Genomic DNA, 53,618 nt, shown 5'->3' on the forward strand with positions numbered 1-53,618 from the left:
TGTAAGGTGTGTAGAAGAGACAAACAGAGGCCCGCATCTGAAGGTGCCGCCGCCGGTGATGTTTCCTGGGCTGCGGAGTTGGCCGGCGCCGCGCACGCGCGGCGCCACGCCCAACGCTTTGCGGCCCGTCTTTGACGGGCTTCAAAGGGGCGGGAGAGGCTGCGATCCAGCGTCGTCACGCGGTGCGGCCGCGCGGCGCAGGCGGTCGTTGATGGCCTCGCCCAGGCCCTGCGGCGGAATTGGCGCCACCGCAATCGGCTTGCCATGCGCGTCGAGCTGGTGGAGATGGCCGAACAGATTTGCGGCGGCCTCTGCCAGATCGCCGTTTTCCGAAAGGTTCAGATCGCAGGGCCCCGGGCCGAAGCCCAGAAAGAGTTCACCCGCTTCAGGGGCCGTTGCGTTCAGCCGCACCGCTGCGCCGGGGGCATAATGGGACAGCAGCTGGCCCGGCGCGGTCAGCGGGTCATGCACATCGCGCTGCGCCAGCTTGCGGCCTAAAACAGCCTCGATCTCCTCCGCCGCAAGTCCGCCGGGGCGCAGCAGCACCGGCTTCGGACCTGCCAGGCCGATGATCGTCGATTCCAGCCCGACACCGCAGGCGCCATCATCGAGGATCGCGGCGATGCGCCCGCCGAGGCCCGCCTGCACATGCGCCGCCGTCGTCGGGCTGATCTTCCCCGAAGGGTTGGCCGAGGGCGCCGCCACCGGGCCGTCCAGCGCTTGCAAGAGCGCCTGGCCCGCCGGATGTGCAGGCACCCGCACGCCCAGTGTCTCAAGCCCCGCGGTCACCAGCGGCGAGATCCCGTGGCCCGCCCGCAGCGGCAACACCAGGGTCAGCGGCCCTGGCCAGAACGCCGCCGCCAGCTGTTGCGCAATGCCGGTCCATTCCACATAGCGCCGCGCGGCCTCTGCCGAATGCACATGCGCGATCAGCGGATTGAAGGATGGTCGGCCTTTGGCCTCATAGATTGCTGCCACCGCCGCGCCTTGGCGGGCATCGGCCCCCAGCCCGTAAACCGTCTCGGTCGGAAAAGAGACCAGCCTGCCGTCCCGCAATAGGGCGGCCGCGCGGGCGATGCCGTCTTGGGTGGCGGCAAGGATTTCAGTGCTCTGCTGGGGCATTCCGGGTGACGCGGCGTTTTGGTTGATTGAAACAGGCGTCCGATTAGGTAATCGGTCAAGCCACAGACAATAATAGGCCCGCGCCGGGAAGCCAAGACTGCCCGTGCCAGGACGCCCCTAAAAGACCGCCAGAGGACGCCCATGACCTTCCGTGCCCCCGTTTCCGAGTATGAGTTTCTGCTGAACCACGTCACTGGCTACAGCTGTATCCCGGCCACAGACCGCTTTGCGGAGGCTGCACCGGATATGGTGAGTGCCATCCTCAGCGAGGCGGGCAAAATGTGCGATGAGGTGCTGGCGCCTCTGCAGCGCAATGGCGACCTGACGCCGGCCTATCTGGAAAACGGCGTGCTGCGGACTTCGCCCGGGTACAGCGGCGGCTTCAAGGCCATCGCTGAGGGCGGCTGGATCGGCATGAGCGCACCGCAAGAGCATGGCGGCATGGGTCTGCCGCTGACCGTGGCCACTGCTGTGAACGAGATGATGGCGGGCGCCTGCCTGTCCCTGCAGCTGGCCCCCCTGATGAGCCAGGGCCAGATTGAGGCGCTGGAGCATCACGCCTCGGATGCGATCAAGGAGCTGTATCTGCCCAAGCTGATCTCCGGCGAATGGTCCGGCACCATGAACCTGACGGAACCACAGGCCGGTTCGGATGTGGGCGCGCTCAGCTCCAAGGCAGAGCCGAATGGCGACGGCACATATGCAGTGACCGGGCAGAAAATCTTCATCTCCTGGGGCGATAATGATTTCTGCGGCAATATCTGCCACCTGGTGCTGGCACGGCTGCCGGACGGAGTGCCGGGGACCAAGGGGATCTCGCTGTTCCTGGTGCCGAAATACCTGCCGGATGCAGATGGCAATCCGGGCAAGGCGAATGAACTGAAAGTCGTGAGCCTGGAACACAAAATGGGCCTGCACGGTTCTCCCACCTGTGTCATGCAATACGATGGTGCCACCGGCTGGCTGGTGGGGGCAGAGCATGGCGGCATGGCGGCAATGTTCACGATGATGAACAATGCGCGGCTTGGCGTGGGCGGGCAGGGCGTTGGCGCTGGTGAGGGCGCCTATCAGCACGCGCTGGCCTATGCGCTGGAGCGCAGGCAGGGCCGCACCGCCAGCGGCTTCATCGCCGACCACGCCGACGTGCGCCGGATGCTGATGGAGATGAAGGCGGATATCTTTGCCGCCCGCGCGATACTGCTGGCCTGTGCCCGCGCCATCGACATGCAGACCGCCACCGGCGACTCCGGCTGGTCGGCGCGGGCGGCCTTCCTGACGCCGATTGCCAAGGCCTTTGGCACCGACACCGGCATCCGGGTTTCGGAAACCGGGGTGCAGGTGCACGGTGGCATGGGCTTCATCGAGGAATCCGGCGCCGCGCAGTATTACCGCGATGTGCGGGTCACCGCGATTTACGAGGGCACCAATGGCATCCAGTCGATGGACCTGGTGGCGCGCAAGATGATGGATGGCGGCGAGATGGCTTTTGCCCTGATTGACGAGATCGAGGAGCAGGCCGAGCGCGCCCGCGCGACCCATCCGAACATGGCCGAATCGGTCTGGCAGGCCTGCGAAAGCTTGCGCGAGGCCACTGAATGGCTGGTCGCCCAGGAGGATCTGCAGGACCGCTTTGCCGGCTCGGTTCCCTACCTGCGCGCCTTTGCCCGGGTTCTGGGTGGCCACTACCACCTGGCCGCTGCGATGGCCGACCCCGGCGGTGCGCGCGAAAAGCTTGCGCGCTTCTACATCACCCGGATGCTGCCGGAGCACGCAGCGCTGCTGGCCCATGCACAGGCCGGTGCGGCCGGCACCTTTGCCCTCAGCCTCGACGAACTGGCGGGCTGAAGCGGTGACCAGTGTACCTGACGTTTCCCTGCGTACCCCCTGGGAAGAGCCGCCCGCGCAAGGCGATGCCATTGAGGTGGCCGAGGGCGTTCTGTGGATGCGCCAGCCGCTGCCGATGAAGCTGGATCACGTGAACATTTATGCATTGGATGAGGGCGATAGCTGGACGGTGATCGACACCGGATTCAACACCCGCAAGAGCCGGGCAATCTGGGAAAGCCTGCTGTCCGGCCCTTTGAAAGGCAAACCGGTGGCCCGAGTGGTGGCCACCCATCACCATCCGGACCACATCGGCCTGGCGGGCTGGTTCCAGTCGCAGCACGGTGCCGAGCTGATCACCACCCGCACCGCCTGGCTGTTTGCCCGCATGCTGACGCTGGACGTGCAGGAGACCTGGCCGGCGGAAACGCTGGCCTATTACCGCAGCGCGGGCATGGACAAGGCGTTTTACGAAAAACGCGCCAGCGACCGGCCCTTCAATTTTGCCGACACCGTGCATCCGATGCCGCTGGGCTTTACCCGCATCAAGCAGGGCGACGTGATCCGCATGGGGCAGCGCGACTGGGACGTGCACATCGGCAACGGCCATGCCCCGGAACACGCCACCTTCTGGAGCCGCGACGACCATCTGGTGATCACCGGCGATCAGATCCTGTCGACCATCAGTCCCAACATCGGCGTCTACGCGACCGAGCCGATGGCCGACCCCTTGGGCGAATGGCTGGAGGCCTGCGAGCGGCTGTCGAAACTGGCGCGCCCCGATCACCTGGCGCTGGGCGGCCACAAGCTGCCGTTTTCACGCCTGCCGCTCAGGATGCAGCAGCTCATCGGTAACCACCACGGCGCGCTGGAGCGGCTGATGGATCACCTTTCCGTGCCGCGCACCGCTGCCGATTGCTTTGCACCGCTGTTCAAGCGCACAATCGGCGAAGGCGAGTACGGGCTTGCACTGGTGGAATCGGTGGCCCATGTAAATCACCTGTACCACACCGGCCAGGTGGACCGTTGGAAACGCGAAGACGGCGCCTGGCTCTATCAGCGCAAGGGGTGATGAACCCCGCCAGAGGGGAGACATCATGAGCGACGAGATTTCAACCAGCGCCGAGGCAGCAGAAGCCGCCGTCCTGCCTTGCGTCCACGAGGTCCACGCCGATCCAGAGGCCTGCGCGGGCCTGCGCAAGGTGCCGGAAAAGCTGCAGCAGCCGGATGCCGCCAAAAGCCCGGCGCGCTGGGCCTATGAACGGCTGATCCTCTATATCCAGAACTTCGAACAGCAGCTCGACGGCGAGCATGAGGTGGCGATGGGGTTCGCAGGCGGCAACGCCGGGGTGCTCCGGATCGAGGGCATGGGCTACTTCGACCCCGACATCATCACATTCTACGGCAGCGAGCCGGATGGCTCCCGGACCCAGCTGGTGCAGCATGTGAGCCAGCTCAACGTGATGCTTCGCGCGGTGCCGAAAGCGCGCCAGGAAGAGCCTGCCAACCGTATCGGCTTTCGTCTTGCCTCGGATCTGGAAAAGGCCTGAGGACGCGCGGCCCGCACGATTCGCCGCGCGGGCCGCGGCTGCCCTGCATCTATAAGTTTTGTGTGGTTTTCAGGCGGCATTTCCGCCGGATGTGCCCGAATGACGTGGTGACAGACGTCGGCAAATCCGGTAATCACCGGAAAAACGCACGTGAATTTGAGGGATAACTCACATGGCTGATCATCAGCACGGCACCATGGACATCACCGTTCAGGAGAAGATGTTCTCGAGCTTTATGACCTTCGTGACCCGTTTCTGCATTGCGATGGTCTTCCTGGCGCTGTTCCTGGCAATGTTCGCGACCTGAGTCCGGAAACCTGCTGATGCGCAATCTGCTCTGCCTCGGCGCGGTGATGCTGGCGCTTGCGGGTTGCGCGGCGCCGCAGCAGCCCAACGCGGATGCCGAGACCCTGGCCAAGGTGGCCTACCGCCACCCCGGGCCCGCGACGCTCACCCTTTATACGATGATCAACAACCGCACTGGGCGGGGCGGCCACGCGTCGCTGATGATCAACGCGTCTGAACGGGTGATCTTTGACCCGGCTGGCTCCTTTTATGCTTCAGTTGTGCCAGAGCGGAACGACGTCCTGTACGGCATCACGCCTGCGGTGGAGAAAGCCTACCGCGGCGCCCATGCGCGTAGCACGTTCCATGTGGTGGTGCAGCGGGTTGAGGTGACGCCGGAGCAGGCCCAGAAGGCCTATCAGCTGGCCGTCGCCAACGGACGCGTGCCGGGAGCCTACTGCGCCCAGGCCACCATCGGCATCCTGCAGCAGATCCCGGGCTTTGAAAGCCTCGACCGCACCTTCTATCCCGAAAAACTGTCGGCCCAGTTCGGTCAGCTGCCCGGCGTGGTGACCGAACGCTATTACGAAAATGACAGTGCCGACCTGCAGGCGGGTATCACTAAAAGCGATGCCGTGCTGAGCACTGCAGAATAATCTCCCAGCCTGAGAGCTGCCCGGCGCGGGCTATGCTGCACATGGCCAGGTGATTTTCTGAGAAGGCCTTGAGGGGCAGGTCTGCCCTCAAGGCCGTCGGCCATTTTACCGCACTCCCTGCCGCCTCAAGGGCAAGCCGCGCCTATGGCACGGACGCTGCGCGTCCCTTGACCCGGCCGCGAGTGCTTAGGCCGCAAGGTACAAGAGCAGCAGTGAAACACCGCCCGCTGCGAGGCCGTAGAGCACGTTTTTGGTGAGGCAGCCCACGGCAAAGGTTGCCGCTGCGGCCGCGAAGTGGATCAGGCTGGGGGCGCCATCCGTGGGTGCGGGCCAGACCACCAGCGGCGCCACCAGCGCGGGAATGATTGCCACCGCGGTATAGCGCAAATGCCGCATCAGCCAGGGCGCAATCGGCTTGCCGCCCATGAAACCGATGAAGGCAAAGCGCAATCCATAGCTGCCCAGAGCCAGTCCGATGATCACGGTCCACAGAATGGGTGCAGGAATGCTGCTCACTTTGCCGCCTCCGTCTTGGCTTTCTGCCGTTCCAGCCACAGCTCCGCCTGGGCGCCTGCCATCATGCCGGCAATGCCCGCCACGATCAGCCCAAGGTTATAGGGCAGGGCGGAGGCGGGCAGCGAGGTGGCCACCGCCACGAAACAGGCCGCGACATGGGCAGGCGTGCGCAGCATCGGCCCGATCATCGCCAGAAAGGCCAGCGGCAGCACGAAATCCACCCCCCAGCTTTCCGGGATCCGGGTGCCGACCAGCGCGCCCAAGGCCGTAGCAATTACCCAGGCTGGCGCAACAATGCCATTGGTGCCAAAGAAATAGGCCATCCGGTGCGCTGCAGGCATCTTGGGTTCATTTTCGAACTGCACGATCGACAGCGCATAAGACTGATCGACCATGAAATAGGCGGCAATCGCGCGCTGCCACATCGGCGCGTCCCCCAGGTAGGGGGTCAGAGAGGCCGAATACATCGCCATCCGCAGGTTCACCGCCAGCGCCGAAATCAGGATAATGATCAGCGGCGCATTTTCCTGCATCAGCTGCAGCGCGGTGAACTGCGCCGCTCCGGCAAAGACCGCCAGCGAAAACGCAAAGGCTTCGGGCACGATCAGCCCGGCCTCCGCCGCCAGCACCCCGAACAGGAAACCGAAGGGCGACGCCATGAAGATGAACGGTGCGCTGTCGCGGAAGCCCTTCCAAAAGGCCGATTTGGTGGTGGTGATTGCCATGCGGGCACCCTAGATTGCCTTTGAACCGGCCTACGCCTGAAACTGGAGGTTTGCAATTGGCCCGAACGGATGACAGCAAAAGTGACGGGGCGGAATATCTGATCGCCCCCGGCGTTGCCGACCCGCGCCTCACCCGCGCCGTCACCGGCGTTGACCAGAACGGTGAGGCCAGCGAGATCGCGGTGGTCGAGGAGCGCCCACTGACCATCTTCCTGAACAGCCAGGAAATTGTCACCGCGATGACCATCGGCGACTACCCCGAATACCTGGCGCTTGGCTTCCTGCGCAATCAGGGCATGCTGCGGGACGAGGATGAGGTCACCCGTGTCGACTACGATGAAGATCTGGAAACCGTCGTGGTGCGCACCGCGGTGGAAACCAGCCACGAAGAGAAGCTGAAGAAGAAGACCCGCACTTCGGGCTGCGCCGTGGGCACCGTCTTTGGCGACATGATGGAGGGGCTGGAGGACGTGCGCCTGCCCGAGGCCGAGGTCCGCACCTCCTGGCTGTATGCCCTGGCGCACAAGATCAACCGCACGCCTTCGCTCTATCTGGAGGCCGGCGCCATCCACGGCACCGTGCTGTGCCGGGAGGACCGGCCGCTGGTCTATATGGAGGACGTCGGCCGCCACAACGCGGTGGACAAGATCGCCGGCTGGATGCTGTCGGAGCAGGCGGAAGCGGCGGATAAGATCCTCTACACCACCGGCAGGCTGACCTCCGAAATGGTGATCAAGACTGCGATGATGGGCATCCCGGTTCTGGCGTCCCGGTCGGGCTTCACCGCCTGGGGCGTGGAGATCGCCCGCGAGGTTGGCCTTACCCTGATCGGCCGGATGCGCGGCCAGCGGTTCATTTGCCTGTCCGGCGAGGAACGGCTGTTGCGGGACATGGACCCCAAGGACGCGCCGGTGGAAGAAAAGAAGCACCGGCGGAAGAGTGCGGAATGAGCAATTTGATTTATGAGTTTGATTACAAGCCAACGCTCAAGGAACTGAAGTCGGGCGGCAGGTTAGTCTACAGAAATTTGTACAGCGGTCCGTGGCAGTTGGCGGTTGCAGTTAAAAGCCTGTTCTTCGGTTTGTCCGGACTTGTTGTTGGGCTGATTGTCGCGATGAATATCTTTAAGCAGTTAAACGTTGCCATATCTGATGCCTCGCTTGCTTATTATGGTTTGGTGTTGATCGTGGGACTTGCTGTGTTGCTTGCCCTGGCGGCGCTTTCCTACCGGCCAGTGAGGGTATTTCATAAGAAACTGCAGGATTCCAAAGTTAAGGCGAAGGTGTCGGCTGAAGGGATCGAGCTGAACTCACCGGAATGGAAATGTTTTTCGAGCTGGGCCAAACTCGATGCCCCTCGGGAAAAAGGTGAAATGTTCTTCTTCGGTTTTGCGCACCTTGGATTTGTTTTTTCGGATCGAATGTTTGAACCGATTGGCGAACCAGCAGTAGTCCGAGCACAAATCATTGGTTGGTACCGCCAGCAAGAGGATAAGAGAACACGATGACCCAGCCCCTCGGCGTAATCCTCGCAGGCGGCCTTGCCACCCGGATGGGCGGCGGCGACAAGGGGCGGCTGCTGGTCGGCGGTGAAAGCCTCTTGTCCCGCGTGGCGGACCGGCTCGGCCCCCAGGTCGCGGGCCTGGCGCTCAACGCCAATGGCGACTCGGAGCGGTTCGCCGACTTGGGACTTCCGGTCATTGCCGACTCGATCGCAGGCTTTGCCGGTCCGCTTGCGGGCGTGCTGGCGGGCCTCGACTGGGCCGCAGAGCAGGGAGCCAACACCATTGTGACCGCTGCTGCCGACACGCCCTTTTTCCCGCGGGATCTGGTTGCGCGGCTAACCGCTGCCGCACAGGGCATGGAGCACCCTCTGGCCCTCGCCACCACGCCGCGCACCGGCGGTGAGTCACTGAAGTCCGGCGGGCGGAGCAAAGTGAACCGGCATCCGGCTTTCGGCCTCTGGCCCGTCGCCCTGCGCGACGACCTGCGCGCTGCCTTGAATGACGGGCTGCGCAAGGTGGTGCTGTGGACCGACCGGCACGGGGGCCGCGAGGCGCTGTTCGAAGCCGATCCCTTCGACCCCTTCTTCAACATCAACACGCCAGAGGATCTGGCCAAGGCCGAGGCGCTGCTGACATGAAGATCTTCGGCGTCACCGGCTGGAAGAACAACGGCAAAACCGGGCTGATGGAGCGGTTGGTGGCGGAGTTTTGCGCCCGCGGCCTCACCGTCTCCACTATCAAGCACGCCCATCACGCCACTGATGTGGACCAGCCCGGCACCGACAGCTACCGCCACCGCCAGGCGGGCGCATCGGAGGTGGTGCTGGCCTCCGCAGGCCGCATCGCGATCATGCAGGAGCTGCGCGGGCAGCCGGAGCCGCCGCTGGCAGAACTTCTGGCCCGCCTGAACCCCGCCGATCTGGTGCTGGTGGAGGGCTACAAGCGCGAACCTCACCCCAAGGTCGAAGCCCACCGGCAGGCCGCAGGCACAGAACTGATCGCCGCGCGGGATGCCAGCATCCGGGCGGTTGCCAGCGACACTCCACTTGATCTGGACCGCCCGGTGTTCGATTTGAACGACACCGCAGCGATTGCGGATTTTATCCGGGCCGAGCTGGACCTGTGAGCCGCTTTGAGACCATTCTGGCCGTCGACTGGTCTGCAGCCAAGCGCAGGTCTCAGCGGCCAGGCAAGGACGCGATCTGGCTGGGCGTGGCACGCGATGGGACCTCAGAGCAGCAGATTTACTGCCGCAGCCGGCAGGAGGCTGAGACGCGGATCAGCAGCTTCCTTGATGACGAGAAGGCCGCAGGGCGGCGGGTGCTGGCGGCTTTTGATTTTCCTTTCGGGTATCCGCGCGGATTTGCCCGCCGGATCACCGGGTCGGATGACCCCTTCACCCTTTGGCAGTGGCTGGAAGAGCGTATCGAGGACGCCGAGGACGGCAGCAACAACCGGTTTGAAGTGGCCTCTGCAATGAACCGCAAGTTTGCCGGCGCCGGTCCGTTCTGGGGCAAGCCGGTGGAGACGGCCTGGCCGGACATTCCTTACCGCAAGGCAGGTATAGCTTACGAGGACGTGGCTGAACGGCGCAGCGCGGATCTTACGGCCAGGGCAGCCTCCTCCTGTTTCCAGTTGTTCTTCAACCCCACCGTTGGCAGCCAGATCCTGATGGGCCTGCCGGTCCTGCAGCGGTTGCGGCTCCGGCACAACGCCGCGGTCTGGCCGTTTGAGAAGGTTGCGGATGCGCAAATTGTGTTTGCAGAAATTTGGCCAGGACTGATCGAACCGGCCGTAAGGTCCGCCATGGCTGCGGCTGGACCTGAAGAAATCCGCGACCGGGTGCAGATGCGGCTGTTGTCGCAGGCGCTCAGCCGTCTGCCGGCAGAGGAGCTTGCCGCAATGCTGGCTGCTGCGCCTGAGGACGCACGAGAGGAGGCCTGGATATTGGGCACCGGATACGAAGACCGATTGAACGCGCTTGCCTCGGATGGGCAGGGCGGGCTGACCCCGCCGCCGCTCAGCAACGACTGCTTTGCCCTGCCTGCCGGCGTTGACTGGACCCCGGTCGATGACGCGCTGGCATTGCTGCGGGGCCGGCTGGGGCCAATCACCAGCGCCGAAGCCGTGCCGCTGTCAGATGCCCTGGGACGGGTGCTGGCAGAGGATGCCGTGGCCAAACGCGCCAATCCGCCGCTGCCCAACACGGCGGTGGACGGCTACGGCTTTGCCGGCGGCCGGGGCGAGGGCCCGCATGTGCTGCCGCTGGTGCAGGGCAGGGCAGCCGCCGGGGTGCCGTTTGACGGCAGAGTGGCCGAAGGCAGCGCCATCCGGGTGCTGACCGGCGCCGCGCTGCCGGATGGCGTTGACACGGTGATCCTGGAAGAGGACGTCAGCACCGACGGCGCCCGGATTGCCTTCAACGGCCCGCTGAAGCAGGGCGCGAACACCCGCAAGGCAGGCGAGGATGTCTGCGCAGGCGAGGCCATCCTGCCTGCAGGCCGGGTCATCACCCCTGCCGATCTGGCCCTTGCCTCCGCCACCGGATTGGCAGAACTCACCGTGCGTCTGCCGCTGCGGGTGGGGGTGCTCTCCACCGGCGATGAGCTGGTCGAGGCGGGAGAGGCCGCAGGCAAGGAGCAGATTTTCGACGCCAACCGCCCGATGCTGCTGGCACTGATCCGCCAGCTGGGCTTTGTGCCGGTGGATCTGGGCAAGGCCGCGGACGACCGCGCAGCGCTGCGCGCGCATCTGGACGCTGCGGCTGCGAAAACGGATGTGATCCTGACTTCCGGCGGCGCCTCTGCCGGGGATGAGGACCACATGTCGGCGCTTTTGCGCGAGGCGGGTGCAATGCAGGAATGGCGCGTTGCGCTGAAACCCGGGCGCCCGCTGGCGCTGGGTATGTGGCAGGGCACGCCGGTCTTCGGACTGCCGGGCAACCCGGTCGCGGCGCTGGTCTGCACGCTGATCTTTGCCCGCCCCGCCATGGGGCTGATGGCGGGTGCCGGCTGGCAGGAGCCGCAGGCGTTCGAGGTCTCGGCAGCGTTTGAAAAGCGCAAAAAACCGGGCCGCCGCGAATACCTCCGGGCGCGGGTCCGAGGCGGTAAGGCAGAGGTGTTCCATTCCGAAGGCTCCGGCCGTATCAGCGGCCTAAGCTGGGCGGAGGGCCTGGTGGAGCTTGGCGACGGCGCCGCAGAAATCAAGCCTGGCGATCCGGTCCGCTTCATCCCCTACGGCAGTTTCGCGATGTAAACCGGGTGCTCCCGCCCGCGGAACTGCGCATCACAGATGCTTGCCCGCCGTTGGGCATAGCACCGCGCTGGCGCGCGGCTCGGCACCGTTCCTGCTTCTTTCTGGTCTTAAATACTCGCGCCGCAGGCAGCGGCCCGAAAGGGCCGCCCGCTTAGTCGAAGGTTCCGGCCACCCGGCCCAGAAGCATGAAGGCGCGGGCGGTGCGGGTGTTGCCGAGGGCGGAAATGTCGCTGTCGCTTGCTTCTGCCTCAAATTCGGCAAACATTTGGTCGAACCGGCGCAGGAAGTGATGCGCCGCGTCGCGGAAGATCGGGTCCTGCTTCATCCGTGCCGCGGTCAGCGCCAGCGAGGTGCGGTCGCGCACGCCGCCAAGCGAAGCCACTGCGCGGCCGCGCGCGCCCTGTCCGAACTGGCGCCAGACCTCCGGCCGGGCCATGTCCGGGCGCAGATCATCCATATAGATGCCGTCCTGGCTGAGCAGCGTTAGCACGTCCTGCGCGGCCTGGATCACCTGTGCCGCCTTGCGGTCCTTGAGGGCGGCGCGCAGAGCGGCAAAGCCTTCGTGGTCCTCGGCGGTTTCCGGGAAATTCAGCGCCCGGATGAACTGTCCCGCATCCAGCGGCGGTGCGGTGTCCTCTGCCTGGGTGCCAAGCGCCAGCGAGCCCTGTTCCGCCGCTGTCATCTCCGCCGCGGCCTCAGGAATGGCGGGGCGCAGCGGGTTGGCGCGGCGGCTGGTCTGAAAGGTTGCCAGCGCGGTTTCGGTCTTGCGGGTGGCCTCTGCGATTTCCTCCAACCGCTTGGTCACCGACGGTTCGGCCACAGCCGCATGCTGCTGCGCCTGGGTCAGATAGGTCTGGCGCAGCCCATCAATCGCGGCTTGAAGCTGCTCGCTCTCCTCCCGCATCACCCGGGCCGACCGCGCGGCAGAGGCCGCCACCCACAGCATCGCCGGCGGCAGCACCACGGCCAGAATCCCGGTGATCAGGTCCGACCATTGCGACAGGCCGGACCCTGCCGGTGCCAGCACATAGACGCCGGTGACGATCAGCAGCCACACGGCCCCCAGGCCAATTGCCGCCAGCTCCGCCCCGCCCAAGCCATTGCCGGCAGGCGGGTCAAGTCGGCGCAGCGGGCGGCTGTCCGCCGCCTTGGCACCCGGGCCGCTGCTGGAGCCGCTGTTGGAGCCTGTGCTGGAGCCTGTCATGGATGGCCGCTGCCTTGCTGGTGCTGATCAGGAATAGACGATCTTGAGGATTTCATAGGCGCGCTCACCGCCGGGGGTGCGCACTTCCACACTGTCGCCTTCGTCCTTTCCGATCAAGGCGCGCGCGATCGGGGATTTGATGTTCAGAAGGCCCGCTTCGATATTGGCCTCATGCTCGCCCACGATTTGCCAGGACTTCTCCTCGTCGGTGTCCTCGTCCACCACGGTCACCTTGGCGCCGAATTTGATTGAGCCGGACAGCTTGGCCGGGTTGATCACATCGGCCAGCGACAGGATGCCTTCCAGCTCCTTGATGCGCCCCTCGATAAAGGACTGCTTTTCGCGGGCAGAATGGTACTCGGCGTTTTCCGACAAATCGCCTAGCTCGCGGGCTTCGGCGATCGCCTGGATGATGGCCGGGCGTTCAACGGATTTCAGGTTCTTCAGTTCGCTTTCCAGCGCGGCGTGACCCGTGGGGGTCATCGGGATCTTTTCCATGTGATTGGTCCAGGTCGCTTATTGTTCTTGTCATGTGGAAAGCCGGAGCCCCGCAGCATCTGCCGCGGGGCCTCCGGTCCGGTTGACATTTACCTGAACCAATCCGGCGCCCGATTTCAAGTGGCCGCGGACCCCGGGCGCCGTGAAATCCGCTTATGAGGGCGAATTGGGCGGGTTTTCCACAGGTTTGCGCGGAAAGGCGCCGCGGGAGGGAAGGGCGGGCAGACCCGCCAGCCAGAGGAGATCAATCATATTGCACCGCCTCGTATTCGATGCCGTTTTCGTCGTGGAAGTAGAACCGGCGCCCTGGCTCATAGTCGCCGTGATTGACCGGCGTGTAACCGGCCGCCTTAACCGCGGCTTCGGTGGCGTCCAGGTCTTCGACGATCACCGCCAGGTGGTTCAGCCCGCCGACGATGCCATAGCTCTCCGGTGCTTTCCCGGCCGGGGTGCTGGGCGTGTAGAGCGCCAGGTAGCTGTTTTCCTCACCCACATGCACCGTATAGCCGCCGTTCTTGGCCTCGCCGGACCAGCGCACGTGCCAGCCAAACACCTCCTGCATCCATTTCGCTGTGGCGTTGGGGTCTGCCACGGTGACGTTTGCATGCTCTAAAACCGCGCTCATTGGGATACTCCTTTGCTCGGAAAAACCTGTTGATACGACTCACCGTAATTTCTAAACCTAACTTTAGCTCAAGAGGTTTTTTGCAGGAGTTTGCCATGCCCCTCTCCGCCGGGATTTCCATCGGCACTCTGGCTGAGCGCACCGGCCTCGCCGTGTCCGCCATCCGCTACTACGAGGCGCAAGGCCTGGTGGAGCCCTGGCGCAATGCAGGCGGCCAGCGGCGGTTCCACCGTGCCGACATCCGCCGGATGAGCTTCATCATGATCGCCCAGCAGTTCGGCTTTTCGCTGCCCGAGATCCGCGGGTTTCTGAAAGGCCTGCCGGGAGGGCGGACGCCGACGAAGGAGGACTGGGCGCGAATCTCCGAAGGGTTCCGCACCCATCTGGATCAGCGAATCGAAACCCTGGTGAAACTGCGCGACAATCTGGACGGCTGCATAGGCTGCGGCTGTCTGTCGCTTCCGAATTGCAAACTTTACAACCCCGAAGACCGCGCGGCACTTAAAGGCCAGGGGCCCAGATACCTGATGGGAGACCGGCCCGAGACAGCAGCTGAGGCGGAAAATGGACACTGAGTGACGAAAACCGACGCACTTTTTGTCTCAGAACCCTGTTTTACAGGGGGCTAACGTCGAGTTTGGATTGACCTGCGGGGCTGGCAAACGCTAAGCAGCCGCGACACAAAATTGCGCCCGGTGGGGCCTGTAGCGAAAAGAAAGCCAAGGAGCGCCGCAAATGGCCGAGATTGAACGCGAAGCGATGGAATACGACGTGGTGATCGTCGGGGCCGGCCCCGCCGGTCTGTCTGCGGCCATCCGCCTGAAACAGCTGGACAGCGACCTTGAGGTCGTGGTGCTGGAAAAAGGCTCGGAAGTGGGCGCGCATATCCTGTCCGGCGCGGTGCTGGACCCTTGCGGCCTGAACGCTCTGATCCCGGACTGGAAGGAAAAAGGCGCGCCGCTGAATGTCGAGGTGAAGGAAGACAACTTCCTGATGCTGGGCGAAAACGGCCAGATCCGCATCCCCAATTTCCCGATGCCGCCGCTGATGAACAACCACGGCAACTACATCGTCTCCATGGGCAACGTCTGTCGCTGGATGGCGGAGCAGGCCGAGGAACTGGGCATCGAGATCTTCCCGGGCATGGCGTGTTCGGAGCTGGTCTACGGCGACAACGGCGAAGTCAAAGGCGTGGTTGCCGGCGAATTCGGCAAGAACCCCGACGGCACCCCCGGCCCGGCTTATGAGCCTGGCATGGAGCTGCACGGCAAATATGTCTTCATCTCCGAAGGCGTGCGCGGCTCGCTGGCCAAGGAAGTCATCGCCAAATACGACCTCCAGGCCGGCAAGGACGTGCAGAAATACGGCGTCGGCATGAAAGAGATCTGGGAGATCGATCCGGCCAAGCACAAGGAAGGCACCGTCACCCACACCATGGGCTGGCCGCTGGGCTCCAACGCGGGCGGCGGTTCGTTCATCTACCACCTGGACAACAATCAGGTGTACGTGGGCTTCGTGGTGCACCTGAACTACAAGAACCCGCACCTGTTCCCCTACATGGAATTCCAGCGCTTTAAGCACCACCCGGTGGTCGCCGAACTGCTGAAGGGCGGCAAGCGCGTCGCCTATGGCGCCCGTGCCATCACCGAAGGCGGCTATCAGTCGATGCCGAAACTGGTCGCACCCGGCGTGGCGCTGCTGGGCTGCTCCGCGGGCATGGTCAACGTGCCGCGCATCAAGGGCAACCACAACGCAATGCTGTCGGGCAAGGCCGCGGCCGAAGCCGCCTATGACGCGATCAAGGCGGAGCGCTCCGGCGACGAACTGACCGCCTACGAGACCGAAGTGCGCGACGGCGCCATCGGCAAGGACCTGAAGATGGTCCGCAACGTCAAGCCGATGTGGTCCAAGTGGGGCCTTACCGCTTCCTTGGCGCTGGGCGGCCTGGACATGTGGACCAACAACCTGCTGGGCTTCTCCTTCTTCGGCACTCTGAGCCACGGCAAGAACGACGCCGAATCGACCGAGGAAGCTTCCAAGCACAAGCCGATCGATTATCCGAAGCCCGATGGCGTGCTGTCGTTTGACCGCCTGACCAACGTATCCTTCGCGATGACCAACCACGAGGAAAGCCAGCCCTGCCACCTGCAGCTGGGCAACCAGGACACCCCGATTTCGGTCAACCTGCCCAAGTTCGCGGAGCCTGCGCAGCGCTACTGCCCGGCCGGCGTCTACGAAGTGGTTGAAAACGATGGCAAGCCGGAGTTTGTGGTGAACTTCCAGAACTGCGTTCACTGCAAAACCTGCGACATCAAGGACCCGTCCCAGAACATCACCTGGACCACGCCGCAGGGCGGCGACGGCCCGAACTACCCGAATATGTAACGGGAACGTTAGCATTCCGGCGGGCTTTTGCCGGATTTTATGGGGCGGTCCTTGGGCCGCCCCATTGCGTGTTGACGGGCGCCGCACTACGCTTTCTTAGAAGAGCAAAGAGCAGTTTTCCGTAAGGGGGTCCCCGCGTGCCCGTATCCATTCTTCGCAGCCTGTCCTGTGCGGCCCTGATGGCCGCTGCCGCACCCGCATCGCACGCCGAGGGGCTGGCCGGATCCTACCTGGCCGGGCGGGCCGCGACCTATGACAGCGATTTTGCCGCCGCGGCGCTGTACTACACCCAGGCGCTGGCCCGCGATCCGCAGAACCCGCTCCTGATGGAAAACGTGGTCTTTGCCCAGCTTGCCATGGGCAAGGCAGAGTTGGCGGTGCCGGTGGCGGAACGGCTGCTGCAGGCAGGCGCCCGCAGCCAGGTTGCCAATATCGTGATCGCTGGCGGCCATGCTGCCGCCGGGCACTACCAGGCCATTCTCGGCCGGGATCTTGACCGCGAGGCAATCCACCCGCTGGTCGACGGGCTGCTGGAAGGCTGGGCGCATGTGGGGGCGGGGTCTGTCTCCAGCGCGCTCAGCACCTTTGACCGGCTGGCAGAGGATGGCAGCCTGCGCCCCTTCGTGCTCTATCACCGCGCGCTGGCGCTGGCCTCTGCCGGCGACTACGGAGGGGCAGAGGCGCTGTTCGCCGCTGAAGACGGCCGTCTTGCCAGTCTCAGCCGCCGCGCCGCGGTGGCACGGGTTCAGATTCTGTCTCAGCTTGGCCGCAACAGCGACGCCCGCCAGGCGCTCAAGGCCGCCTTTGGCAGCAGCCTGGATCCGGGACTGGAAGCTCTGGACGCCCAGCTCGCCGCGGGCGAGGCGCTCGCCTATACTGTTGCCCCCACCCCCAAAGAGGGCATCGCCGAGGTGTTCTATACCTTGGGCGCTGCGCTGAACGGGGACACGGCCAATGACTATGTGCTGATGTACGCCCGCATGGCGGCCTCGCTGCGCCCGGACCATGTGGACGCCATCCTGCTCAGCGCCAGCCTGCTGGACCAGCTGGGCCGGTATGAGCTGTCAGTGGCCACCTACAAGCAGGTGCCGGGCGGCCATCCGGATTACCATGCTGCCGAAATGGGCCGCGCCGAAGCCTTGCGCCGTGCCGCCAAGCCGGATGCGGCGATCGAAGTGCTGGAGCAGCTGGCCCGCGAGTTCCCCGCCCAGCCCAGCGTCTATGTGAGCCTCGGCGACCTCCTGCGGCAGCAGGAGGATTACGCCGGCGCCGCGGGCGCCTATGACAAGGCGCTGGACAATACGCCGGAAGACTCTCCCAGCCGCTGGTTCCTGCTCTATGCCCGCGGCATCTGCCATGAACGGCTGGACCAGTGGGAGCAGGCAGAGGCCGACTTCCGCGCCTCGCTGGCGCTGGATCCGAACCGGCCGCAGGTGCTGAACTACCTTGGCTATTCGCTGGTGGAAAAGCGCAGCAAGCTGGACGAGGCGCTGGATATGATCGAACGCGCCGTCGCGGCACGGCCCGATTCCGGCTATATCGTCGACAGCCTGGGCTGGGTGCTCTACCGCATGGGCCGCTTTGACGAGGCGGTCGCCCATATGGAGCGCGCAGTGGAACTGATGCCGGTGGACCCGGTGGTCAACGACCATCTGGGCGATGTCTACTGGGCCGTGGGCCGCGCCCGCGAGGCAGAGTTCCAGTGGAAGCGGGCACTCTCCTTCATCGACCCGGAAGACACCGACGGTGAGGCCGACCCGGACCGTATCCGCCGCAAGCTGGACGTCGGTCTGGATGCAGTACTGGCCGAGGAAGGCGCCGAACCGCTGGAAGTTGCCAATGGCGGCTGAGGTCGCAGCACCCGCCAAGATCAACCTGACCCTGCATGTGACCGGCCGCCGCGAGGACGGCTATCACCTGCTGGATTCACTGGTGGTCTTTGCCGGTACCGGCGACCGCCTGCATCTGGATCCCGGACCGGAATTGGCGCTCGAGGTCTCCGGCCTGTTTGCAGAGGGCGTGCCTGCTGATGCGCGCAACCTGGTCTGGAAAGCCGCCGCCGGGGCAGGCTGGCGGGGGCGGATCAGCCTGAACAAGCAGCTGCCGCATGGCGCTGGCATCGGCGGCGGCTCCTCTGACGCCGCTGCAGTTTTGCGCACATTGGCGGGGCAGGGGAGGAGCATTCCCGAAGATCTGCCGCTGTCGCTGGGCGCCGATGTTCCGGTCTGCATGGCGGCACGCGCCGCCCGGATGCAGGGCATCGGCGAGCAGGTCACGCCGGTAGAATTGCCTCAGCTGCACGCCCTGCTGGTCAACCCTGGTGTGCATGTGCCCACCGGCCCTGTCTTTTCCGCGCTGCCCTCCCGCGACAACCCGCCGATGCCAGAAGACATCCCGTCTTTCCTCACCGCTGAAGACTGCGCCGCCTGGCTGGCCGGGCAGCGCAACGACCTGGAAGCCCCGGCCATCAGCCTTGCGCCTGAAATCGCGCGGGTTCTTGCGGACCTGCGCGCCTCGCGCCAGGCTTTGCTCGCCCGCATGTCCGGCTCCGGCGCCACATGCTTTGCGCTCTACCCCACAAAAAAAGCCGCCCATATGGCAGCCTATGAAATCGGTGCAGAGCACCCCGAGTGGTGGTGCAGCGCTGTCACCTTGAGCTAAAGCGGGCAGCTCCCGCCCGCGGGCCGGCGCATCAAAGATGCTTGCCCGCCGTTGGGCCGCGCGCCGCGCTGGTGCACGGCGCGCCACCGCCCTGCGGCTTCTTTCTGGTCTGAAATACTCCGGGGGTGAGGCCGTCTGGCCGAGGGGGCAACGCCCCCTGCACCTGTACTAACGGACCGGCTCAGTTCAGCCGTGACACAACGTAATCGGCCAGATCGCTCAGCATGGTGCGGATCTCGTGATCGGGCAGCACCTCCAGCGACGCGCGTGCCTTGGCGGCCCAGCCAAAGGCATCCTCGCGGGTCGCTTCCAACGTGCCGTATTTCGCCATCAGCGCCAGCGCCTGCTCCAGGTCGCCGTCTTGCTGCTTGCCCTTCTCGATGGTCCGGGTCCAGAACGCGCGTTCCTCGTCCGTCGCCTGCGCCACCGCCTTGATCACCGGCAGGGTCAGCTTGCGCTCGCGGAAGTCGTCGCCGACGTTCTTGCCGGTCGCCTTGCTGTCGCCTTGATAGTCCAGCAGATCATCGGCAATCTGGAAGGCAATCCCCAGCGCGTCGCCATAGGCAAACAGCGCCTTCACCTGCGCTTCCGGCGCGCCGGCAATCACCCCGCCGACCTCGGTCGCGGCTGAGAACAGCGCGGCGGTCTTGCCGCGCACCACCTGCAGATAGATGTCCTCATCCGTCTTCAGGTTCGACGCTGCTGTCATCTGCAGCACCTCGCCCTCGGCAATAGTGGCGGAGGCATTGGCCAGGATATCCAGCACCCGCAGGGAGCCGGTCTCGACCATCAGCTGGAAGCTGCGGGCAAACAGGTAGTCACCGACCAGAACCGAGCTCTTGTTATCCCAAAGAAGGTTCGCGGTCGGCCGCCCGCGCCGCTGGGCGCTTTCGTCGACCACATCGTCATGCAGCAGCGTCGCGGTATGAATGAACTCCACCGTCGCCGCCAGTTTCAGGTGATGGTCGCCCTCGTAGCCGCACAGCCGCGCCGCGGCCAGCGTCAGCATCGGCCGCAGCCGCTTGCCGCCGGCCTCGACCAGATGCGCGGTCACTTCGGGGATGCGCGGCGCATGTTCGGACGCCATCCGGGTGCGGATCAGCGCATTCACCGCCTCCAGCTCCCCGCTCAGGGTTGCGGCCAGCATCTCATGCGGTTTCCTGGTCATCACTTGGTCCATCACTTTCCCGCTCGCAAGTCTCGACAACGCCTGTGCCTTGCCCTTAGATCCATCCCCATGAAAGAGCTTTTGCGCAGCACCGATCCGACGATCATGGCCTTTGCCTCCGCCCTCCTTGAGGGAGAGGATATAGACTGCTTTCAAATGGACGTAAATATGAGCATCCTGGAAGGCGGGATCGGAATTTTCCCGCGCCGTCTGATGGTTCACGAGGATGACTACGAGGACGCGCTGGTGGTGATGCGCGACAATGAAATCCCGCTTGGCCGATGAGGCCTGTACGATGACGGGCTTTTGCGATGATGAACTGACCCGCAACGGATTCCTCGGCGGCAGGGTGCAGCTGTGGCAGCCTAGAAAGGGCTACCGCGCCGGGGTGGACCCGGTGCTGCTGGCGGCCGCCGTTCCCGCGCAGGCAGGGAAGGCTGTGCTAGAGCTTGGCTGCGGTGCCGGCCAGGTGCTCCTGTGCCTTGGCGCGCGGGTGCCGGGGGTTGCGCTGACGGGGGTGGAGCTGCAGGCGCCTTATGCGGATCTGGCCCGCCGCAACGCCGCAGCCAATGGTCATAGCATCGAGGTGTTCGAGGCTGACCTTTCCGCCCTTCCAGAGCCGCTGAAACAGCGCCAGTTCCATCACGTCATTGCCAATCCGCCCTATTACAAGGCGGGCGCCCACAGCCAGGCCCGCGACGAGGGGCGCAAGGTGGCGCTGGGCGAGGGCACGCCGCTGGCTGATTGGATCGCCGCCGCCGCCCGGCGCCTCACGCCTAAGGGCTACCTGCACATGATCCAGCGGGCGGACCGGCTGCCGGACATGCTTGCGGGCTGCGCCTGCGTTCTGGGCTCGGTGGAGGTGCTGCCGCTGGCGCCGCGCCAGACCCGCGCTGCAGAGCTGGTGATCCTGCGGGCGCGCAAGGGCGGGCGGGCGGATTTCCGTCTGCATGCGCCGCTGATTCTGCATGAAGGCACCCGGCATGAGCGCGACGGGGATAGCTACCGCCCCGAAATCCGCGCCGTATTGCGCGACGCAGCTGCCTTGCCTTGGCCAGGCTGAGGCGGATTTTTACAGCGGCGCAAACTTAGGGGCGGCATGCGCGGGATTCAACCTTTGGCGAAACCAAATTCGCTGGTTTCTGCAAAAACGCGCTTTGGCCTGCGGCAAAATGCGCGGCGCATAGCCGATATGAAAATTTCATGACAAAAATAGTGCGGCTGCAGCGTGACAGACGCGAAAACTTGTGGTCCACTCTTCCTGTCAAACACATCTAGCTCAAAGAAGGAGGGTTGCCATGAGCCTCAGCTCGCATCTGACCGAACTTAAGAAGAAGCACGAGCATCTGAGCATGGAAGTGGAACAGGCCCAACGATCACCCGGTACCGATGATCTGCAAATCGCGGCAATGAAAAAGCAGAAGCTGAAGCTGAAGGAAGAGATTTCGCGGCTGACAGCGGAAGCAGTCTAAAGCGTTCCGCCGGGCAAGACCGGAACAAGTTTTGGAGGGCCTGCCCAGTGTGGCGGCCCTCTTTTCATTTGGGGGGCCGGCTGGCGCTGGCCCGCGCCGCAATCAGCGCCCCGCCGGTGATCAGCGCCGCCGCCAGCGCCAGCCCCCAAGAGGCCGCGGCGATCCCCGCCACCACCAGAATCAGCGTCGACAGCAGCGGAGCCGCATAGGAACTGGTGCCCAGCATCTGGATATCGCCCTGCTTGACCCCGATATCCCAGACGTAAAACGCCAGCCCGACGGGCCCGAGGCCCAGGAGCAGGGTCGAGATCCAGCCCAGCGTGCCCGCAGGCCACACCGTCTCCTCCAGCGCGAAATGCAGCCCCCAGGACGCTGCAGCTGTGGCCAGGCAGAAGACCGCAACCGAACTGGTTGGCGCCTTGCCCACCAGCCGTGACAGCACCGAATAGCCGGACCATGTGAGTGCACAGAGCAGCGCCAGCCCGTAGCCTGGCAGATACTGCGCCTCAAACCCGCCGCCGCCGCCCGAAATGATCGTCGCCGCCCCGGCAAAACCCAAGCCAGCGCCAATCAGATGCCCCGCTTTCAGCCTCTCTCCGGGCAGCAGGCCCGAGAACAGCACGATCAGCAGGGGCCAGAGATAGGCAATCAGCCCGGCCTCCGCCGCCGGCGCCAGCCGCAGGGCCGAAAAATACAGCGCGTGGTAGCCAAACAGCCCCAGCGTGCCAAAAGCGTAGACCTTGAAAGGCACGTCTTTCAGCTGCCCCAGCTTGCCAGCGGCCGCGGTCCAGAAAATCCCCAGCGTGCCGCCGATGCTGAAGCACAGCGCATTCAGCAGCAAGGGCGGCGCCGGTTCCGATCCGACGGTCAGCAAGGCCAGCAGCGACCACAGAAGAACAGCGATAAAGCCGATGGCGGTCGCACGGGTCTTGGTCATGGCGGGGGAATGTCCTCGACGGGGATGATCTCAAATTCCTCCGAGACGTAGGCGGTTTTTTCGATCTCGGCAATGAACCAGTCGCGGAACGCTGCGATCTGCGGCCGGGTCTCGGTTCCCAGCGCACACAGGAACCGGAAATGCGCCTTGGTCTCAATCGCGGTCTTGAACGGCGCCACCAGGCGGTCTGCGTGCAGATCGGTGATCGCCATCCCCCGCCGCCCCAGCGCCACGCCGGCCCCCGCCACAGCTGCGTCGATGGCGTGATCGGCCTGCGAAAAATGCGAGCCATGCGTCGGGGTAAAATCAATGCCTTGTGTCCTGAACCAGGCGGGCCAGTCGCAGGGCGGGTCCAGAAAGTCAATCGACTCATCAAAGATCAGCGGCGCCTCCACCAGGCTCTGCGGCGTGGTGTAGCGTTCCGCCAGCTCCGGCGACATCACCGGCGTCACCCATTCCGGCGGCACCGGCAGCACATACAGCCCCTCATCCGGCCCATAGCCAAAACGGATCGCCACATCGACCTCGTCGCGCACAAAATCCAGCATCCGCAGTGTCGCTGAAAACCGCAGGTCAATCTCCGGATGCGCCCGGGCAAACTCATACAGCCGCGGCGCCAGCCATTTCGCCGTCAGCCCCGGGCCGGCCGTCACCGTCAGCGTGGTATTGTCCTGCAGCCGCCGGGTCGCCCGCCAGGCGGCGGTTAGCGCCTCGAACCCCTCCGCCGCGCCGGGCGCCAGGGTCTTGCCCGCCTCGGTCAGCTCCACCGCCCGGTTCAGGCGGCGGAACAGCGGCTGGCCCAGATGCTCCTCCAGCGATTTGATCTGAAAGGACAGCGCCGCAGGGGTCACGTTCAGCTCCTCCGCCGCCTTGGCAAAGGACATATGGCGGGCAGCAGCGTCAAAGGCGCGCAAAGCGGTGAGGGGCGGCAGGCGGTCAGTCATGTTCACGTAAGTATACTTTAACTGAAGCTTGGCAAAGTCTCGTTTGTCCGTTTGACGGAACGTCCTCATATTGGGTGCAGGTAAAGGATACTGATCCGAGGAAAGGAGGCCTGACATGCTGGAATATTCTGCTAATGCCGCCACCAAGACTGCCATGGCCCGCGCCCATGCCGAACGCGGGCAGGTACTGAAGCGAGCATGGATCTGGCTGTTCAGCAAGCGGCCGGTGCCAGCCCTCCGCCCCAAGGTTTCCCGCTGGGCCTGAGCGCGCACGCGTCCTTACGGGATGGGAAAAGGGCCGGTCCATCTGGACCGGCCCTTGCCGTTTTCGCTGGCAGATCAGCTTAGACGAAGAACTGCGCCCCGTTGGCAGAGATGGTCGAGCCGTTGATGAAGCCCGAGTCGTCGGAGGCCAGGAAGGCCACGCAGCGGGCGATCTCTTCCGGCTCGCCCAGGCGGCCGGCCGGGATCTGGCCGATGATCGACTCACGGACCTTCTCCGGAACCGCCATCACCATCTCGGTGGCGATATAGCCGGGGCAGATGGCGTTGGCGGTGATGCCTGCCCGCGCGCCTTCCTGGGCCAGCGACTTCACGATGCCCAGATCGCCGGCTTTGGTGGCGGCATAGTTCACCTGGGCGAACTGGCCCTTCTGGCCGTTGATCGAGGAGATCACGATGACGCGGCCGAACTTGCGCTCGCGCATGCCGGGCCAGATCGGGTGCACGGTGTTGAACACGCCGGTCAGGTTGGTGTCGATCACTTCCTGCCACTGCTGCGGGGTCATCTTGTGGAACGGCGCGTCGCGGGTGATGCCGGCGTTGGCCACCACGATGTCGATCGGGCCCAGGTCCGCTTCGACCTTGGCAATGCCTGCAGCGCTTTCCTCGTAGCTGCCGACATTCCACTTATAGGTCTTGATGCCGGTTTCCTCGGTGAACTTTGCCGCGGCTTCGTCATTGCCGGCATAGGTGGCTGCCACAGTGCAGCCCTGCGCCTGCAGCGCCTGGGAAATTGCTGCGCCGATGCCGCGGGAGCCGCCGGTGACGAGTGCAGTACGTGCCATTCAAGAATCCTCCAGTAATAGTCTCTTGGTAATCTTGCTACAGTTTCCGGTAAGGGAGCGCAACAATATTGCGCGGCAAATTTCTGCGTTGCCGCGAGAAAATTGTCGCACCTGCAGTATAGGCCTGCCATGTAAAAGAAAAAGGACGCCCGGGGGCGTCCTTCAGATTTAACGGTTTGTTGCCGGTTTTATGGGCGTTCGACGCACATGGCGACGCCCATGCCGCCACCGATGCACAGGGTGGCGAGGCCTTTCTTGGCGCCGCGGCGCTTCATTTCGAACAGCAGGGTGTTCAGAACCCGGCAGCCGGAGGCACCGATCGGGTGGCCGATGGCAATGGCGCCGCCGTTCACGTTCACAATCGACGGATCCCAGCCCATGTCCTTGTTGACCGCGCAGGCCTGGGCGGCAAAGGCTTCGTTGGCTTCGACCAGATCCAGGTCATTGACCGACCAGCCGGCTTTCTCCAGCGCCTTGCGCGAGGCGTAGACCGGGCCCACACCCATGATCGACGGATCCAGGCCGGCGGTTGCATAAGACGCGATGCGGGCCAGCGGCTCGATGCCGCGGCGCTCGGCCTCATCGGCGCTCATCAGCAGGGTGGCAGCGGCGCCGTCGTTCAGGCCAGAGGCGTTGGCGGCGGTGACCGAGCCGTCCTTGGCAAAGGCCGGGCGCAGTTTCTGCATCGCTTCAATGGTGGCACCGTGGCGGATGTATTCGTCCGCGTCCACGGTGATGTCACCCTTGCGGTGCTTGACCACAAATGGGGTGATCTCATCAGCGAATTTGCCCGCCTTCTGCGCCGCTTCCGCCTTGTTCTGCGAGGCAACGGCAAATTCATCCTGCATGTCGCGGGAGATCTGCCACTGCTCAGCCACGTTCTCGGCGGTCTGGCCCATGTGGTAGCCGTTGAAGGCATCCCACAGGCCATCGCGGATCATCGTATCGATGTATTTCATGTCGCCCATCTTGTGGCCGGCACGCAGATGCGCGGCATGGGGGGACAGGGTCATGTTCTCCTGGCCGCCGGCGGCGACGATGGACGCATCGCCCAGCTGGATGTGCTGTGCGCCCAGTGCCACGGCACGCAGGCCCGAACCGCAGACCTGGTTGATGCCCCAGGCGGCGCTTTCCTTGGGCAGGCCTGCATTGATATGCGCCTGGCGGGCCGGGTTCTGGCCCTGGGCCGCGGTCAGCACCTGGCCCAGGATGGTTTCGGACACTTCGGATTTGTCCACACCGGCGCGTTCCACAACGGCTTCCAGCACCGCGGCGCCCAGGTCATGGGCCGGGGTATTGGCGAACGAGCCGCCAAAGGAGCCGACGGCGGTGCGCGCGGCGGATGCGATTACAACATTGGTCATTGATTTCTGGTCCTCTGCCATCAATTCTGGTCTCCCGGGAGAGCGCCGCGCACACGATGCAGAATCGTCCGCGCAAGAATCTTTCCCGTATCCTCCGGGTACCGACATAATCTATTGCTGCACGTGCAGCAATTGCCAGCGTGTCCCAGGGGGTGCGGCAGAGTCAACCGCCAGAAACGCCCTTGGATGCAGGAATTCCGTCAGCCGCGGCGGATAATGCTGCAAGGCAGCACAGGCACAGGCGGCTAAGCTGCTGCCGGGGCGGTGAAATTCCGGGGCGGCAGGAGGGGAGCAGACCGCTGCCGCGCGCGCATCAGCCCATGGCAGCAGTGGTCTGCCGGGCCTGGTCCGGTCCGCAAGGCGGCTCAGCCAGCCTCCTGGCGTTTCATTTCTTCGATCCAGGGCGGCGTGACGGATGGCGCGCCGAACAGGTAGCCCTGCAGGCAATCGACGCCGTTCTCGACCAGGAACTCCGCATCCTCCTGGCTCTCCACCGACTCCGCGACCGTGAACATGTCGAACTGCTTGGCAATGCCGATCAGGGCGCGGACAACCGACTGGTTGTCGTGGCTGGCGTGAATGCCGCGCACGAACTGGCCGTCGATCTTGACCGCGTCAAAGAAGAACTGGCGGAAGTTGCCGATAGAGGTGGTGCTGGCGCCGAAGTTGTCGAGCGCAAAGGCAATCCCATGCTGCTGCATCCGGCCCATGAAGTCGGTCACCAGTTCCGGCGCGGCCATGGCGGAGGCCTCGGTGATTTCCAGCACCAGCCGTTCGCCCAGCGTTGCGTCGCGCTTCATGAACCGGTCCAGCACCTGGTTCCAGCGCTGATAGCCGATGGAGCGCGCAGACATGTTCACCGACAGGCGGATCTGCGGGTATTTCTCCAGCGCCTTCAGCCCGTGCTGCAGCGCCAGGCAGTCCATCTCGCGGCCGATTTCCTTGTCCTCGACCACATGCATGAATTCGCGGGCGGGAATCACCCGGCCGGTCGGGTCCAGCACCCGGATATAGCCTTCGTAAAAGGCGACCCCGTGCGGCGCCATGGCCTGCATGACGGGCTGATAGGCCAGCACCGTCTGATTGTGCCGCACGGCGTCGGCAACCATGTCCAGGGTGGAGCGGTCGCGCCCGGCCACCGCGGCGTTCAGCGGGTTTTCGGAGCCTTCGGGGAGATCTGCCTTGGCATTTCGTCTTTTCATGTTCAGCTCAGGCCCTGTTCCGGCAAAGATGTCACTTAATATGATGCTCCAGGCAGTGTCCTGCAAAAGGATTGCTGCGGGATTAAAGTTCGAATTTGAACGATCTGCCCTCCAGCCGCCCGGTGTTCAGCCGTCAAACCCCGGGGTGCCGGCATCTTCGGGGTGGCGTGCCAGATGCGCCGCCTTGATCCCGGCAGAGGTGTCGCGGCTGCCGTCATGGCTGTAGCCGGGCGGCGCAAAGGCATAGAGCAGACGCTGTTTCCAGGTCAGCCCGGGCTGGGCCATGTCCTTGAAAATGCCGACCCATTCATGAAAGGCGACCCTAAGCGGGTTGAAGGTGGCGATGTTATGCACCAGGCCGTAATCGGGGCGGTCGTGGTCCTGTTCCGGCACGAAGGTGCCGAACATCCTGTCCCATATGATGAAGACGCCGGCATAGTTGCAATCCAGGTAGCGCGGGTTCCTGCCATGGTGGACGCGGTGGTGGCTGGGGGTATTCATTACCGCCTCGAACCAGCGCGGCAGCCGGGTGACCGCCTCGGTGTGGATCCAGAACTGGTAGATCAGGTTCAGCCCGCCGCAAAACAGCACCAGCGCCGGGTGAAATCCCAACAGCACCATCGGCGCCTTAACCACCATCATAAAGGTGAAGGTCCCGGTCCAGGTCTGCCTGAGCGCAGTGGTCAGGTTGTAGTGCTGGCTGGAGTGATGATTGACATGCGACGCCCAGACCCAGCGCACCCGGTGGCCAAGCCGGTGCACCCAGTAATAGCGCAGGTCATCGAGCACAAAGCAGACAAGGACCGCCCCGGCTGAAGTCCCCATGTCCAGCGGCGTCAGCTGCCACAGGAACATCAGAAAACCCCAGGCGATGAAGCCCAGCAGCAGCCCTTCGGCAACGCTGCCCGCGCCCATGATCAGGGAAGTCACCGCATCGCGGGTCTCATAGCGTCCGCCACGCTTCTTCAGGGCGATCCAAAGGAACTCGGCCAGGATCGCGGCGATGAAGAACGGCACCGCCAGTTGGGTCGCGTCAGGGTATGAAATCTCTGCGGTCATACGGCCTCCGCTGGGGGTGCGATCAGTTCCAGCCATTGGCGGCGTTCCGCCTCTGCCAGGCACAGGAAGAGGCCGGGGGCGGCGAAGTCGTTGAACTCAAAGCGCAGCCCGGCGGCGGTCTCGCGGATCCTGCTGCCGGTCAGATGGCGGCCAACGGTATCGGCGCCAAAAGCCCAAAGCAGCCCGGGCCCGGTTCCGGTCGCAACCAGGGCGGCCTGTCCGCTGGCGGCGGGCAGCACCTTGATAACGGTGTCCTCCGGAAAATGGCGCAACCAGGCCGCGCGGGCGCTTGCCGCGGTCACCACGATCTGCCGGGAGCGTCCCGTCACGTGCAGCAGAATGGCAATTGCGGATATCCCGCCCGCGACCAGGGCCAGCAGCAGTTCCAGCGGCATGAGCGTCCTCCCGCAGGCAGACTGGCGGGCGGGCGGAAGGCTGTCAAAGGTGGCGTGGGGTCAACCGCGGCCGTCCCCGCCCCCAGCTCCGGGGGCAAGGGCAGGCTGGCCTTGGCAAGCCGGGGTCTACATCGCCGCAGCCGCGCGCTGCGCCTTTGGCAGCACCTGCATCTGCACCACCCGCTCGACAAAGGGCACCAGCCCTTCGGGACCGGAGGCGCGGTCCTTGAGGTGAATGCAAACATCGGGCCTCAGCGCCGCGATGATGCCGATGAGGTCGCCGCGGATCTGATCGTCCAGACCCGCGCCCATGATCACGCATTCGATGCGCGGCTCGGTTTCCAGCTGGCGCACCACCTCGGGCTGGTCATGGGCGCCCAGCCATTGGATCGGCAGATGGTCCAGCTGCTCGGCCACATTGCCGATCACATGCGGCAGCTTGCCGATCAGTAACACAACAGGTTTCATATCACTCTCCACCCAGCACAGGGGCGCCGTTTCGGGGCGTCCCTCAAGGTACAGGTAGTGCGAAACTCTGCCGGGTCAGGAGTTGCTACGGACGGGCGACATGGATGACGCGGCAGGTGTCGCCTTCATTCTTCATAACGTTTTGCACGATGTGAGCTGAAGTATTGCTATTGATTTTTTCAATACTGGATTCACAGCCGCGTATCGCCGAAGCCTTTGCTTCGATCTCTGTGTCGTATCCCCAGCTATACCCAGGGGCACCGAAATCGGTTGTTGCGAATGCGCCGAATTTGCCGTCCTTTTGCAGTCGCTGGTACTTTTTGAAAAGACGGTTTCCAGTTTGGCTTAAAGTGACACCGTTCCCCGTTGCAGGGGTCTTAGGACCAACGGTTGCGTAAAGCTCGCAGTGGGATGGGTTCTGCGACTTAAGGTGACAGGATTTCCGAGCACTTTGCTTGGCCAGCTCCATGTTCCTTGTGTCCCAGAATTCGGCAGATATGTCTTCCTGCTGGTTGACATAAAGTGCGCCATAATAATCTGCATTTTTCTTGAAGTGGGCGAAGTCTTTCTTGACTTCGCCCTTCAAACGTTCAGCAGAATGAATCGTGACCTTGGACCGGTGTCCTTCGAGCAAAATCTCCGCCTGGAGGGGAGCAATGTTTGCAAAAAGTGCGATGGCTGCTGCTGACAAGCCGGTAAGAATCTTTGTCAAAATAGTCTCCTGGGGCCAGTATTCCGGCCCCAAGCTACTCACTTGAATTTCAAGCGCAAGCTACTTTGAGGCGATCATCGCCTGAACAATCGCCTTGGCACTGTCTGAATTCCACTCGGCGTCGCCCAGGAGCCGCGCGACCTCCTTGCCGTCGCGGTCCAGCAGCACCGTGATCGGCAGGCCGATCACCGCCATCTCACGGGCCAGCGCCTGTTTCGGATCCTGGTGGCGGGGCAGGTTGGTGATGCCAACCTCGTCAAAGAACTTCTGGATACCCGCGGGCGAGTTGCGCCCGGTGGCAATGGTCAGCACCTCGAAGTCTTCGCCGCCGAATTCCTCCTGCAGCTCAGACAGCTGCGGCATCTCCTTGCGGCAGGGGGCGCACCAGGTGGCCCAGAAATTGAGCAGCACCACCTTGCCCTGGTAATCCTCCAGGCTGGCAGTGCCGGCGCCGTCGGCCAGCTCAAACGCCGCGGCCGAGGTGTCGCGCGGCTCGGAATGCACGACCAGCCGCTTGAGGCTGTCCTCGCGCAGCGCTTCCAGCTGCGCCTGATCTGCCGCAGCCGCGGCATTTGCACCCAAGGCGAGGGCCATATAAAGGGAAAGCTGACGAAACAGACGCATATTATCTCCGGGGTTCCACACCATGACAGATCAATCCTCGAACCAGATGTGGGGCGGCCGCTTTGCCGCAGGTCCCGACGCGATCATGGAGGCAATCAACGCCTCGATCGGGTTTGACAAGCGGATGGCAGCACAGGACATCGCAGGCTCCAGGGCCCATGCGGCGATGCTGGCCGCGACAGGCGTGATTACGGATAATGATGCTGAGGCCATTCGGGAAGGGCTGCTCACCGTTTTGTCAGAGATCGAGGGCGGAAGTTTCCAGTTTTCCACTGCGCTGGAAGACATCCACATGAATGTGGAGGCGCGGCTGAAGGAAATCATCGGCGAGCCTGCAGGGCGTCTGCACACCGGCCGGTCGCGCAACGACCAGGTGGCGACCGATTTCAAACTCTGGGTGCGGGACCAACTGGACGCGGCGGAAAGCGGCCTGCTGGCCTTGATCCGGGCGCTGCTGAGCCAGGCCGAGGCGGGCGCCGATTGGGTGATGCCGGGCTTTACCCATCTGCAGACTGCGCAGCCGGTCACATGGGGCCACCACATGATGGCCTATGTGGAGATGTTCGGCCGCGACCTCAGCCGCGTGCGCGACGCACGCAAACGCATGAACGAATCGCCGCTGGGCGCGGCGGCGCTGGCGGGCACCTCCTTCCCGATCGACCGGGAGATGACCGCATCTGCGCTGGGCTTTGACCGCCCCGCCGCGAACTCGCTGGATGCGGTCTCCGACCGCGACTTTGCACTGGAATTCCTGAGCGTGGCTTCGATCAGCGCCGTGCACCTTTCCCGCTTTGCCGAAGAGCTGGTGATCTGGTCCTCCGCCCAGTTCCGCTTTGTCACCCTGTCGGACCGCTTCTCCACCGGCTCCTCGATCATGCCGCAGAAGAAGAACCCGGACGCGGCAGAGCTGATCCGCGCCAAGGTGGGCCGGATCTTTGGCGCCAATACCGCGCTGATGATGGTGATGAAGGGGCTGCCCTTGGCCTATTCCAAGGACATGCAGGAAGACAAGGAACAGGTGTTTGACGCCGCCGACAACTGGATGCTGGCGCTGGCGGCGATGGAAGGCATGGTGCGCGACATGACCGGCAACCGCGAGAGCCTGGCGGCCGCCGCAGGCTCCGGCTTCTCCACCGCCACCGACCTGGCCGACTGGCTGGTGCGGGTGCTGAAGGTGCCGTTCCGCGATGCCCACCACGTGACCGGCACCTTGGTGGCGATGGCGGAAAGCCGCGGCTGCGATTTGCCGGACCTTTCGCTTGCGGATATGCAGGGCGTTCACGAAGGCATCACCGAGGACATCTTCACTGTGCTTGGCGTCGAAAACTCGGTAAACTCCCGCATGTCCTACGGCGGCACCGCGCCGGCGCAGGTGCGGGCGCAGATCGCCCGCTGGCAGGGCATCCTGGCGGGCTGACGCCCGCGCAGCCGGCTGCGGCAAGGAGGCAGACAATGCGCAACATGATCTATGCTTTGCTCGGGCTGGCGGTTCTGGCCGCCTGCGGGGTGGACGGCGAGCCGGTGCAGCCGACCCTGAACGCAGGTATCGGTGTCGGCGGCAGCGGCGTCCATGTCGGCGGCGCGGTCGGGCTGCACAAGGGGCCGGTCAGCGTCTTTCTGGGCTTCTAGCGCCTGCGGCGCCCTTGACGCCGCAATGCAGAAACACCACCTAGGATCTGCCCCGGCCTGCCGCCGGGGCGGTTTTCATTAAGGATGCTGGAATGAAGCTTGCGATTGTTTTTCTTGCCTTGGCCGGCCTGGCCGCCTGCGACACCGGCCTGCCGGCGGCCACCAGCGCACCAGCGCCCAATGCGCCGCAAAAGCATCAGCCCGCGGAGCCGGGTGTCTCGGTCTCCGGCTATGCCCGCGCGGGCGTGTCCCACACGTTCTGAACAGCGCATTTGCCGTCCGGGGCTGATCCCCGTCCGGTTGTTTGCTGCTGTTGTGCATTCCGTTTCTGATCTGCTGAGGCCAGCGGTAAGGAGTGGCGGCGCCGCCAAGGGGCGGAGGCGGGACGGGAGGGTTGCTCCCGCACGCGAAACGTCGTCTGTGCGTGCCCGTGCCAAAGGGCCCTGTTCCAAGGTGCCGGGGGTGTCAGGCCCGGCAGTGACCGCGATCAGGGGCAGTATGCCAGTTCGGGCTTAAGATGCCGTGACAGGGGCGTGCGCCGGGTGTGCAACACCCAGGACGCCTCGTTTGTGGCAACCGTTTTACAATGAGTATTTGAAGCAAGATGAAAGAGCAGCCCATTGTCACCTTGCAGGCAAATACTCAAACCCCGCCGCGCGTCAGCGCGGCGCACGGTCCAACGGCGCGGGCGCATCTTTGATGCGTTTGCGGCGGGCGGGAGAGCGCCTTTGTGTCCGGCAGGGCGTGCAGGGCGGAATCATTTGATCCATCTGCCCCTTTTGCCCTAAACGCAGGCCCATGGATCATTTTCTCTACCGCGACGGCGCGCTTTACGCCGAAGACGTTCCCATCTCCGAGATCGCCGCGGCGGTGGGCACTCCGTTCTATGTCTATTCCACCGCCACCCTGCTGCGCCATTTCCGCCTGTTCGACGAGGCGCTGGAAGGGACCGATCACCTGGTCTGCTTTGCGATGAAGGCGGCCTCCAACCAGGCGATCCTGAAGACACTGGCGCAGGCCGGCGCGGGCATGGATGTGGTCAGCCAGGGAGAATACCTGCGCGCCAGGGCGGCAGGGGTGCCGGGCGACAAGATTGTGTTTTCCGGCGTCGGCAAGACGGCAGAGGAAATCCGCGTGGCGCTCACCGGCGGTATCCGCCAGTTCAACGTGGAATCCGAACCGGAGATGGACGTGATCAGCGCCGTGGCTGCGGAGCTGGGCACCAAAGCCCCGATCACCATCCGGGTGAACCCGGACGTGGACGCCAAGACCCACGCCAAGATTGCCACCGGAAAATCCGAGAACAAGTTCGGCATCCCGATTGCCCGCGCGCGTGAGGTCTATGCCCGCGCCGCCGCGCTGCCGGGGCTGGAGGTGGCGGGGATCGACGTCCACATCGGTTCGCAGCTCACTGACCTGGAGCCTTTCCGGCTGGCCTATCAGAAGGTGGCGGAGCTAACCGAGGTCCTGCGCGCCGAGGGCCATAACATCCGCCGCCTGGATCTAGGCGGCGGTCTTGGCATTCCTTATGAGCGCTCCAACACTGCACCGCCCTTGCCGGTTGAATACGGCCAGATGGTCAAGGAGACCCTGGGCCACCTGGGCTGCGAGATCGAGATCGAGCCGGGCCGGCTGATCGCGGGCAACGCGGGCCAGCTGGTCAGCAAGGTGATCTATGTGAAGTCTGGCGAGGGGCGCGATTTCCTCATTCTGGACGCCGCGATGAACGACCTGATCCGCCCGGCGATGTATGAGGCGCATCACGACATCATCCCGGTCGAGGAAGCCGCGGCGGGTGTGGAAAGCCAGCCCTATGACATCGTTGGCCCGGTCTGCGAAACCGGCGATACCTTTGCCAAGCAGCGCGACCTGCCGCCGCTGGCATCGGGCGATCTGGTCGCCTTCCGCAGCGCCGGCGCCTATGGCGCGGTAATGGCCAGCGAATATAATTCCCGCCCGCTGATCCCGGAGGTGCTGGTGCACGGGGATCAATTCGCGGTTATTCGCCGCCGCCCGGACTATGAAGAGATGATAAACCGCGATACCATCCCGGAGTGGCTCTGAAGCGATCCGGGCGCGATCCGGCGCGGGCCATCAGATCATGAGGCCCGAATGCCCTTTGACCGCCTTAGAAACCGGCAGGCCGATCCGGTCCTGAAACACCTGCGCTGGCCGCTGGGCCTGACGCGGGCCGGGCTGGCAGCGGAGCGTGCCTTGCGCAGCTTCTGGCCGCTGGCCTCGCTGTTGATGGCGACGCTGGCATCCCTGATGCTGGGGCTGCACCAGTTGCTGCCGGAGCGGCTGGTTTGGACCGGCGCGATGGCGGTGCTGATTGCCACGGCGGCGGCGCTGGGCTGGGGCCTGTGGCGCTTCCGCTGGCCCAGCAAGGCCGCGGCGCTGGCGCGGCTGGACCAGACCCTGCCGGGCCGTCCCGTTGCCGCGCTTCTTGATACGCAGGCCATTGGCGCGGACGACGCCGCCTCAGCCGCGCTGTGGCAGGCGCACCAGCGCCGGATGGCAGCGGCGGCGGCCCAGGCCAAGGCTCCGGCGCCTGATCTCAACATTGCCTCCTTTGATCCCTACGCCTTGCGCTACATGGCGGGGTTGTTTCTGACGGTGGCGGTGCTGTTCGGGTCGATCTGGCAGGTGGCCACGGTGAAGGACCTGGGCAAGGGCGGCGGTGGCGTGCTGAACGGCCCGGCCTGGGAAGGCTGGGCTGAGCCGCCCGCATATACCCGCCTGCCGGTGCTCTATCTGAATGACCAGGACGGTGACGTGCTGAAACTGCCTCAGGGCAGCCGCGTCACCCTGCGCTTCTACGGCGAGGTGGGTGCGCTGGAGCTGGCGGAGACTGTCTCCGGCCAGCAGGTGGGCGAAGCGGATGCCCTGCAGACCGCAATGGAATTCGGCGTCACCCGCAGCGGCAGTTTTGCCATCGAGGGCGAAGGCGGGCGCAGCTGGCAGGTGGAGGTGATCCCGGACAATCCGCCCAAGGTGGCCGTCGCTGGCCAGCCTGAGCTGGAAAACGATGGCTTTACCGCCCTGGCCTTTGCAGCGCAGGATGATTACGGCGTGGCGGCCGGGCAGGTGCGGATCACCCTGGATCTGGCTGCGGTGGAGCGGCGCCACGGGCTGGCCGCGGACCCCGACCCGCGCGAGGCGCTGGTGCTGGACCTGCCGCTGCCCCTCTCGGGCTCGCGCAAGGATTTCACCGAGAAACTGATCGAGGATTTTGCCCGGCACCCCTGGGCCAATCTGCCGGTGGTCTTCACCTTCTCTGCTATGGATGAGGCGGGGCAATCCGCGGCAGCGGCCGGGTTCGGAACAGATTTGCTGACCCGGCGTTTCTTTGACCCGCTGGCTGCGGCGGTGATCGAACAGCGCCGCGACCTGCTGTGGGCACGCGCCAATGCGCCGCGGGTGGCGCAGATCCTGCGTACCCTGTCGCACCGGCCCGAGGGGCTCTACCGCGACTACGGCGATTATCTGCGGCTGCGTACGATCCTGCGGCGGCTGGAGAGTTATACCGTTGCCGGCGCGATCCCCGAGCGGCAGCAGGAGGAGATCGCCGCCGCGCTGTGGGATCTGGCGATCCAGCTGGAAGAGGGTGATGTGGGCGACGCGCTGGAACGGATGCAGCGGGCGCAGGAGCGGCTGAGCCAGGCGATGCGCGATGGTGCCAGCGAGCAGGAGATCGCCCGCCTGATGCAGGAGCTGCGCGAGGCGACCCAGGATTACCTGCGCCAGCTGAGCCGGATGGCCGAAAACAATGGCGAGATGATGGAGCCGGGCGAGATGCCTGACGACATGATGACCCTCAGCCAGGACGACCTGCAGGCGATGATGGACCGCATCCAGGAGCTGATGGAGCAGGGCCGCATGGCCGAGGCGGAGCAGGCGCTGCGCGAGTTCCAGCAGATGATGGAAAACATGCGCATGACCCGCTCGCAGCAGGGGCAGGGCCAGGGCAATGAGGGCCGCGAGGCGATGGAGGGGCTGGCCGAGACCCTGCGCGAGCAGCAGGGCCTGTCGGATCAGGCCTTCCGTGATCTGCAGGAGCAGTTCAACCCCGGCGCCCGCAGCGGCGAGAGCCAGGGTAACGAGGGCCGCGACGGCGGCCTGGGCCGCGGCCAGAGCCACCAGGGCGGCCAGGGCGGTGACGAGGGCCAGGACGGTCAGGGCGGCGAGGGTGCGGACAGCCGCAATCCCGGCGGCCAGGGCAGCGACGGCCGCGACCAGCCAGGGCAGGGCGGCTCGCTGGCCGACCGCCAGCAGGCGCTGCGCCAGCAGTTGCAGCAGCAGCAGGACGGGCTGCCCTATCTGGGCGGCGAGGCCGGCGAGGCCGCGCGCGAGGCGCTGGACCGGGCAGGCCGCGCTATGGAGGGGGCCGAGGAGGCCTTGCGCGGCGGCGATAATGCCGAGGCTATTGACCGGCAATCCGACGCGATGGAAGCGCTGCGCGAAGGCATGCGCAGCCTGGGCGAGGCGCTGGCGCAGCAACAGCAGCCGGGACAGCAGAACGGGCAGCAGCCCTCTGCCACCGCGCAGGGAGAGCGCCTGGACCCGCTGGGCCGCAACAACGGCAGCATCAGCGACGGCGGCAAGGTGGGCGAGGGCAATGCCTACCGCCGCGCCTGGGATCTGCTGGAGGATATCCGCCGCAGGGCCGGCGAGCGGGAGCGCAGCGAGCGCGAACGCGGCTATTTGCAGCGGCTGCTGGACCGGTTCTGAGTGCCGGTGCCGCATGCCGGGTCCGGATGACGGCCCGTCCTGAGCGCCTGAAAGAGGCCGGTCAGGCCGTACCGGTCAATGGACGCGGCTCACTGAATGTGAGTTGCTGAGTGCGGGTTACTGGACGCCGGTCAGCGATTTGACCTGCCCGTCCAGCCACAGCCGGGCCTGATCCACCCATCCGACATAGCTGGTCAGCATGGAATCCGCCTGCGGCAGCTTCTCGGCAATCAGCGGCGCATTGTCATAGACCATGACCAGGATCAGCGCGGCAATGACCGAGACCGAGAAGCCGCGGGCAAAGCTGCTTTTACGCCGCGCAGCCTGGTCTTGCGGATCGGTCTGCGGGGCGGGGGCCGCACCGCCGGCAGAGCGCAGGGTCGAATTGATTTCCTCAATATCCGGCAGCAGTTCCTTGCGGGAGCCGCTTTCGGCGGCGGCAATCTGGCGCGGGTCCTCGCCACGGATGCGCGCCATCCGGTCCCGCGCCTGGCGGCTGCGGCGGGCGGCCTCGTCCTCTGCGGCCGCGGCCTCCTCAAGCCCCAGATCGGGCTGGGTTTCCAGCCCCTGGCTTTCGGCAGCACGCAGCGAGGCTTCGCGTTCGGCCTCCTCGCGAAGAATGTCCGTCAGCGCCGGATCCAGCGCCCGGTTGCGCGGCGGCGCAGTGCCGGCGCTGTCCTCTGGCATCTCCTCTGCCACCTCCTCTGCCGGGGCGGGGGCATCTTCTACTTCGGGGCTATCCGGTTCAGCTGCTTCCTGGGCAGGTGCCGTATCATAGGAATAATCTGCCGTGTCCTCAGGCTCGGCTTCTGCCGCTGCTTCTGCCTCCGGTTCAAGGGAGGTGTCCGCTTCCGGCTGCTCCTCGGCACTGTCCAGGGGCGGTTGCGGCGCGGCTTCCTGCGGCATGGGGGCAGCGGCTGCCACCTCTGCCGGTTCTTCAGCTGCGGCAATGCCGGGCGCGGCTTGAAACCAGGTCTGGCCGCAGTTGGAACATTGCACGTCCCGGCCTTCCGCAGGGATCACATCCTCGGGCACTTCGTACTGGGCTGCGCAATTCGGGCAGGTCAGGCGCATCATGCTCTCCTCGGCACCATTCCGCCGTCCAGCTGGCGGCAGGTTGTTTTCATTCGATTATATGCAGCCGGGCCGTCTGGCGAAAGAGTCAATCGCCCAAGCCCGCCCAGCCGGGGCAGGGCCCGGGTTTCCCGGCAACAGAACGCCCGTTGAAGCCCCCATTGAAACTGCAGCCCCCATGGGGCAAAACACCCGGGCGCCAGCTGGCGCGCAATCAGGGGGCGGCAGTGATTGAGCTGGAAAATGTAGGCTATAACTACGGCGGCGGCGAGCTGCTGGATGCCGTGTCGGTGCAGCTGGCACCGGGGTCCTTCCACTTTCTGACCGGACCGTCCGGCGCTGGCAAGACCACCCTTCTGAAGCTTTGCTACGGGGCGCTGATGCCAACCGCGGGCCGGGTGCGCGCCTTCAACATGGATGTGCATGGGCTGGACCGCGACCAGATGGCCTATCTGCGCCGCCGGGTGGGGGTCGTGCATCAGGACTGCCGGTTCCTGGACCATCTGCCGGTCATTGAAAATATTGCCCTGCCGCTGCTGGTTTCGGGGCGCGAGCTGAACCATGAGGAGGCCAATCTGCGGGAATTGCTGAATTGGGTCGGCCTGTCGGAACGCGCCCATGCGCTGCCGCCGGAGCTGTCGGGCGGTGAGCGGCAGCGGGCGGCGCTTGCGCGCTCGGTGATCCTGTCGCCGGATGTGATCATCGCGGATGAACCCACCGGCAATGTGGATTGGGAAATGTCGCAGCGGCTGCTGCAGCTCCTGGTGGAGCTGAACCGGATGGGCAAGACCATCCTGGTCGCCACCCATGACCTGTCGCTGATCCGCGCCGCCAAGAACCAGGTGCAGGCGCGGGTGCTGCGGATTTCGAACCGGCAATTGCAGCTGGCGGGGGCGGATCTATGAGCGAGGGCAGGCTGCGCAAGCTGATCCTGGGCGATGCCCAGGCCAACCGGGTGGTGCCGCCCAGCGGCTTTACCGCCCAGCTGACGCTGTTTGTATCCGGCGCCATGGCCTTTCTGGCGGTGTTTGCGCTGGCGCTGTCGATGGCATCAGGCAGGCTGGCAGACCAATGGGCCTCGGAGCTGGCGCGTGCCGCCACCCTGCGCATCAATGCCCCGGCTGAGCAGCGCGCGGCGCAGACAGAGGCGGCGCTGGACATCCTGCGCCAGACGCCTGGCGTGGCCACTGCCCGCGCGCTTACCGGCGAGGAGCAGGCGGCGCTGCTGGCACCTTGGTTCGGCGCCAGCCTGCCGCTGGGCGACCTGCCGCTGCCGCAGCTCATCGAGGTGACAGGGGAGGAAAGCGGCTATGACGCCCAGGGGCTGCGGCTGCGCCTGCAGGCCGAAGTGCCGGGCGCGGTGCTGGATGACCACACCCGCTGGCGGGCCCCGCTGGTAGAGGCCGCGCAGGCGCTGCGGCGGCTGGCCTGGGTGTCGATCCTGCTGATCGGCGGCGCCACCGCCGCGATGATCACCCTGGCCGCCAATGCGGCGCTGGCCGCCAACGCCCAGGTGATCGAGGTGCTGCGGCTGGTCGGCGCGCTGGACAGCTATATCGCCCAGGCCTTCATCCGCCGCTTCACGCTGCGGGCGCTGACCGGCGCCGCGGCAGGTGTGGCACTGGGCATGACCGGGGTCTGGCTGATGCCGGAAGCCTCTGACGAGGGCGGTTTCCTCACCGGGCTTGGCTTTCAGGGCTGGGGCTGGCTGGTGCCGTTGCTGATCCCGCCGCTGGGTGCGCTGGTGGCCTTTGCCGCCACCACCCGCGCGGCCACCAAACGTTTGGGAGAACTGTCGTGATGCGTCTTTTCCGGCTGCTGCGCTCGGTGCTGTTTGACATCCATGTTTATGCCTCGATGCTGGTTCTGGGCCTGGTGTTCGCGCCCTGGGCGGTGGTGTCGCGCAAGGGCGCCCGGGCGGCCTGCAAAACCTATTGCCGCTGGGTGCTGTGGAGCGCGTCCTGGATGGTGGGGATCCGCACCGAGGTGCGCGGCCCGGTGCCTGAGGGCGAGGTGATCATTGCCGCCAAGCATCAGAGCTTTCTGGACATTCTGATCATCTTCAACGCGCTGCCTTCGGCCCGTTTCATCATGAAGCGGGAATTGCTGTGGACGCCGGTGATCGGGGTTTATGCCCGCCGTCTGGGCTGCGTGCCGGTAAACCGCGGCAAGCGCGGTGCGGCGATTGCCAAGATGGTCAAAGATGTCGCTGCGCAAAGCCGGGAGCCGGGCCAGCTGGTGATCTACCCGCAGGGGACGCGGGTGATGCCGGGCGCCGAGAAACCATACAAAGTTGGCACAGCGGTGCTCTATGAGGGGCTGGGACAAGCCTGTGTTCCCGTGGCAACCAATGTCGGCGTTTTCTGGCCCCGCAACGGGCTGATGCGAAACCCGGGCCTTGGGGTGGTGGAATTCCTTGAGCCGATGGCGCCCGGGATGCGGCCAAAAGCCTTCATGAAAGACTTGGAAGCGAGGGTTGAAGGCCGTTCCGCAGCGCTGATGCGCGAGGCGGGCTTCGATCCAGGACAGCCCGCGCTGCAGAGCTGATCTGCGGCGGCGGCTGCGGCAGGCGGCGCAAGGAAATTCAAATTTCCTTGGCAAAAGTTTTTGCAAAACTTTTGTGCGCCGGCTTTCGGAACCTGCGGCGGAAATCCGGCTGCTGCGCGTTTGTATTTCAGCCAGCGCAACCGTCCGGCGTTTGCGCCACCACTCACCTGCCGGCCGTTGTGCCGGGCCTGGCTGGCAGGACAACCCCTTGCCAGCCCGGCGCCCTTTCAGCGGATCACTTCGCCAATCAGGATCTGCGGCTGCACGTTGGTGAAATTCGGGATGTCGGCCAGGGCGGGGCCGGCCGCCTGCATCGCCGCATCCATTGCCGCCTGATCGGCAAAAACCATAGTTGCGACAGCATGGTAAGGCGCGGGCGCATCCGTGCCGCCGGCCAGCCCTTTGGTCACAATGATGCTTTGGGTGTGCGGTGCGATATGTTCGTCCACCAGCGCCATATGCGCCGCGGCATAATAGCCGTGATCGAACCGGCTTTCTTCGCTGACAGGGTAGATGACTTGCAGTGAAACGGGCATTGATGGCCTCCTGTGGCTGCATTGCAGGGGCACTAGAGCCGGTCTTTGCCGCCCTGCCAATGGAAAAAGGGCAGCTGCGTCAAGCTGCCCTTTTTGCTGAAATCTCTCTGCCCGGCGCTTAGCTGTGGATCGGTCCGTCGCCGCAGGCCAGAGCGGCCTCGCGCACGGCTTCGGAATAGGTCGGGTGGGCGTGGCAGGTGAGCGCCACATCCTCGGCCGAGGCGCCGAACTCCATTGCCACACACAGTTCGTGGATCATGTCGCCCGCCGCCGGGCCGATGATCGCGGCGCCCAGGATGCGGTCGGTTTCCTTGTCGGCGATGATTTTGACAAAGCCGCCCTCAGCCTGGCCGACGGCCTTGGCGCGGGCGTTGCCCATGAACATGAACTTGCCCACCTTGGTCTTCTTGCCTTCGGCCTTCAGCGCATCTTCGGTCTGACCCACGGTGGCCACTTCAGGCGTGGTGTAGACGACACCCGGAATGACGCCGTAATTCACATGGCCATGCTTGCCGGCAATCACCTCGGCCACCGCCATGCCCTCATCCTCGGCCTTGTGCGCCAGCATCGGGCCTTCGATCACATCGCCGATGGCATAGATGCCGGGGATATTGGTGCGCCAGTGGTTGTCGGCGGCGATCTGGCCGCGCCCGGTCATCTTGACGCCAAGCGCATCCAGGCCGAGGCCGTCGCTGTAGGGTTTGCGGCCCGTGGCTACCAGCACAACATCGGCGTCCAGCGTGACCTCGTCGCCGCCTTTCTTGGGCTGGTATTTGACCTTGGCCTTGGTCTTGGTGGTCTCCACCCCCTGTACCGCGGCGCCCAGGATGATGTTGAGGCCCTGCTTTTCCAGGATCCGCTTGAAGCTGCGCTGCACGTCCTTGTCCATGCCGGGGCAGACCGCGTCCATGTATTCCACCACGGTCACTTCCGACCCGAGGCGGGCATAAACCGAACCCAGCTCCAGCCCGATCACGCCCGCACCGATCACCGCCAGTTTCTTGGGGATCTTCGGCAGCTCCAGCGCGCCGGTGGAGGAGACCACGATCTTTTCGTCGATCTCCACACCCGGAATGGAGGTGGGCACCGAGCCGGAGGCGATCACGATGTTCTTGGCCTCATGCACCTCGCCGCCGACCTGCACCTTGCCGGCCGCCGGGATGGAGGCCCAGCCCTTGATCCAGTCGATCTTGTTCTTCTTGAACAGAAACTCGATGCCGCCGGTGTTCTGGCCGATGACCTCGTCCTTGTAGGCCTTCATCTGGTCCCAATCGACCGAGGGGCTTTTGCCCTTGAGGCCCATATGGGCAAAGTTGTGCTCCGCCTCATGCAGCAGATGGGTTGAATGCAGCAGCGCCTTAGAGGGAATGCAGCCGACGTTCAGGCAGGTGCCGCCAAGGGTCTCGCGCCCCTCGACAACAGCTGTCTTCAGTCCCAGCTGGGCGCAGCGGATGGCGCAGACATAGCCGCCGGGGCCGGCGCCGATTACGATGACGTCATATTGGGACATGGGTCGGTTTTCCTCTGTTCTCCCTGGTTCCGTTTGGCGGAACACGCGTTAGGGGATAGTGGTCTTAGGATCAGACGGGGGTCAACATCTTGATCGAGATATTGGTGACCCCGTCGCGTTCAAGGTGCATGGCGAGTTCCTCCGAGCCGAAAAAGGCGCGGGCCTTCTCCAGATCGGTGATCGCGAACAGCGCCACGGCGTGGTTTTTCCGGTCCGGATCGCTCCAGACGTTCAGATCGGTGATGCCGGCGGCCTGCCGGTTGCGCTTGTCCTGCCTGAAGACGGTGAGCCAGGCGTTGAAATCGGCTACGTCGGCCTGCCAGAGCACATGAGTTGCCATTGGTCTTCTCCTTATTCCGTTCTGGAAGCAGGATGGACCGGAAGGGCAGGGGAGCGCTTTGACTACGCTCAAGAAATCCCGTCGTGCGCTTGGCCGTGTCAGGAAGGGGGCGCTGCCCCCGGCCCTGGCGGGCCTCCCCCGGGATATTTTCGGCCAGAAGAAGCATCATGCGCGGAGCGCCCCTGCGGGCATGGCGGCGGGGCCGCTGGTCGCGATGAGCCAGATTGCGGTGTGCAGGTAAGGCACGCCGCTGAGGTTTGCGGGCAGGCAGAGGGCGCGGCCCGCGAGGTAGGTGTAGAGCCCGGTGGTGATCAGGGAACTTTTGAGGCCGGCCAGTTCCGCAACCAGGGCGAGGCTGATGAAGACCGGGGCGGTTTCCAGAAAGTTGGTGAAGGCCCGCCGCGCCCGCCCTGCCCGCGCGCCGCGGCTGACGGCTGTGTCGCGCGGGCCTGCGGTCCAGGCGTTGCCAACGGATAGCTTTAGCAGGAAGCTGTCGCAGCTCACGTGGATCAGGGCGAGGATCGAGAGGCAGACAAGGCCCCAGAGCGGGAGGGTCATGCCTGTCCTGCCTCTGGTTGGTCCATGAGTGCTAGGAGTTCGGTATGCTGCTTTGGGATGTCGACAGTTCGTTCCCGAACTGACTCAGAAACAAGAAAGTCTCGATGTAACATCTTTGAGGCTAGCAAACTCACACAGTTTACAAAGGTCGCTCGGTAGTCGCTCTTGGCAACCCAATTTAGCTCTTGTTCATCGACTTCTTTCGAAGGATGTTTTCTGAGTTCGCCAACTTTGCTTCGAATGCTCTCGTCCGAAAACTCGATAAAAAGATTGTGCGCAAACTTGTTGCGAATTTCTGCAGCTTGGCGAAGTGCACTTCGCTCGATTGAACTAATAAAACCCAAACAGAGGCAAAAATCACACCGCGCACTAAACTCCCCTAGAGGACGCATAGTACCAGTCAAATTCTTCGCAGCTTTGCTGTCGCCAAGTTGTGCAAGAACGATGCGCTCCACCAAAAGTTCAAGGTACGAAACGGCCGAGATGACACATCCACGATCAGTCTCTTTAAAGAGGTCGTTGGTGAATTTGCAAAATTCTCTTTTTCTTTGGTTCTCAATACCGGGATTTGTCCATTTAGGGTCCATCTCAGGGAAACCAATCGAATAGAGGTATTGTTACTAGAATTGCCCGCTGGGCGGAATAGCCCGCCCAGCGGAGAGGAAATTAGCTAATTACAAATCCATCAGCAAACGCCGCGGATCTTCCAGCGCTTCCTTGACGCGGACCAGGAAGGTCACGGCGCCTTTGCCGTCGACGATGCGGTGGTCATAGCTCAGCGCCAGATACATCATCGGGCGGATTTCCACCTTGCCGTTGATCGCCATCGGGCGGTCCTGGATCTTGTGCATGCCCAGGATGCCGGACTGCGGCGGGTTCAGGATCGGCGAGGACATCAGCGAGCCGTAGACGCCGCCGTTGGAGATGGTGAAGGTGCCGCCCTGCATCTCGGCCATCGACAGCTTGCCGTCGCGGGCGCGGGCGCCTTTTTCGGCAATCGCCTTTTCAATGGCGGCAAAGGACATCGCGTCCGCATCGCGGATCACCGGCACCACCAGGCCCGTGGGGGTGCCCGCGGCGATGCCCATATGGACGAAGTTCTTGTAGACGATGTCGGTGCCGTCGATCTCGGCGTTGACCTCCGGCACTTCTTTCAGCGCGTGGCAGCAGGCCTTGGTGAAGAAGGACATGAAGCCCAGTTTTACGCCGTGCTTCTTCAGGAACAGGTCCTTGTACTCGTTGCGCAGCGCCATCACCTCGGTCATGTCGACCTCGTTGTAGGTGGTCAGCATGGCGGCGGTGTTCTGGCTGTCCTTCAGGCGCTTGGCGATGGTCTGGCGCAGGCGGGTCATCTTGATCCGCTCTTCACGCGCCGCGTCATCGGCGGTGACGGGGCCGCGCACCTGGGCAGGTGCCGGGGCAGGTGCCGCGGGCGGCGCCGCCTTGGCAGCGGCCACGGCGGCGGCGACGTCTTCCTTCATGATGCGCCCGTCCCGGCCGGTGCCGGCGACCTGCGTGCCATCAATGCCGGCTTCTGCCATAGCCTTTTCGGCCGAGGGTGCGTTGGCCACATCCTTGGAGCTGCCGGCAGCGGCGGCCGGGGCAGGGGCTGCGGCAGGGGCTGCGGCGGCACCGGCGGCGGCGGAGGCGATCACACCCAGCTGCGAGGAAGCCTGCACGGTGGCGCCTTCCGCCGCCATGATCTCGGTCAGCACGCCGGGTGCGGGGGCGGGAACCTCGACAGAGACCTTGTCGGTTTCCAGCTCGCACAGCATTTCATCCTGCGCGACGCTGTCGCCCACCTTTTTGAACCAGGAGGACACAGTCGCCTCGGAGACCGACTCGCCAAGTGCGGGAACCATGACCGGCACCGGCGCGCCGTTATCGCCGGAGGACGCAGCAGCAGGAGCCGGTGCCGCCGCCTTTCCAGCAGAGGGCGCGGCAGGGGCTGCGGCAGCGCCGTTGGCTTCGGTCAGGGTGGCCAGCAGCGCATCAACGCCGACGGTGTCGCCTTCTGCGGCAACGATCTCGCCCAATGTCCCGGCGGCAGGCGAGGGCACTTCGACAGTCACCTTGTCGGTTTCCAGTTCGCAAAGCATTTCATCGGCATTGACGCTGTCGCCGGGCTTCTTGAACCAGGTGGCCACGGTGGCCTCGGTCACGGATTCGCCCAGGGTGGGTACGCGGACTTCGGTTGTCATGTCTCTTTATCCTCAGATGCTCAGCGCTTCGTTCACGAGGGCTGCTTGTTGGGCTTTGTGTTCGCTGGCCAGGCCGGTTGCGGGCGAGGCCGAGGTGGCACGGCCTGTATAGACGGGCCGGGTGTGCTTGGCGCCGATGCGGGTCAGCACCCATTCGATGTTGGGCTCAATGAAGGTCCAGGCGCCCTGGTTCTTGGGCTCTTCCTGGCACCAGACCATTTCCGCCTGCTTGAAGCGTTCCAGCTCCTTCACCATCGAGATGGCGGGGAACGGGTAGAACTGCTCGATCCGCATCAGGTAGACGTCATTGATGCCGCGGGCGTCGCGTTCTTCCAAGAGGTCGTAGTAGACCTTGCCCGAGCACATCACCACACGCTTGATCTTGTCGTCCGCCACCAGCTGGGTGTCGGAGTTACCGTGCTGCGCGTCGTCCCACAGCACCCGGTGGAAGCTGGAGCCGGTGGTGAATTCCTCTGCCTTGCTGACCGCCAGCTTGTGGCGCAGCAGCGACTTCGGCGTGACCAGGATCAGCGGCTTGCGGAAGGTGCGGTGCAGCTGGCGGCGCAGGATGTGGAAGTAGTTGGCCGGCGTGGTGCAGTTGGCCACGATCCAGTTGTCCTGGCCGCACATCTGCAGGAAGCGCTCCAGCCGGGCGGAGGAGTGCTCCGGCCCCTGGCCCTCAAACCCGTGCGGCAGCAGGCAGACGAGGCCCGACATCCGCAGCCATTTGCTTTCACCGGAGGAGATGAACTGGTCGAACATGATCTGGGCGCCGTTGGCGAAGTCGCCGAACTGGGCCTCCCACAGAGTGAGCGCATTGGGTTCCGCCAGCGAGTAGCCGTATTCAAAACCCAGCACCGCATATTCGCTGAGGGCCGAGTCGATCACCTCATACTGGGACTGGCCGGCGCGGATGTTGTTGAGCGGGAAATACCGCTCCTCGGTCTCCTGGTTGACGATGCCGGAATGGCGCTGCGAGAAGGTGCCGCGGGTGGCGTCCTGGCCTGCCAGGCGCACCGGGTAGCCTTCCAGCATCAATGAGCCAAAGGCCAGCGCCTCGCCGGTGGCCCAGTCAAAACCCTCGCCGCTTTCGAACATCTTGCCGCGGGCGTCCAGAACCCGGCCGACGGTGCGGTGCAGCGGGAAGCCCTCGGGCACGCGGCTGAGGGCGGTGCCGATCTCGGCCAGGGTCTCTGGCGCGATCGCGGTGCGGCCGCGCTGGTAGTCTGCGTCCTTCTTGTCCAGATGCGACCAGCGCCCGTCCAGCCAGTCGGCCTTGTTGGGCTTGTAGTCCTTGCCGCTTTCGAACTCTTCGTTCAGATGCGCCTGGAAGGCGGCCTTCATATCCTCAATCTCCCCTTCGGGGATCAGGCCATCCTTGACCAGGCGGTCGGTGTACAGGCTGAGGGTGGTCTTGTGGCCCTTGATCTTCTTGTACATCAAGGGATTGGTGAACATCGGCTCGTCGCCTTCGTTGTGGCCGAAGCGGCGGTAGCAGAAGATGTCCAGCACCACGTCCTTGTGGAACTTCTGGCGGAACTCAGTGGCGACCTTGGCCGCGTGCACCACCGCCTCCGGGTCGTCGCCGTTCACGTGGAAGATCGGCGCCTCAACCACCAGCGCGTTGTCGGTGGGGTAGGGGGAGGAGCGCGAGAAATGCGGCGCGGTGGTGAAACCGATCTGGTTGTTCACCACGATATGCATGGTGCCGCCGGCCTTGTGGCCCTTGAGGCCCGAGAGCGCAAAGCATTCCGCCACCACGCCCTGGCCGGCAAAGGCCGCGTCGCCATGCAGCAGGATCGGCAGCACCTGGCTGCGGTCCTTGTCGCCCAACTGATCCTGCTTGGCGCGGACCTTGCCCAGAACCACCGGGTTCACCGCCTCCAGGTGGGAGGGGTTGGCGGTGAGGGAAAGGTGGACATTGTTGCCGTCAAACGCGCGGTCAGATGACGCGCCGAGGTGGTATTTCACGTCGCCGGAGCCATCCACGTCCTCGGGCTTGAAACTGCCGCCCTGGAACTCGTTGAAGATCGCCCGGTAGGGTTTCTGCATCACGTTGGCGAGGATATTCAGGCGGCCGCGGTGCGGCATGCCGATCACGATGTCGCGCACACCCAGCGCGCCGCCGCGCTTGATGATCTGCTCCATCGCCGGGATGAGGCTCTCGCCGCCGTCGAGGCCGAACCGTTTGGTGCCGGTGTATTTGACGTGCAGGAATTTCTCGAAGCCCTCCGCCTCGACCATCTTATTGAGGATCGCCTTGCGGCCCTCGCGGGTAAAGGTGATTTCCTTGTTGTAGCCCTCGATCCGTTCCTTCAGCCAGCTGGCCTGCTCCGGGTCGGAGATATGCATGTACTGCAGCGCAAAGGTGCCGCAGTAGGTGCGTTTCACGATCTCGACGATCTGGCGCATGGTGGCGACCTGCAAGCCCAGCACGTTGTCGAGGAAGATCGGCCGGTCCATGTCGCCGTCCGTGAAACCATAGGATTTCGGGTCCAGCTCCGGATGCGGAGTGGCGGCGCGCATGCCCAGCGGGTCCAGATCAGCCGCCAGATGGCCGCGGATCCGGTAGGCGCGGATCAGCATCAGGGCGCGGATCGAGTCCAGCACCGCGCGCTGAATCTGATCATCGGTGACCTCAACGCCCTTGGCAGCGGCCTTGTCCTTGATTTTCTTGCCCGCGCCCTTGGCCTCGGCGGGGGCCGGCCATTCGCCGGTCAGCGCGCCGGTCAGATCGTCATTTGGGGCCGGCGGCCAGTCGCCGCGCGCCCAGGAGGGGCCTTTGGCCTCTGCCTTCACGTCCAGTTCAGCGTCGCCCATCTGGCGGAAGAATTCGGCCCAGGCGGCATCCACCGCGCCCGGGTCATTGGCGTAACGGGCATAGAGCTGCTCCAGATACTCCGCATTGTGCCCCTGCATGAAAGAGGAGGCGTGGAAGAGGTCGTTTGGGCTTTGTTCGGTCATCTTAGCCTCACAGGGTCGGGATTGTCTTGACGGTAAGTACCCAAGGGGAAGAACTACTTCCCTCGGGTAAAAAATCGGGAAACTGCATCAGGTGAATTTCTGCCTGCAGCATGTCATGCTCTTGTTCGCGCCCGGTTGCCGAGTGGAACAGAGACGTCAGAATGCCAGGAAATGTGTCAATCTTAGCAGTGAAGTGCTCATAGCTATCCGCCCTGGACGCGCTAAATGACAGGTCCTCGTGCGACAACAGAGCTGTTGCCCAATCCTCAGGAATGTTTGTTACGGTGCAGACTGCAAAAGCACCTCTGACCAAGCTGGAAAGGGAAAACTCGATAGGCAGCTTGTGATCGCCATCGAACCACCAAAGGGAGCGCACACGCCGCTTGTCGTCAAGCATGGCGCTTTCTCTAAACAACGCAGGCTGCTTTGCGCGGCTTAGTTCCGAACGGTTTTTTTCATGAATTCTGTCATACCAGCGCTCGGAAAAATCATCATTGGAAAAAAACTTCTTCAGCGCCTCAGCAGGCAGGTCTTCAAGAGAAACAAACGATCTGCTCAAAGCCGCATTTAAGGAAAGTGACGCGAATTTCTTTTCTTCGTTTTGAGCGAGCGGGCGAAGCGAAAGCTCGGAATGCAAACGTGCAACTGCGCCATGCCTTTCAAGATCGTAGCTGGTTTCATCGATACACGCGGAAACAAGGCTGGCAAATTCTTTGAATTCATGGGCTTCAGCATTGGCAGCAGGGCATATGCCTAAAGCAAGCATGCACACGATTGCCCGGCGCAGGGCGCCTGGCAGCGCCCGTCCCGCCCCCGTCAAACCGGAGGTTTGCCTCCGGCAAAACGGGGCGGGCGCTTCGCACCCTCCCCGCCGGGACGAGCGCTGGACACTGCCATGGCGCGCTGCGGGAGCCATCTTACTTGCCGATCGCTTTCAGCACCGCTTCACCCAGGCCGGCCGGGCTTTCGGCGACAACGATGCCTGCGGATTTCATCGCTTCGATCTTGTCCTCGGCGCCGCCCTTGCCGCCGGCGACAATCGCGCCCGCGTGGCCCATGCGGCGGCCCGGAGGGGCGGTGCGGCCTGCGATGAAGCCTGCCACCGGCTTCTTGCGGCCCTTCTTGGCCTCATCGGCCAGGAACTGCGCCGCTTCTTCCTCGGCGGAGCCGCCGATTTCGCCGATCATGATGATGCTCTCGGTCTCATCGTCGGCCAGGAACCATTCCAGCACGTCGATATGCTCGGTGCCCTTGATCGGGTCGCCGCCGATGCCGACGCAGGTCGACTGGCCCAGGCCCACGTCGGTGGTCTGCTTCACCGCCTCATAGGTCAGGGTGCCGGAGCGGGACACCACGCCGACGGAGCCGCGGCGGTGGATGTGGCCGGGCATGATGCCGATTTTGCAGGCGTCAGGCGTAATCACGCCGGGGCAGTTGGGGCCGATCAGGATTGAGGAGGAGTTCTCCAGCGCCCGCTTCACCTTCATCATGTCCAGAACCGGGATGCCTTCTGTGATCGCCACGATCACTTCCATTTCGGCGTCGATCGCCTCAAGGATGGAATCCGCGGCAAACGGCGGCGGCACGTAGATCACGGAGGCATTGGCTTCGGTCACATGCTTGGCTTCATGCACCGAGTTGAAGACCGGCAGGTTCAGGTGGGTCTGGCCGCCTTTGCCGGGGGTCACGCCGCCGACCATCTGGGTGCCATAGGCGATGGCCTGCTCGGAGTGGAATGTGCCTTGAGAGCCGGTAAAGCCCTGACAGATGACCTTGGTGTTTTCGTCGATAAGGACTGCCATGTTTTTGGTTCCTTCAAGCGGTATGTGTGTGTTGGGTCTGCGGGGTGGCCAGGGAACGGCCGTCGAAGCGGATTTTTTCGAGGGTGGCCCGCCCCAGGACCACGCTGGGAAGTATTCGGAAGCCGCCGCGGAACTCATAGATCCCGCGCCGGAGTTTCTGGCGGATCAGCGGCCAGCCCTTGGGCCGGTGGCGCGCCGGGCCGATAGCGTGCTCGCCGGGGGCCTCGTTGCCCTGTTCGGCAAGTGCAGGCTGCACCTGATAGACCTTGAGCGCGCGCGCCGGCAGCGAGGCGTCAAAGTTGAACAGCAAGTTGTCCAGGGTGATTTCGAACGGGCGGCTGTCCAGCAGGTGCTGTGCAGCCTGGCGCGAGATCACATAGGCCGCGCCGCCGGCATGGCGGGACAGCATCTGGCGCACCTCGCGGCCAAGATGGGTGAAGCCATCCTTGCCAAGTGCCACCTGCAGTTTCTTGGCCCGCCAGCGTTCGAACTTGACGATGCCGGCATCTGCGGGCCACCAGGACAGATCCGCCAGCCAGGCGCCGGTGTCGGGCGACAGGAAAACGTCATCCTCCAGGATCAGCGCCACATCGGCGTCTGACGCCAGCAGCGCCTCCCAGGCCTTGGCATGGCTGAGGGTGCAGGCCATGTCCTTGGTCTGGAAATAGCCCCAGTTGCCCTCAGGTGCGCATTGTTTGAGCATCTCCTCGCGGCTGATCTCGGTGCTGTCCACCGCATCAACGCGCTCAGCCGAGAGCCCGGCCTGATCCAGCTCCCGCTGCATCAGCTCCGCCCGGCCCGTCGCCTGCCGCAAGCCTATGAGGTAGACAGCCGCCTTCACCGGATCTGGCCCTTAGCCCTTCACCGCTTTCACGATCTTCTCGGCGCCGTCTTTCAGGTTGTCGGCGGCGATCACGTCGAGGCCGGAGGTGTTGATGATCTCCTTGCCCTGCTCAACGTTGGTGCCTTCAAGGCGGACCACCAGCGGCACCTTCAGGCCGACTTCCTTCACCGCGGCGACCACGCCCTCGGCGATCACGTCGCAGCGCATGATGCCGCCGAAGATGTTGACCAGGATGCCTTTGACGTTGGGGTCGGAGGTGATGATCTTGAACGCTTCGGTCACCTTCTCCTTGGTGGCGCCGCCGCCCACGTCGAGGAAGTTGGCAGGCTCAGCGCCGTAAAGCTTGATAATGTCCATGGTGGCCATCGCGAGCCCTGCGCCGTTCACCATGCAGCCGATCTCGCCATCCAGCGCGATGTAGTTCAGGTCGTACTTGGAGGCTTCCAGCTCTTTCGGGTCTTCCTCGGTGGTGTCGCGCAGCTCAGCGACGTCGGCGTGGCGGTAGACCGCGTTGCCGTCAAAGCCGACCTTGGCGTCCAGCACCTTGAGGCTGCCGTCGTCGCCGACGATCAGCGGGTTGATCTCCAGCATCTCCATGTCCTTCTCGACGAAGGCTTTATAGAGCTGGCCCATCAGCTTGACGCATTGCTTGACCTGAGCGCCCTCAAGGCCCAGCGAGAAGGCGATGCGGCGGCCGTGGTAGGCCTGGTAGCCAGTGGCCGGGTCGACAGAGAAGGACAGGATCTTTTCCGGGGTGGCGGCGGCCACTTCCTCGATGTCCATGCCGCCCTCGGTGGAGCAGACAAAGGAGATGCGCGAGGTCTGGCGGTCCACCAGCAGCGCCAGGTACAGCTCGGTCTGGATGCCGGAGCCCGCCTCGATGTAGATGCGGTTCACCTGCTTGCCGGCCGGGCCGGTCTGGTGCGTGACCAGGGTGCGGCCCAGCATCTTCTTGGCTTCCTCGGCCGCTTCTTCCACGGATTTGGTCAGGCGCACACCGCCTTTTTCGCCGGCGTCGGCTTCCTTGAAGGAGCCCTTGCCGCGGCCGCCTGCATGGATCTGTGCCTTGACGACCCAAAGCGGCCCGTCCAGTTCGCCTGCGGCGGTTTTGGCGTCTTCGGCCTTCAGCACCACGCGTCCGTCGGACACCGGAGCACCGTAGCTGCGAAGGAGGGCTTTGGCCTGATATTCGTGGATGTTCATTTGAAACTGTCCCGTCTGGCTGCAATTGTCTGGCTTCAATAGGCCGTCTTAAAGCCAAGTGTTAAAGGCTTTTTTGACAGGGGGCAGGGAAATGATGAAGATTTTCAACTTTTGTGATCACGGTTTTCAGGGGTGTGATCACAAATTAGCGGAAGCTTAACGGCTGTGATTCGAGGTTGCATGCCATAGGCCGCTACCGCCGTATCATGGCGCAAAAACGTCAGCCGCCGGAACCGCGACGCTGCGGCAAAAGGAAAAGGGCCCGCCGAAGCGGACCCTCTGAACTGTCTGAAGCTTTGCGGCTTAGGCCAATGAGCTGTCGATGCCCTTGCAGGCCTCGACCAGGCCTTTCACGGCGTTGACCGAATTGTCGAACATGGCCTGTTCTTCTTCGTTCAGCTGGATGTTCACCACTTTTTCGATGCCGCCGGCGCCGATCACGGTGGGCACGCCCACATACATGTCCTTGACGCCCAGCTCGCCGTCGCAATAGGCGGCACAGGGCAGCACGCGCTTCTGGTCCTTCAGATAGGCTTCGGCCATTTCGATTGCGGAGGTGGCCGGCGCGTAGAAGGCGGAACCGGTTTTCAGCAGGCCAACGATTTCGGCGCCGCCGTCACGGGTACGCTGCAGGATCGCGTCCAGGCGCTCCTGGGTGGTCCAGCCCATCTTGACCAGGTCGGGCAGCGGGATGCCGGCAACGGTGGAATAGCGCACCGACGGCACCATGGTGTCGCCGTGGCCGCCCAGAACAAATGCGGTGACGTCTTTCATGGAGACGCCGAATTCCTCGGCCAGGAAGTGGCGGAAGCGGGCGGAGTCCAGCACGCCGGCCATGCCGCAGACCTTGGAGTGGGGCAGGCCGGAGAATTCGCGCAGGGCCCAAACCATCGCGTCCAGCGGGTTGGTGATGCAGATCACGAAGGCGTTCGGCGCGTGGTCGCGGATGCCTTCGCCGACGGATTTCATCACCTTCAGGTTGATGCCCAGCAGGTCGTCGCGGCTCATGCCCGGCTTGCGCGGCACGCCGGCGGTCACGATGCAGACATCGGCGCCTGCGATGTCCTCATAGGACTGGGTGCCCTTCAGGGAGGCGTCGAAGCCCTCGGAGGGACCGGATTCTGCGATGTCCAGCGCCTTGCCTTCGGGGATGCCTTCGGCAATGTCGAAGAGAACGACGTCGCCCAGTTCCTTGAGGGCTGCGAGATGTGCGAGGGTGCCGCCGATCTGACCTGCGCCGATGAGGGCGATTTTGGGTCGTGCCATTGGAAAATGTCTCCGGTCCGGTTGAAATTTCCTGATGCCTACGGCGTAAAACCGGGCCGTGCAAGGGTTCTGCGCTGCGGCAAAGGGTGCTGTATGCTTGTGTATACCGCGTTGATACCGCTAAACCGTCAGTAATCCGGGGGTTTCAGAGGGCGGGTGATGGCAGCAATTGATGCGATGTTTTTCGTTTT

At 64.2% G+C, this 53,618-nt stretch carries 57 protein-coding genes (1 of these 57 running past the window's edge); 27 read left to right on the plus strand and 30 right to left on the minus strand.

Features of this window, described 5'->3' with window-relative positions; genetic code table 11:
* Nucleotides 1-141 precede the first annotated feature (141 nt).
* On the minus strand, nucleotides 142-1,122 hold the full coding sequence (locus ACXAHG_RS16095) for an L-threonylcarbamoyladenylate synthase (RefSeq protein WP_475041463.1): 981 nt from the start codon (nucleotides 1,120-1,122) through the stop codon (nucleotides 142-144).
* A gap of 141 nt (nucleotides 1,123-1,263) precedes the next feature.
* Between ACXAHG_RS16095 and ACXAHG_RS16100 the strand changes: the two genes are divergently transcribed.
* From ACXAHG_RS16100 to ACXAHG_RS16120, 5 genes are all read left to right on the plus strand, one after another.
* A complete protein-coding gene (locus tag ACXAHG_RS16100; protein ID WP_475058942.1) occupies nucleotides 1,264-2,967 on the plus strand; it encodes an acyl-CoA dehydrogenase in 1,704 nt (567 codons plus the stop codon).
* 4 nt (nucleotides 2,968-2,971) lie between these two features.
* Entirely contained in the window at nucleotides 2,972-4,018 is a 1,047-nt protein-coding gene (locus tag ACXAHG_RS16105; protein WP_475058945.1) for an MBL fold metallo-hydrolase, read from the plus strand.
* Nucleotides 4,019-4,043: 25 nt separating this feature from the next.
* A complete protein-coding gene (locus tag ACXAHG_RS16110) occupies nucleotides 4,044-4,496 on the plus strand; it encodes a DUF6173 family protein (RefSeq protein ID WP_475058948.1) in 453 nt (150 codons plus the stop codon).
* Nucleotides 4,497-4,668: 172 nt separating this feature from the next.
* Nucleotides 4,669-4,803, plus strand: a complete 135-nt coding sequence (locus tag ACXAHG_RS16115; protein WP_039181692.1) for an aa3-type cytochrome c oxidase subunit IV — start codon at nucleotides 4,669-4,671, stop codon at nucleotides 4,801-4,803.
* 16 nt (nucleotides 4,804-4,819) lie between these two features.
* Nucleotides 4,820-5,437, plus strand: coding sequence for a hypothetical protein (locus ACXAHG_RS16120; RefSeq protein WP_475058951.1), 618 nt, complete (start codon nucleotides 4,820-4,822; stop codon nucleotides 5,435-5,437).
* 186 nt (nucleotides 5,438-5,623) lie between these two features.
* Here the strand turns inward: ACXAHG_RS16120 and ACXAHG_RS16125 are convergent, their stop codons facing one another.
* Entirely contained in the window at nucleotides 5,624-5,953 is a 330-nt protein-coding gene (locus ACXAHG_RS16125) for an AzlD domain-containing protein (protein WP_475041470.1), read from the minus strand.
* Complete coding sequence (locus ACXAHG_RS16130) at nucleotides 5,950-6,678, minus strand: AzlC family ABC transporter permease (RefSeq protein WP_475058954.1); 729 nt, start codon at nucleotides 6,676-6,678, stop codon at nucleotides 5,950-5,952. The genes ACXAHG_RS16125 and ACXAHG_RS16130 overlap by 4 nt, the downstream gene beginning before the upstream one ends.
* Before the next feature lie 56 nt (nucleotides 6,679-6,734).
* On the opposite strand from ACXAHG_RS16130, the gene fdhD reads away from it, so the two are divergent.
* From fdhD to ACXAHG_RS16155, 5 genes are read left to right on the plus strand one after another with little or no spacing between them, the layout of a single operon-like run.
* Nucleotides 6,735-7,628: a formate dehydrogenase accessory sulfurtransferase FdhD gene (gene fdhD / locus ACXAHG_RS16135; RefSeq protein ID WP_475041473.1), complete on the plus strand. Its 894-nt coding sequence runs from the start codon at nucleotides 6,735-6,737 to the stop codon at nucleotides 7,626-7,628.
* Nucleotides 7,625-8,185 (plus strand): hypothetical protein, encoded by a 561-nt coding sequence (locus ACXAHG_RS16140; protein WP_475041474.1) that lies wholly within the window; start codon nucleotides 7,625-7,627, stop codon nucleotides 8,183-8,185. Before fdhD ends, ACXAHG_RS16140 begins: the two co-directional genes overlap by 4 nt.
* A complete protein-coding gene (gene mobA / locus ACXAHG_RS16145; RefSeq protein WP_222508275.1) occupies nucleotides 8,182-8,820 on the plus strand; it encodes a molybdenum cofactor guanylyltransferase MobA in 639 nt (212 codons plus the stop codon). The genes ACXAHG_RS16140 and mobA overlap by 4 nt, the downstream gene beginning before the upstream one ends.
* Nucleotides 8,817-9,308, plus strand: a complete 492-nt coding sequence (mobB, locus tag ACXAHG_RS16150; RefSeq protein WP_475058957.1) for a molybdopterin-guanine dinucleotide biosynthesis protein B — start codon at nucleotides 8,817-8,819, stop codon at nucleotides 9,306-9,308. The genes mobA and mobB overlap by 4 nt, the downstream gene beginning before the upstream one ends.
* A complete protein-coding gene (locus tag ACXAHG_RS16155; RefSeq protein ID WP_475058959.1) occupies nucleotides 9,305-11,437 on the plus strand; it encodes a molybdopterin-binding protein in 2,133 nt (710 codons plus the stop codon). The genes mobB and ACXAHG_RS16155 overlap by 4 nt, the downstream gene beginning before the upstream one ends.
* A gap of 151 nt (nucleotides 11,438-11,588) precedes the next feature.
* Here ACXAHG_RS16155 and ACXAHG_RS16160 read toward each other — a convergent pair whose 3' ends face one another.
* The 3 genes from ACXAHG_RS16160 to ACXAHG_RS16170 form a co-directional block, all read right to left on the minus strand.
* Nucleotides 11,589-12,641, minus strand: a complete 1,053-nt coding sequence (locus ACXAHG_RS16160; RefSeq protein ID WP_475041478.1) for a hypothetical protein — start codon at nucleotides 12,639-12,641, stop codon at nucleotides 11,589-11,591.
* A 27-nt stretch (nucleotides 12,642-12,668) separates the two neighbouring features.
* Complete coding sequence (greA, locus tag ACXAHG_RS16165) at nucleotides 12,669-13,139, minus strand: transcription elongation factor GreA (RefSeq protein ID WP_475041480.1); 471 nt, start codon at nucleotides 13,137-13,139, stop codon at nucleotides 12,669-12,671.
* A 244-nt stretch (nucleotides 13,140-13,383) separates the two neighbouring features.
* Nucleotides 13,384-13,764, minus strand: a complete 381-nt coding sequence (locus tag ACXAHG_RS16170) for a VOC family protein (RefSeq protein WP_475041481.1) — start codon at nucleotides 13,762-13,764, stop codon at nucleotides 13,384-13,386.
* 95 nt (nucleotides 13,765-13,859) lie between these two features.
* Between ACXAHG_RS16170 and soxR the strand changes: the two genes are divergently transcribed.
* The 4 genes from soxR to ACXAHG_RS16190 all read left to right on the plus strand — a co-directional run bounded on the left by soxR (nucleotide 13,860) and on the right by ACXAHG_RS16190 (nucleotide 18,810).
* On the plus strand, nucleotides 13,860-14,339 hold the full coding sequence (gene soxR / locus ACXAHG_RS16175; protein WP_475058962.1) for a redox-sensitive transcriptional activator SoxR: 480 nt from the start codon (nucleotides 13,860-13,862) through the stop codon (nucleotides 14,337-14,339).
* Nucleotides 14,340-14,499: 160 nt separating this feature from the next.
* Complete coding sequence (locus ACXAHG_RS16180) at nucleotides 14,500-16,149, plus strand: electron transfer flavoprotein-ubiquinone oxidoreductase (protein WP_475058965.1); 1,650 nt, start codon at nucleotides 14,500-14,502, stop codon at nucleotides 16,147-16,149.
* 137 nt (nucleotides 16,150-16,286) lie between these two features.
* Nucleotides 16,287-17,999 carry a tetratricopeptide repeat protein gene (locus ACXAHG_RS16185; protein ID WP_475058967.1) on the plus strand — a complete coding sequence of 571 codons (1,713 nt, stop codon included), beginning with the start codon at nucleotides 16,287-16,289 and terminating at the stop codon, nucleotides 17,997-17,999.
* Complete coding sequence (locus ACXAHG_RS16190) at nucleotides 17,989-18,810, plus strand: 4-(cytidine 5'-diphospho)-2-C-methyl-D-erythritol kinase (protein WP_475058969.1); 822 nt, start codon at nucleotides 17,989-17,991, stop codon at nucleotides 18,808-18,810. The genes ACXAHG_RS16185 and ACXAHG_RS16190 overlap by 11 nt, the downstream gene beginning before the upstream one ends.
* A gap of 181 nt (nucleotides 18,811-18,991) precedes the next feature.
* On the opposite strand, the gene ACXAHG_RS16195 is transcribed toward ACXAHG_RS16190, so the two are convergent.
* Nucleotides 18,992-19,990, minus strand: coding sequence for a polyprenyl synthetase family protein (locus ACXAHG_RS16195; protein WP_475041488.1), 999 nt, complete (start codon nucleotides 19,988-19,990; stop codon nucleotides 18,992-18,994).
* A gap of 57 nt (nucleotides 19,991-20,047) precedes the next feature.
* Here ACXAHG_RS16195 and ACXAHG_RS16200 point away from each other — a divergent pair, with 57 nt between their 5' ends.
* From ACXAHG_RS16200 to ACXAHG_RS16210, 3 genes are all read left to right on the plus strand, one after another.
* The gene (locus ACXAHG_RS16200) at nucleotides 20,048-20,263 is read left to right on the plus strand and encodes a putative signal transducing protein (protein WP_475041490.1); all 216 of its coding nucleotides are present in this window, start codon (nucleotides 20,048-20,050) and stop codon (nucleotides 20,261-20,263) included.
* A gap of 10 nt (nucleotides 20,264-20,273) precedes the next feature.
* Nucleotides 20,274-21,041 (plus strand): tRNA1(Val) (adenine(37)-N6)-methyltransferase, encoded by a 768-nt coding sequence (locus tag ACXAHG_RS16205; protein WP_475059010.1) that lies wholly within the window; start codon nucleotides 20,274-20,276, stop codon nucleotides 21,039-21,041.
* A gap of 235 nt (nucleotides 21,042-21,276) precedes the next feature.
* On the plus strand, nucleotides 21,277-21,450 hold the full coding sequence (locus ACXAHG_RS16210; protein ID WP_475041492.1) for a YdcH family protein: 174 nt from the start codon (nucleotides 21,277-21,279) through the stop codon (nucleotides 21,448-21,450).
* 64 nt (nucleotides 21,451-21,514) lie between these two features.
* Here the strand turns inward: ACXAHG_RS16210 and yddG are convergent, their stop codons facing one another.
* Both yddG and ACXAHG_RS16220 read right to left on the minus strand, forming a co-directional pair.
* Nucleotides 21,515-22,387 (minus strand): aromatic amino acid exporter YddG, encoded by an 873-nt coding sequence (gene yddG, locus ACXAHG_RS16215; protein WP_475041494.1) that lies wholly within the window; start codon nucleotides 22,385-22,387, stop codon nucleotides 21,515-21,517.
* A complete protein-coding gene (locus tag ACXAHG_RS16220; protein WP_475058971.1) occupies nucleotides 22,384-23,331 on the minus strand; it encodes a transcriptional regulator GcvA in 948 nt (315 codons plus the stop codon). Before ACXAHG_RS16220 ends, yddG begins: the two co-directional genes overlap by 4 nt.
* Nucleotides 23,332-23,446: 115 nt before the next feature.
* Here ACXAHG_RS16220 and ACXAHG_RS16225 point away from each other — a divergent pair, with 115 nt between their 5' ends.
* The gene (locus ACXAHG_RS16225; protein ID WP_475041495.1) at nucleotides 23,447-23,596 is read left to right on the plus strand and encodes a hypothetical protein; all 150 of its coding nucleotides are present in this window, start codon (nucleotides 23,447-23,449) and stop codon (nucleotides 23,594-23,596) included.
* A 79-nt stretch (nucleotides 23,597-23,675) separates the two neighbouring features.
* Here ACXAHG_RS16225 and phbB read toward each other — a convergent pair whose 3' ends face one another.
* The 8 genes from phbB to ACXAHG_RS16265 form a co-directional block, all read right to left on the minus strand.
* A complete protein-coding gene (phbB, locus tag ACXAHG_RS16230) occupies nucleotides 23,676-24,398 on the minus strand; it encodes an acetoacetyl-CoA reductase (protein ID WP_475058973.1) in 723 nt (240 codons plus the stop codon).
* A 188-nt stretch (nucleotides 24,399-24,586) separates the two neighbouring features.
* Nucleotides 24,587-25,762: an acetyl-CoA C-acetyltransferase gene (locus tag ACXAHG_RS16235; protein ID WP_475045238.1), complete on the minus strand. Its 1,176-nt coding sequence runs from the start codon at nucleotides 25,760-25,762 to the stop codon at nucleotides 24,587-24,589.
* Nucleotides 25,763-26,127: 365 nt separating this feature from the next.
* Nucleotides 26,128-26,964, minus strand: a complete 837-nt coding sequence (locus tag ACXAHG_RS16240) for an EAL domain-containing protein (RefSeq protein ID WP_475041499.1) — start codon at nucleotides 26,962-26,964, stop codon at nucleotides 26,128-26,130.
* A 126-nt stretch (nucleotides 26,965-27,090) separates the two neighbouring features.
* A complete protein-coding gene (locus tag ACXAHG_RS16245; protein WP_475058975.1) occupies nucleotides 27,091-28,023 on the minus strand; it encodes a sterol desaturase family protein in 933 nt (310 codons plus the stop codon).
* Nucleotides 28,020-28,418, minus strand: coding sequence for a hypothetical protein (locus ACXAHG_RS16250; RefSeq protein WP_475058978.1), 399 nt, complete (start codon nucleotides 28,416-28,418; stop codon nucleotides 28,020-28,022). The genes ACXAHG_RS16245 and ACXAHG_RS16250 overlap by 4 nt, the downstream gene beginning before the upstream one ends.
* Before the next feature lie 126 nt (nucleotides 28,419-28,544).
* Complete coding sequence (locus ACXAHG_RS16255; protein ID WP_475041503.1) at nucleotides 28,545-28,886, minus strand: hypothetical protein; 342 nt, start codon at nucleotides 28,884-28,886, stop codon at nucleotides 28,545-28,547.
* 85 nt (nucleotides 28,887-28,971) lie between these two features.
* Nucleotides 28,972-29,598: a hypothetical protein gene (locus ACXAHG_RS16260; protein WP_475041504.1), complete on the minus strand. Its 627-nt coding sequence runs from the start codon at nucleotides 29,596-29,598 to the stop codon at nucleotides 28,972-28,974.
* A 60-nt stretch (nucleotides 29,599-29,658) separates the two neighbouring features.
* Nucleotides 29,659-30,222 carry a TlpA disulfide reductase family protein gene (locus tag ACXAHG_RS16265; protein WP_475058980.1) on the minus strand — a complete coding sequence of 188 codons (564 nt, stop codon included), beginning with the start codon at nucleotides 30,220-30,222 and terminating at the stop codon, nucleotides 29,659-29,661.
* Between the two features lie 22 nt (nucleotides 30,223-30,244).
* Between ACXAHG_RS16265 and argH the strand changes: the two genes are divergently transcribed.
* From argH to ACXAHG_RS16290, 5 genes are all read left to right on the plus strand, one after another.
* Entirely contained in the window at nucleotides 30,245-31,639 is a 1,395-nt protein-coding gene (gene argH / locus ACXAHG_RS16270; RefSeq protein ID WP_475058982.1) for an argininosuccinate lyase, read from the plus strand.
* A 35-nt stretch (nucleotides 31,640-31,674) separates the two neighbouring features.
* Entirely contained in the window at nucleotides 31,675-31,851 is a 177-nt protein-coding gene (locus ACXAHG_RS16275) for a hypothetical protein (RefSeq protein ID WP_475041508.1), read from the plus strand.
* A 92-nt stretch (nucleotides 31,852-31,943) separates the two neighbouring features.
* Nucleotides 31,944-32,114, plus strand: coding sequence for a hypothetical protein (locus tag ACXAHG_RS16280; protein ID WP_475041509.1), 171 nt, complete (start codon nucleotides 31,944-31,946; stop codon nucleotides 32,112-32,114).
* 535 nt (nucleotides 32,115-32,649) lie between these two features.
* Nucleotides 32,650-33,915 (plus strand): diaminopimelate decarboxylase, encoded by a 1,266-nt coding sequence (gene lysA / locus ACXAHG_RS16285; RefSeq protein WP_475058984.1) that lies wholly within the window; start codon nucleotides 32,650-32,652, stop codon nucleotides 33,913-33,915.
* A 48-nt stretch (nucleotides 33,916-33,963) separates the two neighbouring features.
* Nucleotides 33,964-36,582, plus strand: a complete 2,619-nt coding sequence (locus ACXAHG_RS16290) for a DUF4175 domain-containing protein (RefSeq protein ID WP_475058987.1) — start codon at nucleotides 33,964-33,966, stop codon at nucleotides 36,580-36,582.
* 117 nt (nucleotides 36,583-36,699) lie between these two features.
* Here the strand turns inward: ACXAHG_RS16290 and ACXAHG_RS16295 are convergent, their stop codons facing one another.
* A complete protein-coding gene (locus tag ACXAHG_RS16295) occupies nucleotides 36,700-37,656 on the minus strand; it encodes a zinc-ribbon domain-containing protein (RefSeq protein ID WP_475041515.1) in 957 nt (318 codons plus the stop codon).
* 227 nt (nucleotides 37,657-37,883) lie between these two features.
* On the opposite strand from ACXAHG_RS16295, the gene ACXAHG_RS16300 reads away from it, so the two are divergent.
* Genes ACXAHG_RS16300 through ACXAHG_RS16310 form a run of 3 tightly spaced genes read left to right on the plus strand, consistent with a single transcriptional unit; the run spans nucleotide 37,884 to nucleotide 40,203 of the window.
* Nucleotides 37,884-38,561: a cell division ATP-binding protein FtsE gene (locus ACXAHG_RS16300; RefSeq protein ID WP_475041516.1), complete on the plus strand. Its 678-nt coding sequence runs from the start codon at nucleotides 37,884-37,886 to the stop codon at nucleotides 38,559-38,561.
* The gene (locus ACXAHG_RS16305; RefSeq protein ID WP_475041518.1) at nucleotides 38,558-39,457 is read left to right on the plus strand and encodes a cell division protein FtsX; all 900 of its coding nucleotides are present in this window, start codon (nucleotides 38,558-38,560) and stop codon (nucleotides 39,455-39,457) included. Before ACXAHG_RS16300 ends, ACXAHG_RS16305 begins: the two co-directional genes overlap by 4 nt.
* Nucleotides 39,457-40,203, plus strand: coding sequence for a lysophospholipid acyltransferase family protein (locus ACXAHG_RS16310; protein WP_475045240.1), 747 nt, complete (start codon nucleotides 39,457-39,459; stop codon nucleotides 40,201-40,203). The genes ACXAHG_RS16305 and ACXAHG_RS16310 overlap by 1 nt, the downstream gene beginning before the upstream one ends.
* Before the next feature lie 227 nt (nucleotides 40,204-40,430).
* Here the strand turns inward: ACXAHG_RS16310 and ACXAHG_RS16315 are convergent, their stop codons facing one another.
* The 12 genes from ACXAHG_RS16315 to mdh all read right to left on the minus strand — a co-directional run bounded on the left by ACXAHG_RS16315 (nucleotide 40,431) and on the right by mdh (nucleotide 53,427).
* Nucleotides 40,431-40,739, minus strand: a complete 309-nt coding sequence (locus ACXAHG_RS16315) for an EthD family reductase (protein WP_475041519.1) — start codon at nucleotides 40,737-40,739, stop codon at nucleotides 40,431-40,433.
* A 118-nt stretch (nucleotides 40,740-40,857) separates the two neighbouring features.
* The gene (gene lpdA, locus ACXAHG_RS16320) at nucleotides 40,858-42,249 is read right to left on the minus strand and encodes a dihydrolipoyl dehydrogenase (RefSeq protein ID WP_475041521.1); all 1,392 of its coding nucleotides are present in this window, start codon (nucleotides 42,247-42,249) and stop codon (nucleotides 40,858-40,860) included.
* A gap of 70 nt (nucleotides 42,250-42,319) precedes the next feature.
* On the minus strand, nucleotides 42,320-42,589 hold the full coding sequence (locus tag ACXAHG_RS16325; RefSeq protein ID WP_019297079.1) for a hypothetical protein: 270 nt from the start codon (nucleotides 42,587-42,589) through the stop codon (nucleotides 42,320-42,322).
* A 165-nt stretch (nucleotides 42,590-42,754) separates the two neighbouring features.
* Nucleotides 42,755-43,147 carry an MAPEG family protein gene (locus ACXAHG_RS16330; RefSeq protein WP_475041523.1) on the minus strand — a complete coding sequence of 131 codons (393 nt, stop codon included), beginning with the start codon at nucleotides 43,145-43,147 and terminating at the stop codon, nucleotides 42,755-42,757.
* Nucleotides 43,144-43,734 (minus strand): hypothetical protein, encoded by a 591-nt coding sequence (locus ACXAHG_RS16335; protein ID WP_475041524.1) that lies wholly within the window; start codon nucleotides 43,732-43,734, stop codon nucleotides 43,144-43,146. The genes ACXAHG_RS16330 and ACXAHG_RS16335 overlap by 4 nt, the downstream gene beginning before the upstream one ends.
* An 87-nt stretch (nucleotides 43,735-43,821) precedes the next feature.
* Nucleotides 43,822-45,348 (minus strand): 2-oxoglutarate dehydrogenase complex dihydrolipoyllysine-residue succinyltransferase, encoded by a 1,527-nt coding sequence (gene odhB / locus ACXAHG_RS16340; RefSeq protein WP_475041525.1) that lies wholly within the window; start codon nucleotides 45,346-45,348, stop codon nucleotides 43,822-43,824.
* A 12-nt stretch (nucleotides 45,349-45,360) separates the two neighbouring features.
* Entirely contained in the window at nucleotides 45,361-48,312 is a 2,952-nt protein-coding gene (locus tag ACXAHG_RS16345; protein ID WP_475058990.1) for a 2-oxoglutarate dehydrogenase E1 component, read from the minus strand.
* Nucleotides 48,313-48,319: 7 nt separating this feature from the next.
* Nucleotides 48,320-49,078: a hypothetical protein gene (locus tag ACXAHG_RS16350; RefSeq protein WP_475041529.1), complete on the minus strand. Its 759-nt coding sequence runs from the start codon at nucleotides 49,076-49,078 to the stop codon at nucleotides 48,320-48,322.
* Between the two features lie 151 nt (nucleotides 49,079-49,229).
* A complete protein-coding gene (sucD, locus tag ACXAHG_RS16355; RefSeq protein ID WP_475041531.1) occupies nucleotides 49,230-50,114 on the minus strand; it encodes a succinate--CoA ligase subunit alpha in 885 nt (294 codons plus the stop codon).
* 13 nt (nucleotides 50,115-50,127) lie between these two features.
* Entirely contained in the window at nucleotides 50,128-50,955 is an 828-nt protein-coding gene (locus ACXAHG_RS16360; RefSeq protein WP_475058993.1) for a glycosyltransferase family 25 protein, read from the minus strand.
* 12 nt (nucleotides 50,956-50,967) lie between these two features.
* Nucleotides 50,968-52,161 carry an ADP-forming succinate--CoA ligase subunit beta gene (sucC, locus tag ACXAHG_RS16365; protein WP_475041534.1) on the minus strand — a complete coding sequence of 398 codons (1,194 nt, stop codon included), beginning with the start codon at nucleotides 52,159-52,161 and terminating at the stop codon, nucleotides 50,968-50,970.
* 303 nt (nucleotides 52,162-52,464) lie between these two features.
* Nucleotides 52,465-53,427, minus strand: coding sequence for a malate dehydrogenase (mdh, locus tag ACXAHG_RS16370; RefSeq protein WP_475041536.1), 963 nt, complete (start codon nucleotides 53,425-53,427; stop codon nucleotides 52,465-52,467).
* 159 nt (nucleotides 53,428-53,586) lie between these two features.
* Between mdh and ACXAHG_RS16375 the strand changes: the two genes are divergently transcribed.
* Nucleotides 53,587-53,618 carry the 5' end (the start) of a sulfite exporter TauE/SafE family protein gene (locus ACXAHG_RS16375; protein WP_475058996.1) on the plus strand. It continues 724 nt past the right edge of the window, so the window shows 32 of its 756 coding nt (coding positions 1-32); its start codon is at nucleotides 53,587-53,589; its stop codon lies off the right edge, out of view.

It is taken from the genome of Leisingera sp. ABD4_442 (assembly GCF_056160905.1).

What these genes read in the sequence shown, in the direction of transcription:
- ACXAHG_RS16095 (WP_475041463.1), bottom strand. Translation starts at nt 1,122, where the DNA reads ATGCCCCAGCAGAGCACTGAAATCCTTGCCGCCACCCAAGACGGCATC.
- ACXAHG_RS16100 (WP_475058942.1), top strand. Translation starts at nt 1,264, where the DNA reads ATGACCTTCCGTGCCCCCGTTTCCGAGTATGAGTTTCTGCTGAACCAC.
- ACXAHG_RS16110 (WP_475058948.1), top strand. Translation starts at nt 4,044, where the DNA reads ATGAGCGACGAGATTTCAACCAGCGCCGAGGCAGCAGAAGCCGCCGTC.
- ACXAHG_RS16115 (WP_039181692.1), top strand. Translation starts at nt 4,669, where the DNA reads ATGGCTGATCATCAGCACGGCACCATGGACATCACCGTTCAGGAGAAG.
- ACXAHG_RS16120 (WP_475058951.1), top strand. Translation starts at nt 4,820, where the DNA reads ATGCGCAATCTGCTCTGCCTCGGCGCGGTGATGCTGGCGCTTGCGGGT.
- ACXAHG_RS16130 (WP_475058954.1), bottom strand. Translation starts at nt 6,678, where the DNA reads ATGGCAATCACCACCACCAAATCGGCCTTTTGGAAGGGCTTCCGCGAC.
- ACXAHG_RS16140 (WP_475041474.1), top strand. Translation starts at nt 7,625, where the DNA reads ATGAGCAATTTGATTTATGAGTTTGATTACAAGCCAACGCTCAAGGAA.
- mobA (WP_222508275.1), top strand. Translation starts at nt 8,182, where the DNA reads ATGACCCAGCCCCTCGGCGTAATCCTCGCAGGCGGCCTTGCCACCCGG.
- mobB (WP_475058957.1), top strand. Translation starts at nt 8,817, where the DNA reads ATGAAGATCTTCGGCGTCACCGGCTGGAAGAACAACGGCAAAACCGGG.
- ACXAHG_RS16160 (WP_475041478.1), bottom strand. Translation starts at nt 12,641, where the DNA reads ATGACAGGCTCCAGCACAGGCTCCAACAGCGGCTCCAGCAGCGGCCCG.
- greA (WP_475041480.1), bottom strand. Translation starts at nt 13,139, where the DNA reads ATGGAAAAGATCCCGATGACCCCCACGGGTCACGCCGCGCTGGAAAGC.
- ACXAHG_RS16170 (WP_475041481.1), bottom strand. Translation starts at nt 13,764, where the DNA reads ATGAGCGCGGTTTTAGAGCATGCAAACGTCACCGTGGCAGACCCCAAC.
- soxR (WP_475058962.1), top strand. Translation starts at nt 13,860, where the DNA reads ATGCCCCTCTCCGCCGGGATTTCCATCGGCACTCTGGCTGAGCGCACC.
- ACXAHG_RS16180 (WP_475058965.1), top strand. Translation starts at nt 14,500, where the DNA reads ATGGCCGAGATTGAACGCGAAGCGATGGAATACGACGTGGTGATCGTC.
- ACXAHG_RS16190 (WP_475058969.1), top strand. Translation starts at nt 17,989, where the DNA reads ATGGCGGCTGAGGTCGCAGCACCCGCCAAGATCAACCTGACCCTGCAT.
- ACXAHG_RS16195 (WP_475041488.1), bottom strand. Translation starts at nt 19,990, where the DNA reads ATGGACCAAGTGATGACCAGGAAACCGCATGAGATGCTGGCCGCAACC.
- ACXAHG_RS16200 (WP_475041490.1), top strand. Translation starts at nt 20,048, where the DNA reads ATGAAAGAGCTTTTGCGCAGCACCGATCCGACGATCATGGCCTTTGCC.
- ACXAHG_RS16205 (WP_475059010.1), top strand. Translation starts at nt 20,274, where the DNA reads ATGACGGGCTTTTGCGATGATGAACTGACCCGCAACGGATTCCTCGGC.
- ACXAHG_RS16210 (WP_475041492.1), top strand. Translation starts at nt 21,277, where the DNA reads ATGAGCCTCAGCTCGCATCTGACCGAACTTAAGAAGAAGCACGAGCAT.
- yddG (WP_475041494.1), bottom strand. Translation starts at nt 22,387, where the DNA reads ATGACCAAGACCCGTGCGACCGCCATCGGCTTTATCGCTGTTCTTCTG.
- ACXAHG_RS16220 (WP_475058971.1), bottom strand. Translation starts at nt 23,331, where the DNA reads ATGACTGACCGCCTGCCGCCCCTCACCGCTTTGCGCGCCTTTGACGCT.
- ACXAHG_RS16225 (WP_475041495.1), top strand. Translation starts at nt 23,447, where the DNA reads ATGCTGGAATATTCTGCTAATGCCGCCACCAAGACTGCCATGGCCCGC.
- phbB (WP_475058973.1), bottom strand. Translation starts at nt 24,398, where the DNA reads ATGGCACGTACTGCACTCGTCACCGGCGGCTCCCGCGGCATCGGCGCA.
- ACXAHG_RS16235 (WP_475045238.1), bottom strand. Translation starts at nt 25,762, where the DNA reads ATGACCAATGTTGTAATCGCATCCGCCGCGCGCACCGCCGTCGGCTCC.
- ACXAHG_RS16240 (WP_475041499.1), bottom strand. Translation starts at nt 26,964, where the DNA reads ATGAAAAGACGAAATGCCAAGGCAGATCTCCCCGAAGGCTCCGAAAAC.
- ACXAHG_RS16245 (WP_475058975.1), bottom strand. Translation starts at nt 28,023, where the DNA reads ATGACCGCAGAGATTTCATACCCTGACGCGACCCAACTGGCGGTGCCG.
- ACXAHG_RS16250 (WP_475058978.1), bottom strand. Translation starts at nt 28,418, where the DNA reads ATGCCGCTGGAACTGCTGCTGGCCCTGGTCGCGGGCGGGATATCCGCA.
- ACXAHG_RS16255 (WP_475041503.1), bottom strand. Translation starts at nt 28,886, where the DNA reads ATGAAACCTGTTGTGTTACTGATCGGCAAGCTGCCGCATGTGATCGGC.
- ACXAHG_RS16265 (WP_475058980.1), bottom strand. Translation starts at nt 30,222, where the DNA reads ATGCGTCTGTTTCGTCAGCTTTCCCTTTATATGGCCCTCGCCTTGGGT.
- argH (WP_475058982.1), top strand. Translation starts at nt 30,245, where the DNA reads ATGACAGATCAATCCTCGAACCAGATGTGGGGCGGCCGCTTTGCCGCA.
- ACXAHG_RS16275 (WP_475041508.1), top strand. Translation starts at nt 31,675, where the DNA reads ATGCGCAACATGATCTATGCTTTGCTCGGGCTGGCGGTTCTGGCCGCC.
- ACXAHG_RS16280 (WP_475041509.1), top strand. Translation starts at nt 31,944, where the DNA reads ATGAAGCTTGCGATTGTTTTTCTTGCCTTGGCCGGCCTGGCCGCCTGC.
- lysA (WP_475058984.1), top strand. Translation starts at nt 32,650, where the DNA reads ATGGATCATTTTCTCTACCGCGACGGCGCGCTTTACGCCGAAGACGTT.
- ACXAHG_RS16290 (WP_475058987.1), top strand. Translation starts at nt 33,964, where the DNA reads ATGCCCTTTGACCGCCTTAGAAACCGGCAGGCCGATCCGGTCCTGAAA.
- ACXAHG_RS16295 (WP_475041515.1), bottom strand. Translation starts at nt 37,656, where the DNA reads ATGCGCCTGACCTGCCCGAATTGCGCAGCCCAGTACGAAGTGCCCGAG.
- ACXAHG_RS16305 (WP_475041518.1), top strand. Translation starts at nt 38,558, where the DNA reads ATGAGCGAGGGCAGGCTGCGCAAGCTGATCCTGGGCGATGCCCAGGCC.
- ACXAHG_RS16310 (WP_475045240.1), top strand. Translation starts at nt 39,457, where the DNA reads ATGCGTCTTTTCCGGCTGCTGCGCTCGGTGCTGTTTGACATCCATGTT.
- ACXAHG_RS16315 (WP_475041519.1), bottom strand. Translation starts at nt 40,739, where the DNA reads ATGCCCGTTTCACTGCAAGTCATCTACCCTGTCAGCGAAGAAAGCCGG.
- lpdA (WP_475041521.1), bottom strand. Translation starts at nt 42,249, where the DNA reads ATGTCCCAATATGACGTCATCGTAATCGGCGCCGGCCCCGGCGGCTAT.
- ACXAHG_RS16325 (WP_019297079.1), bottom strand. Translation starts at nt 42,589, where the DNA reads ATGGCAACTCATGTGCTCTGGCAGGCCGACGTAGCCGATTTCAACGCC.
- ACXAHG_RS16330 (WP_475041523.1), bottom strand. Translation starts at nt 43,147, where the DNA reads ATGACCCTCCCGCTCTGGGGCCTTGTCTGCCTCTCGATCCTCGCCCTG.
- ACXAHG_RS16335 (WP_475041524.1), bottom strand. Translation starts at nt 43,734, where the DNA reads ATGGACCCTAAATGGACAAATCCCGGTATTGAGAACCAAAGAAAAAGA.
- odhB (WP_475041525.1), bottom strand. Translation starts at nt 45,348, where the DNA reads ATGACAACCGAAGTCCGCGTACCCACCCTGGGCGAATCCGTGACCGAG.
- ACXAHG_RS16345 (WP_475058990.1), bottom strand. Translation starts at nt 48,312, where the DNA reads ATGACCGAACAAAGCCCAAACGACCTCTTCCACGCCTCCTCTTTCATG.
- ACXAHG_RS16350 (WP_475041529.1), bottom strand. Translation starts at nt 49,078, where the DNA reads ATGCTTGCTTTAGGCATATGCCCTGCTGCCAATGCTGAAGCCCATGAA.
- sucD (WP_475041531.1), bottom strand. Translation starts at nt 50,114, where the DNA reads ATGGCAGTCCTTATCGACGAAAACACCAAGGTCATCTGTCAGGGCTTT.
- sucC (WP_475041534.1), bottom strand. Translation starts at nt 52,161, where the DNA reads ATGAACATCCACGAATATCAGGCCAAAGCCCTCCTTCGCAGCTACGGT.
- mdh (WP_475041536.1), bottom strand. Translation starts at nt 53,427, where the DNA reads ATGGCACGACCCAAAATCGCCCTCATCGGCGCAGGTCAGATCGGCGGC.